This is a genomic window from Pseudomonas sp. MWU13-2862 (genome assembly GCF_023242495.1).
GTDB classification, from domain to species: Bacteria; Pseudomonadota; Gammaproteobacteria; order Pseudomonadales; family Pseudomonadaceae; genus Aquipseudomonas; species Aquipseudomonas gingeri_D.
The window spans coordinates 286,724-344,394 of sequence record NZ_JALMEZ010000007.1; the positions used below are offsets into that span (position 1 = coordinate 286,724).

Annotated in this window: 37 protein-coding genes and 1 pseudogene (2 of these 38 running past the window's edge); 28 read left to right on the forward strand and 10 right to left on the reverse strand. The window is 62.6% G+C overall.

Going from position 1 to position 57,671, the window contains the following annotated elements; all coding sequences use genetic code 11:
• The 27 genes from M5C56_RS15115 to M5C56_RS15245 form a co-directional block, all read left to right on the forward strand.
• Window positions 1-10,672, forward strand: the 3' portion of a protein-coding gene (locus tag M5C56_RS15115; RefSeq protein WP_103495633.1) for a filamentous haemagglutinin family protein. Its footprint begins 1,724 nt before the window's first position; only the last 10,672 of its 12,396 coding nucleotides appear in the window; its start codon lies off the left edge, out of view; its stop codon occupies window positions 10,670-10,672.
• A 222-nt stretch (window positions 10,673-10,894) separates the two neighbouring features.
• Entirely contained in the window at window positions 10,895-11,497 is a 603-nt protein-coding gene (locus M5C56_RS15120) for a transposase (RefSeq protein ID WP_103495632.1), read from the forward strand.
• 73 nt (window positions 11,498-11,570) lie between these two features.
• Window positions 11,571-13,181: a ShlB/FhaC/HecB family hemolysin secretion/activation protein gene (locus tag M5C56_RS15125; RefSeq protein WP_103495652.1), complete on the forward strand. Its 1,611-nt coding sequence runs from the start codon at window positions 11,571-11,573 to the stop codon at window positions 13,179-13,181.
• A gap of 22 nt (window positions 13,182-13,203) precedes the next feature.
• Complete coding sequence (locus M5C56_RS15130) at window positions 13,204-15,042, forward strand: MotA/TolQ/ExbB proton channel family protein (RefSeq protein WP_103495631.1); 1,839 nt, start codon at window positions 13,204-13,206, stop codon at window positions 15,040-15,042.
• 11 nt (window positions 15,043-15,053) lie between these two features.
• Window positions 15,054-15,479, forward strand: coding sequence for a biopolymer transporter ExbD (locus M5C56_RS15135; RefSeq protein WP_103495630.1), 426 nt, complete (start codon window positions 15,054-15,056; stop codon window positions 15,477-15,479).
• A gap of 2 nt (window positions 15,480-15,481) precedes the next feature.
• Complete coding sequence (locus M5C56_RS15140) at window positions 15,482-16,186, forward strand: energy transducer TonB (RefSeq protein ID WP_247263185.1); 705 nt, start codon at window positions 15,482-15,484, stop codon at window positions 16,184-16,186.
• A 40-nt stretch (window positions 16,187-16,226) separates the two neighbouring features.
• A complete protein-coding gene (locus tag M5C56_RS15145; RefSeq protein WP_103494071.1) occupies window positions 16,227-17,924 on the forward strand; it encodes a putative porin in 1,698 nt (565 codons plus the stop codon).
• Window positions 17,925-17,940: 16 nt separating this feature from the next.
• Window positions 17,941-18,588 carry a DNA repair protein gene (locus tag M5C56_RS15150; RefSeq protein WP_103494072.1) on the forward strand — a complete coding sequence of 216 codons (648 nt, stop codon included), beginning with the start codon at window positions 17,941-17,943 and terminating at the stop codon, window positions 18,586-18,588.
• A 20-nt stretch (window positions 18,589-18,608) separates the two neighbouring features.
• Window positions 18,609-19,097 carry a YbjN domain-containing protein gene (locus M5C56_RS15155; RefSeq protein ID WP_103494073.1) on the forward strand — a complete coding sequence of 163 codons (489 nt, stop codon included), beginning with the start codon at window positions 18,609-18,611 and terminating at the stop codon, window positions 19,095-19,097.
• On the forward strand, window positions 19,094-20,047 hold the full coding sequence (locus tag M5C56_RS15160; RefSeq protein WP_103494074.1) for a peptidylprolyl isomerase: 954 nt from the start codon (window positions 19,094-19,096) through the stop codon (window positions 20,045-20,047). The genes M5C56_RS15155 and M5C56_RS15160 overlap by 4 nt, the downstream gene beginning before the upstream one ends.
• A 57-nt stretch (window positions 20,048-20,104) precedes the next feature.
• Window positions 20,105-21,082: a LysR family transcriptional regulator gene (locus tag M5C56_RS15165; protein WP_103494075.1), complete on the forward strand. Its 978-nt coding sequence runs from the start codon at window positions 20,105-20,107 to the stop codon at window positions 21,080-21,082.
• Between the two features lie 331 nt (window positions 21,083-21,413).
• Window positions 21,414-22,346 (forward strand): NAD-dependent epimerase/dehydratase family protein, encoded by a 933-nt coding sequence (locus M5C56_RS15170; protein ID WP_103494076.1) that lies wholly within the window; start codon window positions 21,414-21,416, stop codon window positions 22,344-22,346.
• Window positions 22,347-22,425: 79 nt separating this feature from the next.
• Window positions 22,426-25,236 carry a bifunctional glycoside hydrolase 114/ polysaccharide deacetylase family protein gene (locus M5C56_RS15175; RefSeq protein ID WP_103494077.1) on the forward strand — a complete coding sequence of 937 codons (2,811 nt, stop codon included), beginning with the start codon at window positions 22,426-22,428 and terminating at the stop codon, window positions 25,234-25,236.
• Window positions 25,214-28,804, forward strand: coding sequence for a tetratricopeptide repeat protein (locus M5C56_RS15180; RefSeq protein ID WP_103494078.1), 3,591 nt, complete (start codon window positions 25,214-25,216; stop codon window positions 28,802-28,804). Before M5C56_RS15175 ends, M5C56_RS15180 begins: the two co-directional genes overlap by 23 nt.
• A 28-nt stretch (window positions 28,805-28,832) precedes the next feature.
• The gene (locus M5C56_RS15185) at window positions 28,833-29,354 is read left to right on the forward strand and encodes a penicillin-binding protein activator LpoB (protein WP_103494079.1); all 522 of its coding nucleotides are present in this window, start codon (window positions 28,833-28,835) and stop codon (window positions 29,352-29,354) included.
• Window positions 29,355-29,359: 5 nt separating this feature from the next.
• Window positions 29,360-30,730, forward strand: coding sequence for a PelD GGDEF domain-containing protein (locus M5C56_RS15190; RefSeq protein ID WP_103494080.1), 1,371 nt, complete (start codon window positions 29,360-29,362; stop codon window positions 30,728-30,730).
• On the forward strand, window positions 30,708-31,697 hold the full coding sequence (locus tag M5C56_RS15195) for a HEAT repeat domain-containing protein (RefSeq protein ID WP_103494081.1): 990 nt from the start codon (window positions 30,708-30,710) through the stop codon (window positions 31,695-31,697). Before M5C56_RS15190 ends, M5C56_RS15195 begins: the two co-directional genes overlap by 23 nt.
• Window positions 31,694-33,211: a GT4 family glycosyltransferase PelF gene (gene pelF / locus M5C56_RS15200; protein ID WP_103494082.1), complete on the forward strand. Its 1,518-nt coding sequence runs from the start codon at window positions 31,694-31,696 to the stop codon at window positions 33,209-33,211. Before M5C56_RS15195 ends, pelF begins: the two co-directional genes overlap by 4 nt.
• Window positions 33,212-34,582, forward strand: coding sequence for an exopolysaccharide Pel transporter PelG (gene pelG / locus M5C56_RS15205; RefSeq protein WP_103494083.1), 1,371 nt, complete (start codon window positions 33,212-33,214; stop codon window positions 34,580-34,582).
• Window positions 34,583-34,695: 113 nt separating this feature from the next.
• Window positions 34,696-35,214: a GNAT family N-acetyltransferase gene (locus tag M5C56_RS15210; protein ID WP_103494084.1), complete on the forward strand. Its 519-nt coding sequence runs from the start codon at window positions 34,696-34,698 to the stop codon at window positions 35,212-35,214.
• A 186-nt stretch (window positions 35,215-35,400) separates the two neighbouring features.
• Window positions 35,401-35,895 carry a hypothetical protein gene (locus M5C56_RS15215; protein ID WP_103494085.1) on the forward strand — a complete coding sequence of 165 codons (495 nt, stop codon included), beginning with the start codon at window positions 35,401-35,403 and terminating at the stop codon, window positions 35,893-35,895.
• Between the two features lie 161 nt (window positions 35,896-36,056).
• Window positions 36,057-36,557: a thiol peroxidase gene (gene tpx, locus M5C56_RS15220; RefSeq protein WP_100943143.1), complete on the forward strand. Its 501-nt coding sequence runs from the start codon at window positions 36,057-36,059 to the stop codon at window positions 36,555-36,557.
• 194 nt (window positions 36,558-36,751) lie between these two features.
• Window positions 36,752-37,252, forward strand: a complete 501-nt coding sequence (gene tpx, locus M5C56_RS15225) for a thiol peroxidase (RefSeq protein WP_103494086.1) — start codon at window positions 36,752-36,754, stop codon at window positions 37,250-37,252.
• Window positions 37,253-37,441: 189 nt separating this feature from the next.
• Entirely contained in the window at window positions 37,442-38,746 is a 1,305-nt protein-coding gene (locus M5C56_RS15230) for an MdtA/MuxA family multidrug efflux RND transporter periplasmic adaptor subunit (RefSeq protein WP_103494087.1), read from the forward strand.
• Window positions 38,743-41,844 (forward strand): MdtB/MuxB family multidrug efflux RND transporter permease subunit, encoded by a 3,102-nt coding sequence (locus tag M5C56_RS15235; protein ID WP_103494088.1) that lies wholly within the window; start codon window positions 38,743-38,745, stop codon window positions 41,842-41,844. The genes M5C56_RS15230 and M5C56_RS15235 overlap by 4 nt, the downstream gene beginning before the upstream one ends.
• Entirely contained in the window at window positions 41,841-44,948 is a 3,108-nt protein-coding gene (locus M5C56_RS15240) for a multidrug efflux RND transporter permease subunit (RefSeq protein WP_103494089.1), read from the forward strand. The genes M5C56_RS15235 and M5C56_RS15240 overlap by 4 nt, the downstream gene beginning before the upstream one ends.
• On the forward strand, window positions 44,945-46,435 hold the full coding sequence (locus tag M5C56_RS15245) for an efflux transporter outer membrane subunit (protein ID WP_103494090.1): 1,491 nt from the start codon (window positions 44,945-44,947) through the stop codon (window positions 46,433-46,435). Before M5C56_RS15240 ends, M5C56_RS15245 begins: the two co-directional genes overlap by 4 nt.
• A 194-nt stretch (window positions 46,436-46,629) precedes the next feature.
• Here M5C56_RS15245 and M5C56_RS15250 read toward each other — a convergent pair whose 3' ends face one another.
• From M5C56_RS15250 to argH, 7 genes are all read right to left on the reverse strand, one after another.
• The gene (locus tag M5C56_RS15250; protein WP_103494091.1) at window positions 46,630-47,802 is read right to left on the reverse strand and encodes an MFS transporter; all 1,173 of its coding nucleotides are present in this window, start codon (window positions 47,800-47,802) and stop codon (window positions 46,630-46,632) included.
• A gap of 43 nt (window positions 47,803-47,845) precedes the next feature.
• Window positions 47,846-48,751, reverse strand: coding sequence for a polysaccharide deacetylase (locus M5C56_RS15255; protein ID WP_103494092.1), 906 nt, complete (start codon window positions 48,749-48,751; stop codon window positions 47,846-47,848).
• A complete protein-coding gene (locus M5C56_RS15260; protein ID WP_103494093.1) occupies window positions 48,744-49,586 on the reverse strand; it encodes a polysaccharide deacetylase in 843 nt (280 codons plus the stop codon). The genes M5C56_RS15255 and M5C56_RS15260 overlap by 8 nt, the downstream gene beginning before the upstream one ends.
• Window positions 49,587-49,602: 16 nt before the next feature.
• On the reverse strand, window positions 49,603-50,421 hold the full coding sequence (locus tag M5C56_RS15265; RefSeq protein ID WP_103494094.1) for an ABC transporter substrate-binding protein: 819 nt from the start codon (window positions 50,419-50,421) through the stop codon (window positions 49,603-49,605).
• 38 nt (window positions 50,422-50,459) lie between these two features.
• Window positions 50,460-51,224, reverse strand: coding sequence for an amino acid ABC transporter ATP-binding protein (locus M5C56_RS15270; RefSeq protein WP_103494095.1), 765 nt, complete (start codon window positions 51,222-51,224; stop codon window positions 50,460-50,462).
• 20 nt (window positions 51,225-51,244) lie between these two features.
• A complete protein-coding gene (locus M5C56_RS15275; RefSeq protein ID WP_100943153.1) occupies window positions 51,245-52,123 on the reverse strand; it encodes an amino acid ABC transporter permease in 879 nt (292 codons plus the stop codon).
• 170 nt (window positions 52,124-52,293) lie between these two features.
• On the reverse strand, window positions 52,294-53,721 hold the full coding sequence (argH, locus tag M5C56_RS15280; protein WP_103494096.1) for an argininosuccinate lyase: 1,428 nt from the start codon (window positions 53,719-53,721) through the stop codon (window positions 52,294-52,296).
• Window positions 53,722-54,020: 299 nt separating this feature from the next.
• Here argH and M5C56_RS15285 point away from each other — a divergent pair, with 299 nt between their 5' ends.
• The gene (locus tag M5C56_RS15285; RefSeq protein ID WP_103494141.1) at window positions 54,021-54,992 is read left to right on the forward strand and encodes a LysR family transcriptional regulator; all 972 of its coding nucleotides are present in this window, start codon (window positions 54,021-54,023) and stop codon (window positions 54,990-54,992) included.
• A gap of 24 nt (window positions 54,993-55,016) precedes the next feature.
• On the opposite strand, the pseudogene M5C56_RS15290 reads toward M5C56_RS15285, so the two are convergent.
• The 3 genes and pseudogenes from M5C56_RS15290 to M5C56_RS15300 all read right to left on the reverse strand — a co-directional run.
• Window positions 55,017-55,154, reverse strand: a pseudogene (locus M5C56_RS15290) (type VI secretion system contractile sheath small subunit); the annotation flags it as partial.
• 365 nt (window positions 55,155-55,519) lie between these two features.
• Window positions 55,520-56,797 (reverse strand): HlyD family efflux transporter periplasmic adaptor subunit, encoded by a 1,278-nt coding sequence (locus tag M5C56_RS15295; RefSeq protein WP_103494097.1) that lies wholly within the window; start codon window positions 56,795-56,797, stop codon window positions 55,520-55,522.
• On the reverse strand, window positions 56,787-57,671 hold the 3' portion of the coding sequence (locus tag M5C56_RS15300; RefSeq protein ID WP_103494098.1) for a TolC family protein. 606 nt of this gene lie beyond the right edge of the window; only the last 885 of its 1,491 coding nucleotides appear in the window; its start codon lies beyond the right edge, outside the window — the gene reads right to left on this strand; the stop codon is at window positions 56,787-56,789. Before M5C56_RS15300 ends, M5C56_RS15295 begins: the two co-directional genes overlap by 11 nt.

Sequence of the window (57,671 nt, forward strand, 5' to 3'; positions counted from 1 at the left end):
AGTCAGCGGTTACCTGGGCACGCAAGGGCATGGCGTCGGTGAGTGGATGGCCCAGGGCGGTACCCTGACGTTTACCGGCAAGGATGTGGTCACCCAGAAGGGCGCCCAGATCAATCTATCCGGCGGTACCCTGGATGTGCAAAGCGGCTATATCAAACAGACCTGGCTGACGGGCTCCGACGGGCGTCTGTATGAGTTGTCCAGCGCCCCGGGCGACCTGCTCTACACCGGGGTCTACAAGGGGTTCGCCGATACGAGCGTGCGTTGGGGGCAGACGGATTATTACTACAATCCGTTGATCGCTCCGCGCCAGCGTTACGAACTGGGCTACACCGTGGGTCGCGACGCCGGCAACCTGGTGGTCTCGACCAGCAGCGCGGTACTTGAAGGTCAGGTGATCGGTGATGTGTATCAGGGGCCTCAGCAGAATCAGGCCGCCAATCCGACCCTCGATGGTTATCAGCAATCGCAGACGGCGGTGTCTCGCCGCGCGCAATTGATCGCCGGCACCTACACACCGATCTACGACCCGATCGCGGGGGTGGTCAATTACAACCTCGGCGCCAGCCTGAATCAGGTCAGCTTCGCGGCCAACCCGACTGCCATCGCTGCGGGCGTGGACCTCGGTTCAGTGGTCCCGGTTAGCCGGCAAGGCACGCTGGTGCTGGACACCAACCAGCTCAACGGTTTCCAGCTGGGCGCAATCAAGGTCGCCGCCAAACAACAGATCGAGGTCGATAACAACCTGAGTGTCACCAATGGCGGCACCATCACCCTGTATGGCCCGCAAGTCACGGTGAATGCCGACCTGACGGCCCGTGGCGGTACGCTGCAATTGGGCAACGTATTGAATCAGATCGACCCTAATCAGTCGTTCAAGCTGCAAGACACGCTGATCGCAGCTCCCGGCAGTTCAGTGGCCAGTACCACCGTGGCCGCGGGTGTAACGCTCAACACCGCGGGCCTGTGGACCAACCAGTTGCTGGACTCGACCGACAACCAGGGCCTGCCCTATGTCAACGGCGGCCTGGTTTCCCTGCGCAGCAGCGGCAATCTGAGCCTGCAGGCTGGAAGCCTGATCGATGTGTCGTCTGGCGCGGCGTTGCAGGCCAATGGCAAGCTCCTCGGCGGAAAGGGGGGCAGCCTGATCCTGGCGGCCAATGCCGGGGGCCTCGGCGTGGGCGGTGTGCTGAGCCTGGGCGGTGATATTCGTGCCGTGGGCGTCAACGGCGGCGGCACCTTGACCCTGCAAAGCAGCCAGGTGGTGATCGGTACGCCGACAACACCGGTAAGCGGTGCGGTCGAACTGGACGGTGACTTCTTCAAGCAAGGTTTCTCGGCCTACGACATCACGGGTAACGAGGGGCTGACCGTCGCCGACGGTACCCAGGTGGACGTGAGCCAACCGGTCTATCGTCTGGGCGACAATGCCACCACTGTCGCTTCCGGCAGCGACCCGGCGCAGGCGCTGCAAGTCTGGACACCTGATCTCTATCAACAGGATCCGCTCAAGGGCGTGCTGACTCAACGGCGCGGCGCCGGCTTGAGCCTGAAGGCCGGTACGCTCAACCCCACGGATGCACAGCGGGCAACCACTGTACTGACCGTGGGCAGTGGCGCGGTGATCAGTGTCGATCCGGGTCAGGCCATCAGCCTGGGCAGTATTGGCCAGTTGACCGTGAACGGCACGCTGAATGCCTGGGGCGGGACAGTCAGCCTCAACAATATCGGCGCTGTTGATCCCACGTTGCCGGTTAACGGCACGGGTAACAGCCGCTCTATCTTGCTGGGCGATGAGGCGGTGATCGACGTCGCTGCAAGGGCGGTGACGGCAGTTGACATGCGCGGTCAGATCTACGGCCAGGTGGTTGGCGGCGGCTCCATTGTCATTGGCGGTGGTGCAATCGACGCGGCGGCCGGCACGGCCACGGCCGCCGATCTTTTTATCGTGGTGAGCAAAGGTGCGCGCCTGGATGCCTCGGGTACCCAAGCCAGCCTGGATATCGCCGGTCAGGGCCGCACGCTGGTGGCCAGCAACGGCGGCGGCATTTCCCTGGGGTCCAACAATGGCCTTTATCTGCTGGGCAGCTTCGCCGCCCATGCCGGCGGCCAGGGTGCGGCAGGCGGTAGTCTGTCGGTGGTACTGCAGACACCACTTTACGCGCTCGGCGGAGCCGGGGCAGCGACTGACCGCGTGATGCAGGTTCGGGAGATGGTGCTGGGGCAAATAACTGACTCCGGCCCGACCCCGGACCTCAATGCCCTGATCTACGGCCATGGGCAACTGGCCGCCGATCAGGTCCAGTCGGGTGGATTTGGCAATCTGGCGGTTTACAGTAACGGCTTTCTATCTTTCAACGGCAACCTGAACCTCAACCTGAGTCAGAGTCTGCAGCTTTATGCTGGCGCCTTTACCTTGCCGCCAAATGCGCCGGATACCATCCATGTCAACGTTTCGGCGCCTTCCTTGCTGCTGGCCGGCGTCCAGCCTCCGGATATTAGTGGGATCGTGCTTTCCCCCGTGTCCACAACGACAGGCCAGAGTTCGCTATTGCCGAGCCAGGCTGATTTTTCCGCAGAAGGCAATGTGATCGATGTGCGCAACAATGTGCTATTCGGTTCCAAAGGCTCCTTTAACAGTGGTATCGGCACGGATGTACAGGTTGAACGACGCGGTTTCGATCAGGTGAACCTGACCAGCCAGGGTGACTTGCGCTTTCTGGCGGGTATACCAACAGGTACCGCGACTCCATCGACGCAACTGATCACGGCTGGCGATCTGCATCTGAGCGCCGCGCAGTTGTATCCCGGCACGGGTAGCATCGCGAGGGTGATTGCAGGGGCAGGGGATACTCTGGGGACGCGCCTCCTGACCATCGGTCGTACCACCCAGTCTATTCCTGAAATGCCGTATTCGGCGTTTGGCAGCCTGACCCTGCTTGCCCCCGATATTGAGCAAGGCGGTGTGGTGCGCGCGCCGCTGGGGCTGATTCAACTCGGCGATGGCAGCACCAAACGCGTGGAGTTGCTGCCCGGCAGTCTCACTTCCGTCAGCGGCAACGGCCTGATCATGCCTTACGGCGGCACCTCGGACGGGCAGACTTATCTGTACAACGGTCAGAACGTCACCTTGTATGGGCAGACTGGCTTGAGTGGTGGCAGCGGGATCGGCGTGGTCATGGGCGGCCAATCGGTCGTGGTTTCGGCCGGTGCCACTTTGGACCTCTCCGGTGGTGGCGACCTGCTTGGCGCCGGATTCGTTTCCGGCCGTGGCGGCTCCACCGACGCGCGCTACAACCCGCTGGTGCAAGTCAACCCCAACGGCACCTTCGTCTTGCCGGGCCTGGCGACCAACCCTGTGTATGCCATCGTGCCTGGCGTGCAGCAGGTGTATGCGCCGTCGGCGGGCAAGTCCGGCGCACAGGATCCGGTGCTCGGCCAGCAAATCACCATTGGCGCCGGGGTACCGGGGTTGGCGCCGGGTACCTATACGTTGTTGCCTTCCACCTATGCACTGCTGCCCGGCGCTTTCAGGGTTGAATTGAACGGTCTGGCGGGTGTTGGCACGGGGGCTGGTGCACAGGCCATGCGCAACGGTTCCTGGAGCACTGCCGGGCAACTGTCGATCGCCAATACTGGCATTCGCAACAGCGTTGCCAGCCAGGTCATCCTGACATCGGCGAATGTATTGCGCACCTATTCGCAATATAACGAAACCAGCTACGACCAGTTTGCTATCGCCGATGCCGCCAGATTGGGCGTACCGCGCCCGATGATCGAAGCAGATGCGAAAAGCCTGCAACTGAACCTGGTGCAAGGTGCGACTGGCAGCGCCTTTTCGTTCGACGGTATCGGGCGCTTCGGTGCCGCCGAAGGCGGCCATGCCGGGACGGTCGGGGTGATCAGTTCGGGAGGCGCAATTGAGGTGGTATCAGCAGGAACACTTGCTCCGACAGCCTTTGTCGGTGTCACGGTAGATGATCGTAGTCTGAATGCCTTGGGTGCCGCGAGCCTGATGATTGGGGGCATGCCGACGATCGCCTATGGACAGGGAGGAAATTATATCGGCTTGGGCTCCAACCTCAGCAGCAGCGTGGTGTTGCGTAGCGGCGTGAAACTGGCTGCTCCAGAGGTGTTGTTGGTGTCCAGCGGTGGTGCGATCACGGTCGAGCAGGGCGCCTCGATCAACACACTCAGCATGGGCCCCACGGCGTACGATGCCACCCAGGGTTATATCTACGATCTGACGACTCCGGCGAATAGCACCGCGCGCTACAACTTCCTCGGGGTTTCCAATGGCTTGCTTCAGGTTCTGGCACCTTCATCGGCAGGTGCCGCAGGCATCCATGTCGGTGTCTGCAACTCGACACCTTGCACGGGCCAGGCCGAGTTGTATTCCTCGGGCTCTATCGTCGTGGGCACGGGCAATGATTTCGTGCTTGCCGATAACGTGCGTTATGGCACACGCCATCTGACCCTGGCCCTGAGCGCCATCAACCTGGGCAGCGACCAGGCCCTGGCCGATGCCGCCAGCCGCAACCTGTTGCCGGCCGGCCTGAGCTTGAACCAGAGCGTGCTGACACGCTTGCTCAAGGGCGATACCCAATACGGCGCTCCGGCCCTGGAAACCCTTGAACTGGCTGCTCATGACGGTTTGAATATGTATGGCAGCGCAACTCTCGACACTTATGACGCGCTGACCGGCAAATCGCTGCTCAACAATCTGATCCTCAGTACCCCGGCCATTTATGGCGCCGGCGGTACGGCTGATGTAGCGACCATCCACACGGCTGATCTGATCTGGAATGGTGCGGCCAACCCGGCCGGCAATGTGGTCGCCGGCGGTGCTGGCACAGGCAGCGGACACTTGAATCTGCAGACCGAAACCCTGGAGTTCGGCTATGGTCCGTACGCACAACCCAATTCGGTCGCCAGCCTGGACCGGCTGCTTCTTGGCTTTTCCCAAGTCGATATCAGTGCCAGCCAACAGGTGACCGCCAACCACAAGGGCAGTCTGTCGGTGTACCAGGGCCAGGGTGCTTATCAGGCGGGCTCGGGCTTTGCCTACAGCGGTGGCAATCTGAATATCTCCACCCCCTTGCTGACGGGGGAGGCCGGTTCGGTGAACACCATCAATGTCGGTGGCGCGCTCAACGTGACAACAATGTCCGGCATCCAGACCCGCACTGGCGGCCAGGGGGCAAAACTCTCGTTGAACGCCAACAGCTTGCTCCTCGACACAGCGGTGGTGTTGTCCAGCAGTCAATTGAACCTGACCGCTACGCAAGACCTGACGCTGGGTGATGGCGCGCAGATCGATATGGCCGGCCGTGCGATCAAATTCAATGATGTGACCCAATACAGCTGGGGCGGCGATGTCACCCTCAAAAGCATCACCGGCAATATCTACCAGGCCGCAGGTTCGCGTATCGACTTGTCGGCGCACAACAACCGTGCCGGTCAATTCACCGCACAGGCCGTGGCCCCGGCGGAAGGACTGGTCGACCTGCAGGGCAGCATCCTTGGCAGCAGCAGCGGCTTCTACGATGCCGGAGGTACCTATCTGCCTTACCTGGGCGGTTTTGCCAATATCCAGGCGCAGCGTCTGGGGGCAAATGGCGCTGAAGACGCTTCATTCGCCGCCCTCAACCAACGCCTGAACGCCGGGCAGGTCTATGGCGCCCGTACCTTCCAGATCAAGCAGGGCAACCTGACCATCGGCAATGACCTCAAGGCCAATGCCATTGTGATTTCGCTGGATAACGGCAGCCTGCTGGTCAACGGCAAGGTCGATGCCAGTGGCGTTCAGGTGGGCAGTATCAACCTGTCGGCCAGCCAGGGTCTGACTCTGGCCGGTAACGCAGTTCTGGATGCCCACGGCAGCGGTTTGCAAGTCGACAGCCAAGGCAAGATCATCGATTCGCCGAATCGCGCCATGGTCGAGCTGAATTCCGGCCAGGGACTGTTGACTCTGGCCAGTGGCGCCACCATCGACCTAAGGGCCGGCACTGGCGTGGCGTTGGGCAGCGGGCCGGGCCAGAACGATGGCCGGGCACGCGGCACCCTGGAGCTCGATGCACCGCGCCTGGGCGGGGTCTCGGCCGGCGATATCGCCATCGATGCCAGCGGTAACCTGGCGATTCGCGGGGCGCGCTCCATCGCGGTCAATGGCACCTGGCAGTATAGCGATGCGCCGCTGGGAACCGACCCTGCGGCCAGCGGCCGACCTTACCAGGTGATCACCCAGTCTTACCTGGATGGCATCGACCGGCAAAACAGCGCGTTTGTCGATGCGGCGCTGCTTAACAACAATCTGCTGCAGAACAAACTAGCGGGTTTGTATAACGCCACTTATGGTGATGTTCTGCACCTGCGCCCTGCAGTAGAGATTGTCAGTGCCACGCCGGGTGGCGACCTGGTGGTCCAGGGTGATATCGACCTGTCGGGTTATCGTTACGCCAGCCTCAACCCTTTCACCCAGAAAACCGGGGTGTACGGCTCTGGCGAAGTGGGCAAGCTGGCCTTGCGCGCCGGCGGTGACCTTAATATCTACGGCAGTATCACCGACGGCTTTGCGCCGCCCCCGAAGACCGATGACGACACAGGCTGGTTGCTGTTGTCCGGGATCGACTTCTCGGGTGGCAATATCGTGGTGCCCGGGGCGGGCGTGACCCTGGCCGACGGTACCCGTTTCCCGGCGGGCTCGACGCTGAACTACGATGTACCGCTCAGGGCCGTGACCCTGGTGTCGGGCACGCGTTTGCCCGTCAGCGTGACCCTGGACCAGCCATTGTCGCTGCCCGCCGGCACCGTGCTGGCTGCCGCTGTACGCGACAGCAACGGCAACCTGTTGTTCGCCGCCGGTACGCTGTTGACCCAGGCACAAAACCTGCCGGCCGGCACACAACTGGATGCCGGCACGCTACTAAGCGCCGATACCGCCCTGCGTGCATTCAGTTGGCCGAAGGGCGTGGCGTTGCCGAGCATCGCCGGCAGTTCCCAGTCATCAACCAATGTGCTCACACTCAATGGTGATCTGGCCCTGGCCCGCGGCGCACTGATTCCTTCAGGGACCAATGTGCTGCTGCCGGGCGGCGTGGGTTCGGTGCAACTGCGCCCTGAAGTCGGTGGACGTCAAGGCGAGCTCTGGGGGGTTGCTCCGATGCTCGCCGAAGGGTCACAGTCATGGTCATTGCGCTTGGTGGCAGGCGCGGATACCTCGGCGGCGGACAATCGCGTTGTACAGGTCAGCCCTGCCCATGGCGATATACACCTTGCCGACAGTCACTATGGGATGTATGGCGTTGGGGCAATTGTCTACACAGCAGACGGGTCTATTCTTTTTTGGGGTGACCTCAGCCATGCTGGTCAACCCATTAATTTCAATGACACAGGTCCAACGTTCTGTACTGACTATGCCGGAGTTTGCACGACAATTCCGGGCTCAGCCTACACCGTCCAGGCCAGTAGCTCGCGCTTCAGTGTCATCCGTACAGGGGCCGCTGATCTTGAACTGGTGTCCGGCGGCAATCTGAGCATGGATTCGTTGTTTGGCGTCTACACGGCCGGTACGTCTTCCACCGCGACCTCGGCCAATGATCCTTATAATCAACCACGGGCCTTGGTTGCAGGAGGAACAACCGTGCTCAATGCCTTGTTCGGTGGCAGTGAGAGCTTGGTCAATGGCGGCACCGACAGTGTATATCGTGCCTGGTATCCCGAGGCCGGAGGCAACCTTACGCTCAAGGTCGGCGGTGATTTGAGCGGGAATATTGTCTTGCCCACTAGTAGCGGGATAAATAAACCCAACGGCGACACTGACCATGATTCGGCCAATATCGCCGACTGGCTTTGGCGCCAGGGCAGCGGCACGGTCAACACGGGAACCTCGCCGCAACCAACGGCCTGGTGGATCAATTTCGGAACCTATGCCGCATCGATGACCTCCGGTGCCGATCAGATGCTCGGCTTCACCGGGTTCGGTACCCTTGGCGGTGGCAACCTGAACGTGCAGGTCACCGGCAATGCGGGGGTATTGGAAAGCTTGGCTGGTAATGCCATCGGCGCCAGCAGTGTCAATCCACGTACTCAGGGGCTGGTTTTGGCTGTAGGCAGCACCGGACGGGTCGCGGCAGACGGCAGCGTGCAGGTGACCGGGGGCGGCAACCTGACCTTGCGGGTGGGTGGGGATCTGAACCCGGCAGCGAGCGCCGCCATCAACAATCAGGCCACCGACGATCAGAACGGGGTAATTACCAACTTGCGTGGTCACGTCGTATTGGACAGCACCACTGTTGGCGCATTGACACTCTTGTATGGCAGTAACGACAGACAGCAGGCGCCGGGAGAAACCCGTGGCTACACAGCCTTCACTTCAACGCGAAGCCTTGCAGGCGGGGGCCTGACGTTGGTACCGGGAGATGCAACCTTTGACCTGTCGACGTTGGGCGATCTGGTCGTACAAACGGTGAGCGACCCAGGGCGCGTCGTTGCGCTGAATGCGTCGCCTTACCTGGCCAGCGATGGCAGCCATGGCAATGGCCTGAGCTGGTTCTCGCTGTGGACCGACCACACGGCCATCAACCTGTTCTCAGCGGGCGGCAACCTGACGCCAGTGTTCGCAGGGGCGGCCTCCGACAATGCCGTGGTCTATCCTTCTATCCTGAATGCCATTGCCGCGAACGGCAGTATTTATTACGGTGATGCGGCCAACAGCAACTCTGCTGCTACCGTTGCCGCCGCACTAACCCTGGCGCCCTCGAACAAAGGGCAGTTGCAGCTTCTGGCCGCCAATTCGATCTATGGCGGTAATCTGACGATCAGCCAATCCAGCGCAAACCCGGACGCAACGGCCACGCCTGAACGGCCTGCATTTGTTGCACAATCGTCAAGCGGTCTTCCAATTGCTGGCAGTAGCAATCTATCGGCGGATGGCAACCGGCTCTTCTTCGGCAGCGTCGGGCCTTTGTTCGCGTTCGGTCCCGATAGCGCTTCTGGACAGTGGAACGCGGATGCCGAACCTGCACGCTTCTATGCGCTGAGCGGAGACCTGATCGGGGTAAGAAGTGGTCGTACCGTGACCTATACCTATGCATTCGACTCTCGTAACGGTCAGACTTGGTATGAAGGGGGAGGGCCGGTCTGGATGCAGGCTGGGCGAGATATTGTCAGCAGTGGCAGTTCCCCTGCTGGGGAAGCACAACAGCCTTCCAATGGCGACTACCTGACCGTAGGCAACCTCTTCGTCCAAAACAACCCCACCGATATCTCCCTGGTCTCGGCCGGTCGCGACATCCTCTACAGCAACTTCAATGTCGCCGGTCCCGGCACCCTGGTGGTCAGTGCGGGGCGCAATATCCTGATGGCGGACAAGACCAGCATCACCAGCCTCGGCGCCGTGGTACCTGGCGACTCCCGCCCGGGCGCCAGCATCGTCATGCAGGCCGGCGTCGGCCCCAACGGTCCTGACTACCAGGCCTTTATCGCCCCCTACCTGGACCCATCGAATCAGGCCCAGGCCGGAACGTCGCTGGCCAGCCAGCCGGGCAAGGTGGCCAAGACCTACGACACGGAACTGGTGGCCTGGCTCAGCGAGCGTTATGGCTTTACCGGCAGCGTCGACGAAGCACGGGCCTATTACGCCGCGCTACCGGCCCAGCAGCAGGACATCTTTGCCCGCAGCGTCTACTTCGCCGAACTCAAGGCCGCCGGCCGCGAATACAACCTGGTCGGTGGTGTCCGCCAGGGCAGCTACCTGCGCGGTCGAGATGCGATTGCCGCGCTGTTCCCGGAGAAGGACGTCGCCGGCAACCCGATCCTCTACCAGGGCGCGATCACCCTCTATGGTCCATCGGGCGTACACACCAACTTCGGCGGCGATATCCAGATGCTTGCCCCCGGTGGCGGCCTGGTGTTCGGTATCGAAGGCGCCGCACCGCCGTCCACGGCGGGGATCATCACCCAGGGCCAGGGCGACATCCAGTTGTTTGCCCAGGACAGCATCCTGCTCGGTCAGAGCCGGGTCATGACCACCTTCGGCGGTTCGATCACCGCCTGGTCGGCCGCCGGCGACATCAACGCCGGTCGCGGTTCCAAGACCACCGTGGTCTATACGCCGCCCAAGCGGGTCTATGACTCCTGGGGCAACGTGAGCCTGTCGCCGGCGGTGCCGAGCACCGGGGCCGGTATTGCCACCCTGAACCCGATTCCGGAGGTGCTGCCGGGGGATATCGACCTGATCGCGCCACTGGGCACAATCGATGCGGGGGAGGCGGGGATCCGCGTCTCGGGCAACGTCAATATCGCCGCCTTGCAGGTGGTGAACGCGGCGAACATCCAGGTGCAGGGCAAGTCTTCGGGCGTGCCGGTGGTGGCCTCGGTCAATACCGGGGCGATCACCTCGGCCAGCGCCGCGGCCACCTCGGCGGTCCAGGCTGCCGACAACGTTGCACGCCAGCAGCAGGCCAGTGCGCGACAGAACCAACCCTCGGTGTTCAGCGTGCAGGTCCTGAGCTTCGGCCAGGAACGCCTGGAGCCTTCGGGCGACGGTGCCAGCCGTGGCACGCCGAACTACAACCCCGACAGCCCGGTGCAGGTGCTGGGTGCCGGGACGTTGAGCGAGCAGGCCCGGGCCCGCCTGACCGAGGAGGAGCGGGGCAATCTGACCTTGTAATGAACCGATGTTTCTCCTCAGGGGCGGCCGTAATGGCCGCCTTTTTTTTTGCCTGCGAAACCGTCTTCCACACACCTCGAACGCCGCCATGGAATGAAGCTTTTATGACAAAAGTTCGGTAGCACAAGGCCAGCCCGGTCATGGATATGTGAAGCGGTCAAGGGCACGCAAGGGGACCTGTCCCCATGCCATGGCAAGGCCGGCAGAGAGACGAGGAGAACTATGGAACGTTACTCGAAGGTGGGCATGCAGGAACTGGATCAGCGTTTGTCGAAGATCGTCGAGGCGGCCCGCAAGAAGCCCGTCTCGGTCTATCGCTACGGCGCGCCCTGGGTCTGGATTGTCTCCCAGGACGACTGGCAGGGCGCCCTGAAGGAAGTCTCCAGCTATATCCCGCCCGGCCATTCCCTGGTGTTGCTGCGTCCGCAGATCGACGACCTGCTCGAAGACGATCGTGAATTCCTGCGCTCGCTGAATGCCGACTCCGGCATGCAGATCGCGCCCCAGACCGTCATGCACATTCTCTTGCTGCAACTGCTGTATTCGGTACCCAGCGAGCAGCAACTCTACGAGCAGCTCAATTACAACCTGCTGTTCCGCTGGTTCGTCGGCCTCGACCTGAACCAGAAGGTCTGGAACTTCAGTGTGCTGAGCAAGGACATCGCCACGCTGCTGGATCACCCGCAGGCGGTGCTGTTGATCCAGAAAATAATCGGTGAAGTGTTCTGCGGCGCCTTGCTGCAGATGCCGGAGTTCTCCCTGAACTTCGCCCAGCTGCATACCTGGCTGGCCCGGCACCCGTCGATATCGACCGTGAATAACTGAAGTGTCCGGGGTATTGACCCGGGCCCATACGGCCTCGACTGCGTTCGTGGCCATTTTGAATCAAGGGGGCGGTGTGGAGCATTTGTTCTTCAAAAGGGCACGACCGGGACTGGCCGGGCACTGGCTGCCGGTGTGTGGCGGCCTGGTCCTGGCGGTGCTGGGGCGTCCGCTGTTGGCCGATGATGCGCCGGCCAAGTTGGTCGACGTCAACGAATACGTCGTGCGCGGCAACACCGTGCTGCAAGCGCGGGATATCGAGGAAGCGGTGTACCCGTTCCTCGGTCCGCAAAAAGCCCTGAGCGATATCGAGGGCGCCCGCGAGGCCTTGCAGAAAAGCTACCAGGCCAAGGGTTACCAGTCGGTGTACGTCGAGTTGCCGGAGCAGAAGGTCGAGGGCGGCATTGTCTACCTGCAGATCAGCGAAACCAAGGTCGGCCGGGTCCGGGTGGTCGGTGCCCAGCACTATTCGCCGGTGGAGATCCGTGACGATGTCCCGGCCCTGAAGGAAGGCGACGTCCCCAACTTCGCCCATGTCCAGAGTGAACTGGCGGCGCTGAACAAGAGCCCCGGTCGCCAGGTCATGCCGCTGGTCCGCGAAGGTCAGCGCCCGGGGACCATGGACGTCGACCTGCAAGTCGACGACAAGAATCCCTGGCACGGCAGTGTCGGCCTGAACAACGACCACAGCGCCGACACCAAGGACCTGCGCGCCGTCACCTCGATCGGCTACGACAACCTCTGGCAGTTGGGCCACAGCATCTCCCTGACCTATTTCACCGCACCGGAGGACCAGAGCAATGCCAAGGTCTGGTCCGGCTCTTACAGCGCACCGCTGAACGACCGCTGGGCCGTGCAGTTTTCCGGTTACCAGTCCGACAGCAACGTCGCCACCATCGGCGGCAGCAACGTGCTCGGCAAGGGCCATTCCTATGGCGTCTCGGGCATCTACACCGTGCCGGGGGGCGGCATCTGGTCCAACTCGCTGTCCCTGGGGGTGGATTTCAAGGACTTCAAGGAGCAGCTCAAGCTCGGCGGCAGCAGCGACACGGTGCCGCTCAAGTACGCGCCGTTGACCTTCGGCTACAACGGCTACCGCTACACCGAGAAATCCCAGCTGGGCCTTGGCCTGAGCCTGGTGGTCGGGACCCGGGCCTTCTTCGGCTACGGCAGCAACGACCAGGAATTCGACAACAAGCGTTATCGCTCCAGCCCCAGCTTCGCCCTGCTCAAAGGCGACCTGAGTTACACCCAGGACATTTTCGGCGAGTGGCAGAGCGCGTCCAAGACCTCGTTCCAACTGGCCTCCGGGCCACTGATTTCCAACGAGCAGATGTCCGCCGGTGGCGCCACCTCGGTGCGCGGTTACCTCGCCGCGGAAGTCACCGGCGATCAAGGCTTTCTGTTTTCCCAGGAGCTGCGCACGCCGTCCCTGGCCAAGTACCTGGGCAGCTATGTCCAGGAGTGGCGCTTGTATGCCTTCGCCGAGGGTGCCCAGTTGTACCTGCGCGAGCCGCTGCCTGAACAGAAGGCCGATTACAGCCTGGCCAGTGTCGGTCTCGGCACTCGGGCCAGCCTGAGCAAATGGCTGTCCGGCAGCCTCGACTGGGGCTATCCGCTGGTCAATGGACCGAACACGCAGAAGCAGGACTCGCGTTTGCATTTCAGCCTGCAAGCGACTTTCTGAACCTAATTACGGAGCAATTTTCATGCAGCGCCTGATGATATCCCTGTTGATCTGCCTGGGCCTCGCGCTCCCGGCGACCGCCAATGCCTGGTGGCAGGACGACTGGCACTACCGCAAGCAGATTACCGTCGACACCACGCCACAAGGCGCGGCGATCAACGACGCTCCCGGCCGTAGCAGCCTGCTGGTGCGCCTGCACACTGGCAACTTCACTTTCGACGGGGTCAAGGAGGACGGCTCGGACCTGCGCTTCGTCGCGGCGGACGACAAGACCCTGCTCAACTACCAGATCGAAAGCTTCGACCCGCTGATGGGCATGGCGCTGATCTGGGTCGATGTGCCCAAGGTCGAAGGGGGCCAACGCCAGGACCTGTGGATGTACTACGGCAACGCGAAGGCACCGGCGGTCAGCAACGGCCAACTGGCGTTCGATCCCAACTACACCGCGGTCTATCACTTTGACGGCGCAGCGGGCACGCCGCCGAAGGATGCCACTGCTTTCGCCAACAACGCGCAGAACGCCACCGGCAGCCGTATCGACGGCGTGATCGGCGGTGCCTTGCAGTTGGGCGGCCAGGCCTTGTCGCTGCCGGCCAGTCCGTCGCTGCAATACAGCGCCGGCGGTGCCCTGACCCTGAGCGCCTGGGTGCGCCTGGACCAGGCCACGGGCGAGCAGTCGGTGATCACCCGCCGTGAAGGCGCTCATGCCTTTGTGCTCGGTGTCAGCCAGGGCACGCCATTCGTGGAGGTCAATGGCCAGCGCGGGGTTTCGACCCAGGCGCTGAACCCGGGGCAATGGCAGCACCTGGCCGTCACCGTCCAGGGCAGCAAGGTGACGCTGTTCGTCAACGGTCGCGAGACCGCGAGCCTGGCCCAGGAAGTCCCCGCGTTCAACTCGCCGATCGCCGTGGGTGCCGAGTTGCCGGTCGCCGCCGCCGATCCGGCGGCTCCGGTCGCCGCGCTCTACCAACCCTTCCAGGGCGCCATCGACGAACTGCGCCTGTCCAAGGTCGTGCGTCCGGCCGCCGCGCTGCTGGCCGATGCCATGTCCCAGGGGGCCGAATCGAAGCTGGTGGCCTATGGCGCAGACGAAGAGCAGTCGGGCTTCGGCTTCGGCAGCCTGGGCTTCCTGCTCAAGGCGGTGCCGGCGGACGCCTGGGTGATCATCGCGGTCCTGGTGCTGATGATGTTCCAGTCGTGGTTCATCATGATCCGCAAGAACAGCACCCTGGGCCGGGTCAGCCGGGCCAACGAACTGTTTCGCGAGCAATTCGCCCAGATCGGCACCCGCCTGGAAATGTTTGCCGACGACCAGGACCTGGCCCGACGCCTGGAGCATTCCTCGCTGTGGCGCCTGTACCTGGTGGCAGTCAAGGAGATCCGTACTCGCCGTGCCCAGGGCGCCGATACCTCGACGGTCTCGGCGGCGACCATCGAGGCGATCCGCTGCTCCATGGACGGCGTGCGCACCCGGGAAAACCAGCAACTGAGCTCGAAGCTGTCGACCCTGTCCAATGCCATCGCCGGCGGCCCTTATATCGGCCTGCTCGGCACCGTGCTGGGGATCATGGTGGTGTTCCTCGGCACGGCCATGGCCGGTGACGTGAATATCAACGCCATCGCCCCCGGCATGGCGGCGGCCTTGCTGGCCACGGCCATGGGCCTGTTTGTCGCGATCCCGGCGCTGTTCGGCTACAACCGCCTGATCACCCGCAACAAGGAAGTCAGCGCCGACATGCGGGTGTTCGTCGACGAGTTCATCACCCGCCTGGCCGAGATGCACGGCGAGAGCCACTCCCACGAAAACGCCCAGCGCCGTGGCCTGCATGCCGATCAACCAACCACGTCGATTCCGGCCTGAGGGGAACAGCCATGGCTAGCGTAAATGCCTCCCACGACGATGACGATGATGCGCCAGTGGACAGCATCAATATCACGCCCCTGGTGGACGTGCTGATGGTGGTGCTGGTGATGTTCATCCTCACCGCCACCGCCCAGGTCTCGGGCATCCAGATCCACCTGCCCAAGGCCAGCGCCTCGGTGTCGCTGTCCCAGGCCAAGACCAAGGCCATCTCGGTCAACGACGGTGGCCAGGTGTTTCTCGACGCCTATCCGGTGACGCTGCCGGAGCTGGAGGAGCGCCTGCGCATCGAGAAGGCCCAGAGTCCGGACTTTCCGATCATCGTGCGCGGCGACGCCACGGTGCAGTACCAGAAAGTCATCGAAGTGCTCGACCTGCTGCGGCGCCTGGAGTTGTCCCAGGTCGGGCTGGTCACCGGCAAACCGACCCAGGGCTGACCATGACCGCGAAATTACCGATCAGCCCCGACCCCGTGAAGAAGTCGCCGTTGCGCCTGTTGAAGTGGGGCGCGGGGCTGCTGCTGGGGGCCATTGCGGCCTGGTTCCTGTGGCAGTGGGCCCACGACATGAGTGGTGTGCGCCGGGAAGCGCCGAAGGTGCCGATGCTGATTCCGTTGCCGCCGCCGCCGCCACCGCCACCCGAGCCGGAAAAGCCCAAGGAGCCGGAAACCCCGGTGGAAGAAAAGATCCCCGAACCGACCCCGGAACCGGAACAGGTCAAGCCCCAGGAGGAAGCACCGCCGTCACCGGTCAACGACCTGGAAAACCCGATGCAGATCGACGGCGACGCCCAGTCTGGCGGCGACGCCTTCAACATCGGCGCGGGCAAGGGCGGCGGCATGGCCGGAGCCGGAGGAGGGCGGCTGGGTAACGGCACCTACAGCCAGTTCCTGGCGTATTCCTTCCAGCGTTTGCTCAAGGAAGACCCGCAACTGCGCAACCTGGCTTTTGCGCTGCAGACCGATATCTGGCTGAGCGCGGCCGGAGAGATCACCCGGGCCGAGCTGGTCAAGTCCAGTGGCGATCCGAAGCTCGATGCCCAGGTACTGGCCGCCCTGCGCGCCGCGCCGCGTTTGAGCGAACGGCCGCCGGCGTCGATCACCCTGCCGGTGCGTATTGCCTTGCAAGGCCGGCGTCCCGGCTAGTTCACCCCATTCGCAGTCTTGTCATAGGAGTTGTGTGCAAATGATTTCCAATGTGAATCGATTGAGCCTGGCGGTCGGCCTGGTCATCGCGACCCTGGTCGGCCAGGCGGCAGCGGCAACGCCCGCGGCGCCGTCGGAAAACGCCACGATCAACCTGATCCGCCTGCTGGTGCAGCAGGGCGTGCTCAAGCAGGAACAGGCCGACGGGCTGATCGCCCAGGCCGAGAAAGAAGCCCTGCAGGCGCGCCAGGCCAGCGCCGTTGCCGCCAGCGGGCCGCCCTCGACGCCAGGCGAGGTTCGCGTGCAATACGTCCCGGCCATTGTCCGCGATCAGATCCGCGACCAGGTCAAGGCCGAAGTCATGGCCACCGCCAAGCAGGAAAACTGGGCGCAGCCCAATACCTTCCCGGATTGGGTCTCGCGCATCAGCTTCGACGGCGACCTGCGCCTGCGCGACGAGTCGCGTTATTACTCCAGCGGCAACAGCAACCAGATCGTCGACTTTGCCAAACTCAATGCCAGCGGCCCCTACGACGTCAACCCGAAAACCAGCACCAGCCTGCCGCCGTTGCTCAACACCCGCGAAGACCGCGGCGACTCCCTGCGCATCCGCGCCCGGCTGGGCATGAAGGCGGTTGTCGCCCCGGACTGGACCGCTGGCATCCGCATCGGCACCGGTACCGACAACAACCCGGTCTCGACCACCCAGGTGCTCGGCGGTGGTTTCGCCAAGAAAGACCTCTGGCTCGACCAGGGCTACCTGACCTGGAAGTACTCCGACCGCTTGAGCCTGACCGGCGGGCGTATCGCCAACCCGTTCTTCTCCACCGACATCTTGTATTCCCCCGACCTGAACTTCGATGGTGTGGCGGCGATCTTCAACCAGAAGCTCAACGCCGACTGGGGCGTGTTCGGCACCGTTGGCGCGTTCCCCATCGAGTACAGCTCCGACACCGCCAGCAGCAACGGCTACGACAAGCAAAAAAGCGCCGACAAGTGGCTCTACGGTCTGCAAGCCGGGGCGACCTGGCAGTTCAGCGAGCACAACAAGCTCAAGGGGGCGTTGGCCTACTATCGTTTCGACGACATCGAAGGCCAGCGCTCCGACACCTGTAGACCTTGGGCCGGGGACCCGGGTTGCAGCTCCGACGGCACCCGCGCCGCGTTCATGCAGAAGGGCAACACGGTGTTCCTGCTGCGGGACATCGCCATCAACCCTTTGACCCCGACCACCACGGCACAACCGCAATTCGTCGGCCTGGCCTCGAAGTTCAATCTGCTGGACCTGAACCTGGTGCTCGACAGCGACCTGCCGGAAGACTTCAAGCTGCGCAGCCAGGCCGACTACGTGCACAACCTGGGCTACGACGAAGGCGAAATGAACCGACGAGCCGCGGGCCAGATCGTCAACAACCTGGACAACGACGGCAAAATCCAGAGCGGCGCCAACGCCATGATGGTCCAGTTCACCCTCGGCAACGCCCTGGACCTCAAGCGCCAGGGCGACTGGAACGTCTTCGGCGGCTACAAGTACATCCAGCCGGATGCCTTGCCCGACGGTTTCAACGACAACTCGTTCCACCTCGGCGGGACCAACGCCAAGGGCTTCTTCCTCGGGGCCAACTACGGCCTGGACAAGAACGTGATCGCCACCGCGCGCTGGCTCAACTCGGAGGCGGTGTATGGCGCGCCGTTCGATATCGATGTCATGCAGCTTGAAATCAACACGCGCTTCTAAGCGCGAGGGAGACCCCATGAACATGCGAGCCCAGGTGCGTTGGTCGACGTTGTTGCTGCTGGTCGGCGTGGCGCTGGCCAATGGCGCGTCCGCCGAAGGCATGGAAGAGCGCCTGCGCACCCAGTTGCGTAGCACCACCCAGCAATTGCAAGCGTTGCAGAGCGAACAGGCCCAGGCCGGCGCGGCACGGATCGCCGCCGAAAACCAGACCAAGGCGGCCCAGGCGCAGATCAAGCAGCTCGAAGCAGAGCTGGCCAAGGCCAAGGGGTTGAGCGAGCAGTTGGCCGGCCAGCAACAGAACCTGCAAAACCAGGCCCAGGCGTTTGCCGCCGCCAGCAACGAACAGTTGGGCAAGTTCAAGAAAGCCTATGACGACCTGCTGGTGCTGGCCAAGGCCAAGGAAGCCGAGCGCGCGCGCTTGCAGGTGCAGTTGACCGAGCGTGACACACAAGTGCAGCAATGTTCGGTCAAGAATCAACAGATGTACGGGGTCGCCAAGGAGATCCTCGCCGCCTTCGAAAAAATCGATGTGGCCGAGGTGATGAAGATTCGCCAGCCGTTTGCCGGCGGGGCCCGGGTCAAGTTCGAGGAAATGGCGCAGACCTTCGGCGACAACCTCTACAAGAACCAGTTCGATGCGACCCACGCATCCGTCAATCAATAACCTGCAAGGAAGAACAATTTATGAGCGAACAATTGATCGAGCACGTGACCCCGGACAGCCTGACCGAACTGCTGCAAGGCGCCGGCTACCGGGTCAATCGCACCGATCAGAACGGTATCGTGCAACTGCTCAGCGCCAGCCAGGGCATCGGTTACGCCGTGCGCTTCGGTAATCCAGCGGCTGGCGAGGGGGGTTATGTCGACTTCACCTACAGCTGTGCCCTGCGGGTGCAAGGTGAGCTGCCGGCCGGCCTGGCCGAGTTGTGGAATGCTTCGCGGCGTTTTGCCCGCATGTCGGTACAGGGCGAGTTCCTGGTGATGGAAATGGATGTGGTGGTGGCCGCCGGTGTCAGCGCCAACTACCTGCGCGGCAACCTGGAACTCTGGGATCGCCTGCTCCAGGAGTTCATCGTCTACCTGCGCGACTACAGCCAGCGGGCAGCACAGTTGCAGGCCCAACCGCAAGCCGGTGTCGAGCCTGTGGCCCATGAGGAGGAGGCGACCCTGTGAAAAAACGCAACCTGTTGGCCGGCGCCGGTGCGCTGGCCGTGCTGGTCGGTGCGCTGGCCCTGGTCATGCGCCCGGGCAGCGATCCGGTGGCGGCGGTGCAGCCGGCACCCGCCACGCTGCAACCGACGTCGAACGCCCCGGCCGTGGCCCGCCTGGGTAACCAGCAAGTCGATGCCCAGGAACTGAAAGCCGTGTTTGCGGCCCTGCCGGCCGATTCCCGTGAGCAACTGCGTGGCAATCGTGCAGCCCTGGAAAGCTGGCTGCGGACGCGCCTGGCGGAAAAGGCGCTGATCGAACAGGCCGATGCCCAGGGCTGGCCGCAGCGCCCGGATATCGAGCAGCAGACCCGCGCCGCCGCCGAGCAGATCGTCTTTCGCAGCTACCTGGCGTCGGTCAGCCAGGTGCCGGCGGACTACCCCAGCGCCGAGGAACTGCAACAGGCCTATGACAGCGGCAAATCGGCCTGGCAGACGCCGCCGTTGTACCGGGTCAGCCAGATTTTCCTCGCCGTGCCGGATCAGCAGTCGCTGGAAAGCGTGCGTAAACAGGCGGTGGAACTGAGTCGTCGGGCCCAGGCCGCACCGGGCGAATTCGCCGCGCTGGCGGGCCAGTATTCCCAGGATCGCGACAGCGCCAAGCGCGGTGGCGATGCCGGTCTGCAACCGCTGCAGCAACTGCTGCCGGAGGTGCGTGGCGCCGTGTCGCGGCTCAAGACCGGTGCGGTGGCGGATCCGGTGCAAAGTCCGGCGGGCTTCCATATCGTCAAGCTCAACGAAATGCAGCCGGCGCGCACCGCGACCCTGGACGAACTGCGTGACCGTCTGCGCGAAGCCTTGCGCAGCCAGCGTCAGGAACAGATTGCCAAGGCTTACTTGGCAGGCATGCTCAACACCGCGACCTTGAGTATCGACGGTGCGGCCTTGAACCAGGTGCTGGAAGAAAAGCCCTGACAAGAAATTGCCATTGGATGGTTGGGCGTCCCCGGATGCCGACAGGGAGTCAGTATTATGTCGTTGAATGAAGACGCCCCGCGAGTGGGCGTCATGGACTACCACAGCCCGAGCGAGCCGCACGAGCCCTGGCTGGCCTTGGCCAGGCTGATGGAACCGCAGACGGCCCAGGTCTTTCTGGCCAGTGCCCGCTGCGGCTGCTTTATGCAGGCGGCGCGCAGCTTGAATATCAAGTCGACCCAACTGCGCAAGCAGTTGGCGTTGCTGGAAGAACGCGCCAATCGACCACTGCTCGTGTATGAGGGCAGTAGCCTGATCCTCAGCCGCGACGGCCAGCAGTTGCAGGCGCAACTGATCGCTTTGGCCCATGAACGACGCCTGCCGATCATGGAACAGCCGTTGGTACGCCTGGCGATTGCCGAATCGATCCTGCACGACATCCTCGGTCGCGACCTGATCGCGCTGTTGCGTCGCAATGCCAGCATCCGCCTGGAAATCATTCCGGTGGACAGCGTGATGTCCTTGCAGGCCTTGAGCGCCGACGTGGTGGTCTGGCTGTGCGGTCCGGACTCGCCGGTCTCGGGGCCGAGCTTCGCCATCAGCCCGCCGCAGCCCCTGGTACGGCTGGATTACCTGCCGCATATCGCCAAGCGTTATTCGCGGGTGGCGGCGCGCCCGGATGTGATTGCCGATCTTGAAGACTACATGTTGGTGCAATGGCAGCACGACCGGCAGATCGACGATTTCCAACCGTGGAACCATCTGGTGGAGCAGCGCCTGGCGGGCGTGGTGCAGGTGCATTCCTATGAGCTGATGCTGGAAATGATCCGGTGCAGCGCCTGCATCGGTTTGTTGCCTTGTTATATCACCCGTTTCGATCGTGGGCTGGTGGCACTGCCGGGGTTGTTCGAGGAACCCATGCAGCGTCGGGCCTGGCTGGCGACTCGCCGTGAGGCCGAGGGCAGGGAAGAGGTGCAGTTGATCGTCGATCTGGTGCTGGGCACGTTCAGGGAGCGGCGGGAGTGGTTTGAGTAGCGGTGATGCCAGCTCGTGGGTTTGAGGTTTGCAGTTGACAGCCAAAATATTGGCTTTTTTTGAGGGCTGGTTAAAAAATATAAAAAACATAGACATATTCTTGACGATGTCAGCTTGATATCCCACTATGGCGTGCCTGAGTAATTGACTTTACTCATGTTTTTTTGACGCCATCGTTCTGAAGACTCTCCATGAAAAGGCGACACAGCCCTTAAAAGAGAGCGGGCGGCGCAGGAAAGATCAGCCATCAAGGCGAATAGCCGCGGCTCCCTTCCAGCAGTGCCAGCATCAGACGATGAAGATTGCGCCACATTTTCTCTTGGGATGATTTATGTCTGCCGAACGGATACTGGTTACAGGGGGCGCCGGCTTCATTGGCTCTCATCTTGTGGATGCGTTATTGGCCAAAGGCCATGCCGTTCGGGTCCTGGACGATCTGTCCAGCGGTAAGGTGAGTAACCTGCCGATGAACAATGCCTCCCTGAAGCTGGTGATCGGTGATGTCGCCGATGCCGCCGTCCTGGCTGAAGCCATGCAGGGTTGCAGTGCGGTGGTGCACCTGGCCGCCGTGGCCTCGGTCCAGGCCTCGGTCGAAGATCCGGTACGCACCCACCAGAGCAATTTCATTGGCACCCTGCGGGTTTGCGAGGCGATGGTCGCCGCCGGTATCCGGCGTGTGGTGTTTGCCTCCAGCGCGGCGGTGTATGGCAATAACGGGGAGGGCACCGCGATTGCTGAAGACACGCCCAAATCCCCCCTGACACCCTATGCGGCGGACAAACTCGCCAGCGAGCACTACCTGGATTTCTATCGCCGCCAGCATGGACTGGAGCCAGTGATCCTGCGCTTCTTCAATATTTTCGGGCCGCGCCAGGACCCGTCATCGCCGTACTCCGGAGTCATCAGCATTTTCAGCGAGCGGGCGAAAGCCGCACGGCCGATCACGGTGTTCGGCGACGGTGGGCAAACCCGCGATTTTGTCTATGTCGAAGACCTGGTGAAGATCCTCGTCCAGGGTCTCGAATGTGCGCAGCCTCCCGTCGATGCCACCAATGTCGGGCTCGGTGGCGTGACTACGCTCAATGACCTGATTGCCGCCCTGGAACAGATCAGCGGCAAGTCCCTGAACCTGAGTCATGCCCCGGCCCGCTCCGGAGACATCCGGCACTCCAAGGCGGACAACCGCCGATTGTGCGAACGCTTTGAGCTAGGAGCGTCGACCGCCATGGCCGACGGTTTGGCACGCCTCTATCGCAGTCTTTAGTTGCATCGCCTTGCAGGCGCCCGATTGCGTGGCGCCGGTAGTCTGATGTTGCGCGGATTGATCTACTAAAGAGTGAGTTATGAAAATCGAGTTTTCCAGGGCGCGCGTCTGCAAAATGGTGCGGCGTCTGTTCGCCGCGTTGGCATTGTGTGTAACGAATTCAGCGTTACAGGCCGCTCCGGCGGCTCCCGCCAGCGTCGGATTCTGGTACGCCGAGCAGCCGCCCTTGCAGGAGTTGGCACAGTTCGAATGGGCCGTGGTCGAACCCGGCCATATGACCGGTGCCGATGTTGCCACCTTGCGCAAACTCGGCAGCCAGCCATTCGCCTACCTGTCGGTGGGTGAGTTCGACGGCGACCGTGCCGCCCTGGACAAGGAAGCGCTGACACAGGGCGCCAGCAGCATCCGTAACAAGGCCTGGGACAGCCAGGTCATGGACATCGCCACGCCGGCCTGGCGGGAACATCTGTTCAAGCGCGCCAAAGCGTTGCAGGAGCAGGGCTATGCCGGCCTGTTCCTCGATACCCTCGACAGCTTTCAATTGCTCCCCGAAGCCAACCGCGAACCGCAGCGCAAGGCGCTGGTAGCGTTTCTGCGCGAGCTGCACCGCCGCCAGCCAGACCTCAAGCTGTTCTTCAATCGCGGCTTCGAGGTACTGGCTGAGCTCGATGACGTAGCCTCGGCCGTCGCCGTCGAATCGATCCATGCCGGTTGGGATGCCTCGGCCAAGCGTTATCGCCCGGTGTCCGAGTCCGACCGCAACTGGCTTGAAGGTGAGCTCAAACCGCTGCGGGCGCGGAATATCCCGCTGGTGGCCATCGACTACCTGCCGTCCACGCGGCGTGAAGAAGCCCGCAAACTGGTCCGTCAGTTGAGCCAGGAAGGCTTTATCCCGGTGGTCACGACCCCGGACCTCAATGCCATCAGCATGAGCACCGTGGAGGTGCAGCCGCGGCGTATCGCCATGCTCTATGACCCGCGTGAAGGTGAACTCTATGATCACGCCGGCCACCGGATGCTCGGAGGCCTGTTGGAATACCTGGGTTATCGGGTGGATTACCTGCCGGTCGACGACAGCTTGCCGTCCTACAGCTTCGCCGGTTTGTACGCCGGGGTGGTGGTGTGGATGACCAGCGGCCCGCCGCAAGACAGCCGTGCCTTTTATAGCTGGATCGGCAAGCGCCTGGATGAACAGGTCCCCCTGGCGATCATGGCCGGCCTGCCGATCGAAGACCGCTCGCTGCTCAAGCGCCTGGGCCTGAACCTCGCCGCGCCGGGGGATCGCGATACCTTGCAGGTACTCAGCCAGGACAAGGCGCTGCTCGGTGCCTTTGAGGCGCCAGTGGTCCCACGCAGCCGCGAGCTGACCCGGGTGACGCTGCTGCCCGGCGGACCGCAACCGGGCTTGTTGCTGGGTGACGGCAAGGGCGGCAAGTTCGCCCCCGTGGTCACCGGCGACTGGGGCGGCATGGCCCTGGCACCCTATGTCGTGGAAGCCAACGTCGAACGGACCCGCTGGATTCTCGATCCGTTCGCGTTCATCCAGAAAGCCTTGCGCCTGCCGGCCCAGCCACGCCCGGACAGCACTACCGAAAATGGCCGGCGGATCGCCACGGTGCATATCGATGGCGATGGTTTTCCGTCCCACGCCGAAGTGCGCGGCACGCCGTATTCCGGGCGCCAGGTGCTGGCCGACTACATTCGTCCCAATCCGTTCCTGACCTCGGTGTCGATCATTGAAGGCGAGGTCGGGCCCAAGGGCATGTCGCCTTTCCTGGCCCGGGAGCTGGAACCGATCGCCCAGGAGATCTTTGCCGATCCCAAGGTCGAAGTGGCGACCCACACCTACAGCCATCCGTTCTATATGCAGCCGGACAAGGCCAGGCAGGACGAAGATTTCCATGCCGAATACGGCTTGCGGCTGAATATCCCGGGCTACAAGACCCTCGACTACCAGCGCGAGATCGTTGGCTCGCGGGACTACATCAATAGCCGTCTGACCACCGCGAAAAAGCCGGTGAAGATGATCTTCTGGCCGGGTGATGCGTTGCCAAGCGCGGAAACCATCAAGCTGGCCTATGACGCCGGGCTGAAGAACGTCAACGGTGGCCAGACCATCCTGACCAAGGCCAATCCGTCGCTGACCGGCCTGTATCCCTTGTTGCGTCCCACCGCGGGCGGCTTGCAGTACTACGCGCCGGTGATCAACGAGAATATGTACACCAACCTGTGGAAGGGGCCGTACTACGGTTTTCGCGATGTGATCGATACCTTCGAGTTGACCGACAGCCCACGACGCCTGCGCGGCATTCATCTGTATTACCACTTCTATTCGGGGACCAAGCAGGCATCGATCAAGGCCATGACCGACATCTACCAGTTCATGCGCGGCCAGCAACCGATGTCGTTATGGATGAGCGATTACCTGGATCGGCTTCACGGTCTGTACCAGGCCAGCCTGGCCCGCACCGGCGAGGGGGACTGGCAGGTGCGCGGGATGGATGGCTTGCGCACCCTGCGCCTGGATCCGGCACTCGGCTGGCCGGACCTCGGCCGCTCCCAGGGCGTGGCCGGTGTCCGTGATCTGCCCCAGGGCCGCTATGTGGCGCTGAGTAGCGACCGCGCGCTGCTGGCCCTGCGCCCTGAGCGTGATCCGCGCCCGGCGCTGGAGCTGGCGAATATTCCCTTGCTTGACTGGCGGTATGTGAATGACCGGCAGGTGACCTTCGCCTTCGCCGGCGAATTCAACCTGGAGTTTTCGGTACGCTCGGCCGGCGCCTGCCGGGTCGAGGTTGACGGGCAACATTACGCGGGCCGGTCCGAACAAGGCCTGTGGCATTTCCAACTTCCGCTGAAGCAGGTGAGCGATGCCCAACTCCTCTGCAACTAAGGCTAAAAGCACGCGGCTGCTCAATCCCTGGGCGCTGCTGCTGGTGGCGATCGCCGTCGGCGTGCTGCTGTGGGCGACCTTTCATAATGAAGAAGCCTTTCGTCCCAAGGGTGGCGCGCCGGACGAGGTTTCGGCCAGCTACGCCGAGGTGCTGCTGGCGGCGCACCCGCAGAACAGCGAGCTGCGAACCCAGTTGCTCGACCTGCTGATCCAGCTGGGTGAATACCCACGCGCCGAAAAGCATCTGGCTGATTGGCCGCAAGCCGATTCGACCCTGCAAACCTATTATCGGCTGCAACTCGATGCCCTGGCATTGAACAACAGCAGCGATAGCCCGGCATTGCAGGCTCTGGCCGAACGTTTCAAGGCCTTCGACTACAAGTCGTTGCCAACGCCCCAACTCGAACACCTGGCGCCGTTGGCCCTGAGCGCCCAGGCACCGGGCCTGGCCGCGGATAGCTATGCCGAACTGGCGCGCCGCGATCCGCGACAGCATGACCAACGGCTGACCGAAGCGGCGAAATGGTACCTGGCCAGTGAACAGCCCGGACGGGCGGCGGATCTCTATATCGAGCTGCTTGCAAGTAGCCAGAAACCCGAAGAGCGGCGCCAGTTCCTCCAGGCCGCCTTCGAGGGCCTGGTAGCCGCTGATCGAGGCGATCAGGCGGCCGAGCTGCTGGCCAGGGAGTTGCTCGCGCAACCGGATGGCCAATTCGATCCGGCGCTGCTTGACCTGGGCGTCGATGTGGCGGTGGCGCATAACCGTACCGACCTGGCTGAGCAGTTTTTTAGCGAATGGCGCAAATTGCAGCCCGACAGCCCGCAAGTGCTGGCCAAGGAGTTCAAGCAGCGCCTGGCCTTCGGCGATCTGCCGGGGGCGCACGCGGCGGGCTTGCAACTGCTCGAACAGCGCCCGGACGATCCGGCGTTGCTGGAGCAGATGGCCCATATCGCCGAATGGCAGGACGACTCGGCAGCCGCGCTGGGCTACTGGATCGCCCTGAGCAAACTGCGCGACAACCCTGCTGAATTCGAGCACACCTGGCGCCTGGCGATGCAGACCTACGACTTCGATCGGGGTATTCCGGTGCTGGCGGGGATCATGGACACGCGAGCGTTGACCAATGTCGAGCTGGATGCCCTGGTGTACGCCGAAGAGTCACGTGGCACTCCCGAGCAGGCTGAAGCCTGGTTGCGTCGTTATGTCGCCAAGTATCCGAAACATCGCCTGGCCTGGGTCCGGCTGTTGCAGAACCTGGAAAACACCGAGCAATACACGGCGCGCCTGGACGTCTGGCAGAGCTTCGCCAAACGCTTCCCTCTGAGCAGTACCGAACGGGTCGACTGGGCCAACAACCACCTCAAGCTGTTTGACAGCCCGTCGGCCTGGAAGGTGATCACGGCGGTCGATGGCAACAAGATCAATGATCTCGACTATTGGCAATCCCGCGCGGCGCTGGCCTGGGACCTGGAGCTGGACGACGAGCTGCGGCTCGCGCTGGAGAAAATGCTCGCCATCAAGGGCTCGCTCAATACCGGCGACGAGAGTGAGCTGATTGCTCTCTATCGAACCCGGGATCCACGCAAGGCCTTGCAGTTGACCGTCGACAGCTGGAAGCAGGGCCACGCCCCGCAACGCCTGGTGGCCGCCTTGCAACTGGCCCAGGAACTTCAGGATTGGCCGCTGGTGATCGATCTGCTCAAGGATGCCGAGCAGTACCCGGAGGCTTCCGAGCGGTCCCAGGTGCTGGCGGCCCGTGGTGCGTTGGCCGTGCAGCAAGGGCAGAGCGAGGAGGCCTTGCGCCTGTATCGCCTGGGGTTGAGCCGTTTCCCGGATGACAATACCTTCCGTGAGCGCCTGCTGTGGCTGTACGTCGACCTGGGCCGTAGCAGCGAAATCAAGCCGTTGCTGCAGCAATGGCGTGCCCTGGCCCGTAGCGACAGCAGCTTGTGGCTGCCGTTTGCCGCCGCCAGCCAGTTGGTCGGGCGCAACACCGAGGCCCTGGCCTGGTATCGCCTCTACCTGCAAGCCAACGCCGGGGACTGGATGGTCCAGGCGGCCTATGCCGATGCGCTGGAAGGCGCCGGTTACGCCGAGTCGGCCCAGCGCTTGCGGCTCAAGCTCGACCGCGAGGTGACGCCGGAGCAGATTCGCGCCACCCCGCAGGGCTACAGCACCTGGTTACGCCTGCTGGCCAGCAGCTATTCGTCGCGCAAGGCGCTGAACCAGGCAATGCAATGGCGGGATGGCTCCAAACCGATGCTGCAACTGTGGTTCGACCAGTTGTTGGCACGCCTGGACAACCTCAATCAGTCGGCGCAGAAAGACGACTGGCTGGCCTGGGCCCGTAGCCGTGGCCTGAAGATCAATGGCTACGAGCAGATCCAGGAAGCCCTGCGCGGCAGCAATCGGGCCGCATTGGAACACCTGGTGAGCAGCGGCGAGCTGGATCCGGCGCAGCAGGTCGAGGCGCTCAATAGCCTGGGACGCGGCGCTGAAGCCCTGGCCGTGGACCTGTCGGCACTGGGTGACGATCAGCCGCCGGCGATCCGTGAGCAATTGCGCCGCCAGGCCATTGAAATGACCGAGCGCACCCCGCAGGGCGTGCTGCTCGCCTGGGAGCATCAGGACTACGGTGGACTGGTATTCAACGGTCCACGGCTGACCAGCGCGCGTTATCTGAACGACAACTGGTACGCCAAGTTGGTGCTGGAGCAGGGTCGATACAGTGGCGAGACCCTGGAGCCGTCGCGTTTGGGCAGCGAGACCAATACCGAGCTGACCTTGCAGCGGCAACTGGAGAGTGGCAATTACAAGCTGATCTTCGACAGCAGCCTGCGCCAGGACGATGACCGCAATGGGCTCGGTGTCAGCCGGACCTGGCAGGTGGACAGCGGCAACGAGCTGGATGCCGGTGCCGACTGGCACCGCAAGAACGAGGACAGCGGGTTGATGCGCGCGTTCGGCCGCCAGGATGATCTCTGGGCCGGCGGACGGCATCGCTACTCGGCTCGTGACCAGTTGTCCTGGAACCTGGCCCAGCGCTGGTTCGCGACCCGCGGCGGCGATGATCTGGGCAAGGGCCAGGCACTGAAGATCGAGTTTGACCACACCTTGCAGTTCGAAGGGCCGAACTGGGAACTGCGCAGCGGTATCGACTACCAGCAGAACAGCTTGAACAACCGCTCACTGGCCAATCTGGCCAATACCCTGGGCGGGGGCATCGACCTGGCCGGGCTCGAACTGGACGATCCGAGTCAGATCACCAGCCAGACCTTGCTGCAGAAACAGTACGGCCAGTGGTTCTTCGGCAGTTCCTGGCGGCGCGGTTTCCCCGGCGCACTGAACCGCACGCGCGGGCAGTACACCTGGCTGGTGGATCTCAGCACGGGCTGGCAGTGGACCGATAACACCATCAACTACGCCGTCAGTACCGGTGTCGGTACCGAGGTATTGGGCAATGACGAATTGGCAGTGACCTTCGGCTACCAGTCGGCGCCGCAAGGCGGCACAGGCAAGTCTGGCGGTACCGCGGGCGTCAGTTACAGCGTGCGTTTTGGACGCTGATCATGGAATTCAAAGAGGAGTTAACCTTATGCAAACGATTCGTTGCGTGAGTCTGGCGATGGTCGCCGTGTTGATGGCCGGTTGCAGCAGCTTTACCGGCCAAAACAGTCCGGAACTGTCGAGCAAGGCCCGTTGGGGGGTGTTGCCGCTGGTCAACTATTCCCAGACGCCACAAGCCGGTGAGCGCGGCGAGCAGATCCTGCTCAGCGTGTTGAGCAGCCGTGGCCTGCAACCGCAGGTCTATGCCGGCGCGCCAGGGCAGGGCGAACAGGCCCTGCTCGACGATAACGAGCGCCTCGCCGGGGCAATGGACTGGGCCCGTGAGCAGAAGCTCGACTATGTGGTGTCCGGCAGCGTCGAAGAGTGGCAGTACAAGAACGGCCTGGATGGCGAACCGGCGGTGGGTATCAGCCTGCGGGTGGTCGAAGCCGGCACCGGCAAGATCCTCTGGAGCAATAGCGGTGCCCGCGCCGGCTGGTCCCGCGAAAGCCTGGCCGGCGCGGCCCAGAAGGTCCTCGACAAGCTTGTCGGCGGCCTGCGGATCGAGTGACTGCGATGAACTCTCCACACATGGACTACGCGCTGGCTCCGCGCGCCAGCGGTCCGGCGTCTTGGCTGGAAACCTTCCTGGTGACCGCGCTGGTCATCGGCTTCGGTCTCTGGCTGACCCCTGAAGACCCGTTGCAGGTACGCGGCGGGTTTCCCTGGTCGCTATTGGCGCCGTTGTTGCTGGGGGTCCGTTACGGCTTTGTCCGTGGCCTGATCAGTGCCAGCCTGCTGGTGGCGACGTTCTTCGTCCTGCGCCAGTCGGGACTGCAAGGTTACGCGCAGATCGCGCCGTCCTACATTGTCGGCGTGCTGGTCTGCGGGATGCTGGTAGGTGAAGTGCGGGATCTGTGGGAACGGCGCCTGTTGCGCTTGCAGATGGCCAACGAGTATCGCCAGTACCGGCTCGACGATTTCACCCGGGCGCACCAGATACTGCGGGTCTCCCACGATCGCCTGGAGCAGCGCCTGGCGGGCAGCGACCAGAGCCTGCGCAGCTCGTTGCTGGGCCTGCGTGAGCGCCTGCGTGCCGCGCCCAATGGCGAAGATTCGCTGTCGTTGCTGGCCGAACCGGTGCTGACCTTGCTCGGCCAGTACGGTTCGTTGCGGGTGGCCGGGCTGTACCGTCTGGACTCGCCGCGCGACGCCGCACCGAGCTTGACCCTGTTGGCCTCCACCGGGGTCATGGGGCCTCTGGACAACCAGGACCTGCTGGTCAAGTTGTGCCTGGAGCGCGAAGAACTGGTGAGCGTGCGCGAAGAGCTGATCGACGCTGGCGGCCAAGCCTCGGTGTCGTCGTTGCAGGCGTGCATTCCGCTGCTGGATACCGAGGGCCGGATGCTGGCAATCCTCGCGGTCCGGCAGATGCCGTTCTTTGCCTTCCAGGAACGGACCCTCAGTCTGCTGGCCTTGCTGGCCGGGCATATTGCCGATCTGCTGCACCACGACCCGCAGGTGCTGCAACTGGAGGATGCCGACGCCCAGCACTTCACCCGCCAGCTCAAGCGTTCGTTGGTGGATGTCGAGCGGCACGGTTTGTCCGGCTGCCTCTATGCCTTCGAGCTGACCCGGAGCAACGATGAGCTGGCCCGGCTGTTCGAACGCAGCCAGCGTGGACTGGACCTGCACCTGACCCTGGCCAACAACCGCGGGCATGCGTTGTTGCTGGTGCTGCTGCCGCTGACCAGCGCCGAGGGCGCCCAAGGTTATCTGATGCGTCTGGGCAAGCTGATCCACGAACACTTCGGCATGAGCGTGGAGCTGTCCGGCCTTGGGGTCAATGTCTTGCCTTACGATCTGGAGTCGGCCCGGCAACGGGACGGGCTGCGTAACTTCCTGCATAACGAGTGTGGCCTGAATGTTCAGCAAGTGGCTGTTTAGCGGGGCGCTGTTTTTCGAAGCCGGGAGCTGGGCCAGTCTGACGACCCGCCTGCCCGACCTGCAGATCGCGCTCCTGTACACCATGACCCATGGCATCGCCTGCGGCCTGTTGACCGCGGCGGTGTGGCTGTTGCTGCCGGCGCGTTACCGCGCGCCGTTGCCATGGAGCCCGTTGTTTATCTTCAGCCTGGCGTTTTTTGTGCCGCTGATCGGTGCCGTGGGGGTGGTCGCGGCGATCTTTCCGGCCCTGTACCTGCCACGCAAGCGCGAGATGCAGATGTGGCAGGCGGTGGGCATTCCCGACCTGCCGTTTCGGGCGCAGATCCAGCTGCATTCACCAACCTTCGGCGACAGTGGCCTGCAGGATGTGTTGCGCCATGCGTCGGACCCGGACCAGCGCCTGGCGGCACTGCTCGCCACTCGACGGATGCCGGGCAAGGAAGCGGTGCCGATTCTCAAGCTGGCCCTGGGCGATCCGAGCGACGATGTCCGTCTGCTGGCGTATTCGATGCTCGACAAGCAGGAAAGCGATATCAACCTGCGTATCCAGTCATCCCTCGCGCAGTTGCCCGGCGCGCCCGCACAGAAGGCCGGGGCCTTGCACGCCACGCTGGCTCGCTGGTACTGGGAGCTGGCCTACCTGGGCCTGGCCCAGGGCAGCGTCCAGCAGCACGTCCTCGGCCAAGCCGGCGAGCATGCCGAGCTGGCGCTGAAAGCGGGTGAGGGCGGTGAGTTGCTGCTGCTGGCCGGGCGTATTGCCCTGGAACGCGGCGATATCGGCAAGGCGCGCCTGCATATGCACCAGGCCGAGCAGGCGGGCATGGACCCGGCCAAAGTCCTGCCGTTCAGTGCTGAAATTGCCTTTGAAACGGGACGCTATAGCGAGATTCCCGGGCTGTTGAAAAGCCTGCCGCCGGAGCTGCAACAACGCCCGCCCTTTGCCGGGCTGGTAAGGACCTGGACATGAAAAAGCCCGCCAATCCAACGCCAATCGCCGATGTCTGCCTGCTGCTCGAAGGTACCTGGCCCTATGTACGCGGCGGTGTATCCGGCTGGATTCACCAACTGATCCTCGGGTTGCCGCAACTGACCTTTTCGGTGCTGTTCATCGGTGGCCAGCGTGAAGCCTATGGTCAGCGGCGCTATGAGATCCCGGCGAACGTGGTGCATATCGAAGAGGTGTACCTGGAGGAAGCCTGGCGTAATCCGAAGCGCAAGCGGGTCGCGCACAGCGCGTCCCTCGAAGAGCTGAGCAATCTCTACCGCTATCTGCACAACCCCGAGAAGCCGCCCGCCGAGCTGGGCTTTGGCGTGCTCGACGCCCTGGCCCAGGGGCGGATTACCCTGGACGATGTGCTCTATAGCCGCCCCAGCTGGGAGGCCCTGACCGAAGGTTATGAGCAGCATTGCGCCGATCCGTCCTTCGTCAATTATTTCTGGACCCTGCGCACCATGCAGTCGCCACTGCTGATGCTGGCCGATGCCGCCCGACGGATGCCGCGAGCACGGGTCCTGCACTCGATTTCCACCGGTTATGCGGGGCTTGTGGGCTGCATCCTCAAGCAGTTGTGGGGGTGCCAGTTGCTGTTGAGCGAGCATGGGATCTACACCAAGGAGCGCAAGATCGACCTGGCCCAGGCCAGTTGGATCGCCGAAAGCAACAACCAGGCGCTCAACGACAGCATGGCTACCGGCACCGGTTATATCCGCATGCTCTGGGTGCGCTTCTTCGAACGCATCGGCCACCTGGTGTACGAGAGCGCCGACCAGATCATTGCCTTGTACGATGGCAACCGCCAGCGGCAGATCAAGGACGGCGCGCCGCCGGCGCGTACCCAGGTGATCCCCAACGGCATCAACCTGGAACTCTGGACCCAGGCCCTCAACGCTCGTGCCGCAGGGATCGCGCCGGTGGTCGGGCTGATCGGTCGGGTCGTGCCGATCAAGGATGTGAAGACCTTCCTGCGCGCCATGCGCGGGGTGGTCAGCGTGATGCCGCAGGTCGAGGGCTGGATTGTCGGGCCGGAAGAGGAAGACCCCGAATACGTCGCCGAGTGTCGCAGCCTGGTGGCCAGTCTGGGCCTGGAAAAACAGGTGCTGTTCCTCGGCTTCCAGAAAATCCAGGAGATCCTGCCGCAACTGGGCCTGATGGTCCTGACCTCGATCAGCGAGGCGCAGCCCCTGGTGATTCTCGAAGCCTGGGCCGCCGGCACGCCGGTGGTGAGCAGCGACGTCGGCTCCTGCCGCGAACTGATCGAGGGCGGCACCGCGGCCGACCGTGATCTCGGGCTGGCCGGGGAGGTGGTGGCAATCGCTGATCCACAGGCCACGTCCCTGGCGATCACCGATCTGCTGCGCAGCCCCGAGCGCTGGAAGTCGGCCCAGGCCGCGGGTTTGCTGCGGGTTCACCGTTACTACAGCGAGACCTTGATGATCGACCGTTATCGCACGCTTTATCACGCTGCCATGGGGACTGTGTAAATGGCCGGCATCGGTTTCGAACTGCGCAAGATTCTCTCGCGCGACTCCTACACGGCGACGCTGCACGCGTATGTCTACGCCGGCCTGATCAGTTCCGGACCCTGGGTCCTGTCGATTCTCAGCGTGATGCTGGTGGGGGTCATCAGCCTTGGGCTGGTGGTCCCGGAGGTGTTGATCCGCCAGTTCCTGATCACGGTGACCTACCTGATGGCCACGTCGCTGATCCTGACCGGCGGGTTGCAGCTGTTTTTCACCCGTTTCGTCTCCGACCGCCTGTTCGAGCGCAAGTACGAGCAGATCCTGCCGAACCTGGTCGGCGTGCTGCTGCTGGTGACCCTGGGCTCCGGGCTGCTGGGCATCATCCTGTTGGCCACGCTGTTCGACCAGCCGCTGGTCTACCGGTTGCTGACGCTGGCCAACTTCGTGGTGCTCTGCAACTTGTGGCTGGTGATCATCTTCCTCTCCGGGATGAAGGCCTATAACCGCATCCTGCTGGTGATGCTGGCGGGTTATGCGCTGATGGTCGGCAGCGCGTTCTTCCTGCGTTACCTGGGGATGGAAGGCTTGCTGCTGGCGTTGTTGCTCGGCCACAGCACACTGCTGTTCCTGTTTCTCTACGACATCCTGCGTGAGTACCGCGCCGAGAAACTGGTGGCCTTCGACTTCCTCGATCGGCGCCAGGTATTTGTCAGCCTGCTGCTCACCGGGCTCTGCTACAACCTGGGGATCTGGATCGACAAGTTGATCTTCTGGTTCAACCCGGACACCTCGAGCCAGGTGATCGGACCGATGCGCGCCTCGATTCTCTATGACTTGCCGATCTTCCTCGCCTACCTGGCGATCATTCCCGGGATGGCGGTGTTCCTGGTGCGGATCGAAACCGACTTCGCCGAATGGTACGACCGCCTGTTTCGCGCGGTGCGTGATGGCGAGACCTTGCGCCATATCGCTTCGTTGAAAGCCGAAATGACCTTCTCGATTCGCCAGGGCCTGCTGGAAATCTGCAAGGTCCAGGGGCTGACGGTGGTCCTGCTGTTCCTGTTCGGTCCGCGCCTGCTGGAGTGGCTGGGCATGTCCAGCTACTACTTGCCGCTGTTCTACATCGACCTGATCGGGGTGAGCATCCAGGTGGTGTTCATGGCGATTCTCAACGTGTTTTTCTACCTCGACAAACGGGCGATCGTGTTGGAACTGTGCCTGTTGTTCGTCGTGCTCAACGCCGCCTTGACCTTTCTCAGCCTCTACCTGGGGCCGAGTTTCTTCGGTTACGGGTTCACCTTTTCGCTGCTGGCGTGCGTGCTGCTGGGGTTGGCGCGCCTGTCGACCGCGCTGGATGACCTGGAGTACGAAACCTTTATGCTGTCGCGCTAAGGGGTAAAACGGTCTTGCGGTAGCGCAAGAGCGGATGCCGGAGCAGGCTTTGCCAGCTTGCCGCGAATCACTCTACACTGGCTGGCCTTGTTATTTTTATGGATAAAAAAACGATGCCAGCCGACACCCCCTCCATCGTCATCGAGCGTTTCCGCGAAGCCCATATCGACGGCATAACGGCTCTCTATAACGAACCCGCCGTTTGCCGCCAGGTACTGCAAATGCCGTTTCAGTCTGCCGAAGTCTGGCGTCAGCGGCTGCTCCAGCGCCAGGACAATGAACGCTTGCTGTCGTTGGTGGCGCTGCATCAGGGTGCGGTGATCGGCAGTTGCTCCCTGGAACAATACGCTCGTGTGCGCCGCAGCCACGCCGGCACCATCGGCATGGGCGTGGCAAGCGCCTGGCAGGGCAAGGGCGTCGGTTCGAAACTGCTGGCTGCCGTGCTGGATGTGGCCGATAACTGGATGAACCTGCACCGGGTCGAGTTGACGGTGTATGCCGATAACGTCGCCGCCCAGGGTCTGTATCGCAAGTTCGGTTTCGAGGATGAGGGCGTGATGCGTGATTACGCGATTCGCGACGGTGGTCTGGTGAATACCCTGAACATGGCGCGGTTTCGTCGGCCAGCCTGAACATCCGCCTTGCGCCGAACCACTGTGGGAGCGGAGCTTGCCCGCGAAGCTTTTAGCGATCCTCCACTCCCCGCGGAAGGCCATGCTGTCAGCGTTCGACAATGCCCGGTCGAGTTAATCGCACATCCCGTGGTGCGATCTGCCATGATCGGGCCTTCGATTCAGGTTCACCCACGGAGCGCTCCAATGAATGGTGTACAGCAACTGGGGGAAATGCTTCGGCACTACGCCGAGACTGAAACACACAAGAAGCAACTGTTTGAAAAGCAATCGGCACACTGGACGGCGCGCATCGTCGAGTTGTTCGATCGCATGGAACAGTGGCTGGCCCCGGTAAAGAGCCCGAACCTGCTGGAAACCCAGCGCGAAGCCTACGTGGCTTTCGGCCCCAACCTGGCGGTGGAAGTCTCGCCCTTCAAGACCCAGAAGTTGACGATCCAGATCGCCGGCAGAGTGATGGAGTTTGTCCCGGAGGTCATGGGCACTGGCGGCACGATTTCCATCGCGGTCATGGGCCATACGGCGGCCCGGCATGGCAGCGTTTCGCTGGTGGGTGTGCCGGGAACTGGCGATTGGCAGTGGCGCAAGACCAACGGCCTCAAGGACGCGGACATCTATCCGTTCGATGCCGACTTCCTGGCCCTGCAGTTGCAGAGCCTGATTCCCCGCGAATATCACTGAAGCGTCCGCTGTGGTCGCGCCCGGATTCCCACAAGAAAAAAAGCCCGAGAGGGTTTGCCGGGCCGCAAATCCTGTGACACTTTATCTGCCCCATAGGTCGGGTGGCATTTTCATGTTTAACCCCGACCTTCTTATCGAAACCGTTTAGAAGGATTCAGTTCATGGCTCAAGTCACCCTCAAAGGCGGCCCGGTTCAGGTCAACGGTCAATTGCCGCAGGCCGGCGACAAGGCTCCAGCATTCTCCCTGGTGGGCGCAGGTCTGGCTGACGTTACGCTGGGCAGCTTTGCCGGCAAGCGCAAAGTGTTGAACATTTTCCCAAGCGTCGATACTCCGACCTGTGCGACCTCCGTGCGCAAGTTCAACGCTCAGGCCAACGACGTGGCCAACACCGTGGTGCTGTGCATCTCGGCTGACCTGCCGTTCGCCCAGGCACGCTTCTGCGGCGCCGAAGGCCTGGAAAACGTCCTGAACCTGTCGACCCTGCGTGGCCGTGAGTTCATTAAGGACTACGGCGTTGAAATCGCCGACGGTCCGCTGGCCGGCCTGACCGCTCGCGCCGTCGTCGTGCTGGACGAGAACGACAACGTGTTGCACAGCGAACTGGTCAAGGAAATTGCCGAAGAGCCTAACTACGAAGCGGCCCTGGCTGTTCTGAAGTAATGGCAGGGAGTCGGTTTGCGGTGAAGGCGAGACTGCTATCGCCAGCAGGCCGACCCCCATATTTATTGAGTTCGACGATAGTTAGCGGTGAAACGCCAATTTTGTAAGCCGGTAATAGCAGGGCTAAAGATGACATTGCTATCTAGGAAAGCCCGCTTCAAGGTAGGATTTCGTGTTTACAAGGAGGCAAACACATGGCTCAAGTCACCCGCAGGGGCGTAACGGTCCAGATCAACGGACAATTACCGCTACCCGGCTCCCAGGCTCCCGCGTTTTCCCTGGTGGCCAAGGACCTCTCCGATATCACCCTTGCCAGCCTTGCCGGCCAGCGCAAGGTGTTGAATATCTTCCCCAGTGTCGACACTCCGACCTGCGCCAAGTCCGTGCGCCAGTTCAACGAACGCGCCAACCAGCTGGAAAACACCGTGGTGCTGTGCATCTCGGCTGACCTGCCATTTGCCCAGGCACGTTTCTGCGGCGCAGAAGGTCTGGACCAGGTCGTCAACCTGTCCACCTTGCGCGGCCGCGAGTTCATGCGCGACTACGGCGTGGAAATCGTCGATGGCCCCCTCGCAGGCCTGACTACCCGTGCGGTCGTAGTCCTCGACGCGCACGACAAGGTGTTGCATAGCGAATTAGTGGCAGATATCGGCCAAGAACCCGATTACGACGCGGCACTCGCGGTCCTGAAATAAACGGCCCTGAAACAAGTGGTTTACAATTATTCACGGCCTGACCCTGTCCAGGCCGTTTTTATTTGTGCTTCAGTGTCTTACTGGACACTGACGAAGGTCATTCCAAGGTAAATTGCCGGTAAAGGCGCTTTGCCTGAAACAATTCAGTGCTTATCTTGCAGCCTCCCCAAAAGAAGTTCTCGCGCATAAATGGTTGATCACTCCATGCAATCTTCTGCTTCTCATACTTCTCGTCGTTGGCTGTTCGGCCTGTTGATCCTGTTGATTATTGGCGCACTGTGCTGGCATTTCTGGCCGTCAGGCGCGCATCACAAGGGCACGCAAGCCAAGTCCGTCGCGCACACGGGCAAGTCGGGCATGGCGCGTCCGGGCTTCGGGGCGTCCGCCGGCCCTGTGCCCGTGCGGGTAGCACCGGCGACGGTGGGAGACTTCCCGGTGTACTACAAAGCCCTGGGGACGGTGACGGCCCTCAACACGGTCAACGTGCGTACGCAAGTCGCCGGGCAACTGGTCAAGATTCACTTCCAGGACGGCCAGATGGTCAAGGCCGGTGATGTGCTGGCCGAGATCGATCCGCGCAACTACGAAAGCGCCTTGCTCCAGGCCCAGGGCACCCTCCTGCAAAGCCAGGCGCAATTGAAGAACGCCCAGGTGGATGTGCAGCGCTATCGCGGGCTGTTCGCCGAAGACAGTATCGCCAAGCAGACCCTGGACACCGCCGAGGCCACGGTGCTGCAGTACCAGGGGACGGTCAAGGCCAACCAAGGGGCGGTCGATGCCGTCAAGCTGAACCTGGACTTCACCAAGATCCGCGCGCCGATTTCCGGGCGCCTGGGCCTGCGCCAACTGGACGTCGGCAACCTGCTGGCGGCGAACGACAGCCAGATACTGGTGATCATCACTCAGACCCAGCCGATCAGCGTCGCCTTCACTTTGCCGGAAAACAACCTCGACACCGTGCTCACGCGCTTCCATGGCGGGGCGAAGTTGCCCGCCGAAGCCTGGGACCGTGGCGATGTGAAACAACAGGCCAGCGGTGTATTGCAGAGCATCGACAACCAGATCGACATCACCACCGGCACCCTCAAGTTCAAGGCCCTTTACGATAACCGCGAGCAGAGCCTGTTCCCCAACCAGTTCGTCAATGTGCACCTGCTCGCCGATACCCTGAAAAACGTGGTGCTGGCGCCGAGCGCGGCGATCCAGTTCGGCAACGACGGCACCTTCGTCTATGTCATGGACGGCGACAAGAAGGTCAAGATCCGGCCGCTGAAGGTCGGCGCCAGCGACGGCAATGTCACGGTGATCAAGGATGGCCTGGCCGCCGGTGATCGGGTGGTCCTGGAAGGCACCGACCGCTTGAAGGATGGCGGCGAAGTGGAGGTGGTCAATGACGCCCAGGACGTGCCCAAGGCGCCCGCCGGGCAGTTGAAGGACGGCGCGGCGGCCAAGGCACCGGCTGAAGCCGACAAGGCGAAAAAGGTCGGCGCATGAATCTCTCGCGGCTGTTTATTCTCCGCCCGGTAGCGACCACCCTGAGCATGCTGGCCATTATCCTGGCCGGCCTGATCGCCTATCGGTTGCTGCCGGTGTCGGCGCTGCCCCAGGTCGACTACCCGACGATCCGGGTGATGACCCTCTACCCGGGTGCCAGTCCCGACGTGATGACCAGTGCGGTCACCGCGCCCCTGGAGCGCCAGTTCGGGCAGATGCCCGGGCTGACCCAGATGGCCTCCACCAGTTCCGGCGGGGCCTCGATCCTGACCCTGCGTTTCAACCTCGACATCAACATGGACGTCGCCGAGCAGCAGGTCCAGGCGGCGATCAATGCCGCCACCAACCTGCTGCCCAAGGATTTGCCGGCACCGCCGGTGTACAACAAGGTCAACCCGGCGGACACCCCGGTGCTGACCCTGGCGATCACCTCGAAAACCATGCTGTTGCCCAAGCTCAATGACCTGGTCGACACCCGCATGGCGCAGAAGATCGCCCAGATCAGCGGCGTCGGCATGGTCAGCATTGCCGGCGGCCAGCGCCAGGCGGTAAGGATCAAGGTCAATCCCGAGGCCCTGGCGGCCAACAGCCTGAACCTGTCGGATGTGCGCACCCTGATCGGCGCCTCGAACGTCAACCAGCCCAAGGGCAACTTCGACGGCCCGACCCGGGTGTCGATGCTCGACGCCAACGACCAGTTGCGTTCGCCCAAGGAATACGCCGAACTGATCCTCGCCTACAAGAACGGCGCGCCGCTGCGGCTCAAGGATGTGGCGCAGATCGTCGATGGCGCCGAGAACGAGCGTCTCGCCGCCTGGGCCAACGAAAACCAGGCCGTGCTGCTGAATATCCAGCGCCAGCCCGGGGCCAACGTGATCGAGGTGGTGGACCGGATCAAGGCCTTGCTGCCGAGTATTACCGACAACCTGCCGGCGGGTATCGAGGTCAAGGTACTGACCGACCGCACCCAGACTATCCGTGCGTCGGTCAGCGACGTCCAGCATGAATTGCTGATCTCCATTGCCCTGGTGGTGATGGTGACCTTCCTGTTCCTGCGCCGGGCCAGCGCCACCATCATTCCCTCGGTGGCCGTACCGCTGTCGCTGATCGGCACCTTTGGCGTGATGTACCTGGCGGGCTTTTCGGTCAACAACCTGACCCTGATGGCCCTGACCATCGCCACCGGCTTCGTGGTCGACGACGCCATCGTCATGCTGGAAAACATCTCGCGTTTCATCGAGGAGGGCGACAGTCCGATGCAGGCGGCGCTCAAGGGCGCCAAGCAGATCGGCTTCACCCTGATCTCGCTGACGCTGTCGCTGATCGCGGTACTGATCCCACTGTTGTTCATGGCCGATGTGGTCGGGCGGCTGTTCCGCGAGTTCGCCATCACCCTGGCGGTGGCGATCCTGATTTCCCTGGTGGTGTCCCTGACCCTCACGCCGATGATGTGCGCGCGCTTGCTCAAGCGCGAGCCGAAACCCGAAGAACAGGGCCGCTTCTACCGTGCCAGCGGCGCCTGGATCGACTGGTTGATCGAGGCCTACGGCCGCAAGTTGCAGTGGGTGCTCAAGCACCAGTCGCTGACCTTGCTGGTGGCGGTCGGCACCCTGGCGCTGACCGTGTTCCTCTACATGATGGTGCCCAAGGGCTTCTTCCCGGTGCAGGACACCGGGGTGATCCAGGGGATTTCCGAAGCACCGCAGTCGGTATCCTTTGCCTCCATGAGCCAGCGCCAACAGGAACTGGCCAAGGTCATCCTCACCGACCCGGATGTGGAGAGCCTGTCGTCGTATATCGGCGTGGACGGCGACAATGCCACGCTCAACAGCGGCCGCTTCCTGATCAATCTCAAGCCGCGCCACCAGCGCCGTGAGACCGCCACGCAGATCATCAACCGCCTGCAGCCGGAAGTCGACAAACTGTCGGGGATCCGCCTGTACCTGCAGCCGGTGCAGGACCTGACCATCGAGGATCGGGTCAGCCGCACCCAGTACCAGTTCAGCATGTCCTCGCCGGACCCCGACCTGCTGGCCGAGTGGAGCGGCAAGCTGGTGGACGCCCTGGCCCAGCGCCCGGAACTGACCGATGTCGCCAGCGACTTGCAGGACAAGGGCCTGCAGGTCTTCCTGGTAATCGACCGGGACGCCGCTTCACGCCTTGGCGTGGCGGTGTCGGATATCACCGATGCGCTGTATGACGGTTTCGGCCAGCGGCAGATTTCCACCATCTACACCCAGGCCAGCCAGTACCGCGTGGTGCTGCAAGCCCAGGCGGGGGAGAAGATCGGACCGCAGGCGCTGGAGCAGATCCACGTCAAGACCACCAGCGGCGGACAGGTGCGCCTGTCCAGCCTGGCCCGTGTCGAGGAGCGCCAGGCGCAGTTGGCCATCTCCCATATCGGCCAGTTCCCGGCGGTGATGATGTCGTTCAACCTGGCGCCGGGCGTGGCGCTGGGGCAGGCGGTGGAGGTTATCGACCAGGTCAAGCAGGAGATCGGCATGCCGGTGGGCGTGCAGACCCAGTTCCAGGGCGCGGCCGAAGCCTTCCAGGCCTCGCTGTCGAGCACCTTGCTGCTGATCCTGGCGGCGGTGGTGACCATGTACATCGTGCTCGGGGTGCTCTACGAGAGTTATATCCACCCGGTAACCATCCTCTCGACCTTGCCCTCGGCGGCGGTCGGGGCCTTGCTGGCGTTGATTCTGACAGGCAACGACCTGGGCATGATCGCCATTATCGGGATCATCCTGCTGATCGGTATCGTCAAGAAGAACGCGATCATGATGATCGACTTCGCCCTCGACGCCGAGCGCAACCAGGGCATGTTGCCGGAGCAGGCGATCTACCAGGCGGCGCTGCTGCGTTTCCGGCCGATCCTGATGACCACCCTGGCGGCGCTGTTCGGCGCCATTCCGTTGATGCTCGCCACCGGTTCCGGTGCCGAACTGCGTCAACCCCTGGGCCTGGTGATGGTCGGCGGCTTGCTGGTCAGCCAGGTACTGACGTTGTTCACCACGCCGGTGATCTACCTGTACTTCGATCGCCTCGGACGGCGCTGGGGGCGGCATCCGAGCCGTCTTGAGCAGGTGGAAACATGAACCTGTCGGGACCTTTTATTCGCCGGCCGGTAGCGACCATGCTGCTGAGCCTGGCGATTGTCCTGCTGGGCGCTGTGAGTTTCGGCCTGTTACCGGTTTCGCCGCTGCCGCAAATGGACTTTCCGGTGATCGTGGTCCAGGCCAGCCTGCCGGGTGCCAGCCCGGAAGTCATGGCCTCCACCGTGGCCACGCCGCTGGAACGCTCCTTCGGCGTGATTCCCGGCGTCAACACCATGAGCAGCCGGTCCAGCCAGGGTTCGACCCGGGTGATCCTGCAGTTCGACCTCAACCGCGATATCAACGGCGCGGCGCGGGAGGTCCAGGCGGCCATCAATGCCTCGCGCAACCTGCTGCCCAGCGGCATGCGCAGCATGCCCACCTACAAGAAGGTCAACCCGTCCCAGGCGCCGATCATGGTGCTGTCGCTGACCTCCGACCAGTTGCAGAAGGGCCAGCTCTACGACCTGGCCTCGACCATCCTGTCCCAGAGCCTGTCCCAGGTCCCGGGCGTGGGCGAGGTGCAGATCGGCGGCAGTTCGCTGCCGGCGGTGCGCATTGAACTCGAACCCCAGGCGCTCAACCAGTACGGCGTGGCCCTGGACAATGTCCGGACCGCCATTGCCAATGCCAACGTGCGCCGGCCCAAGGGTTCGCTCGAGGATGCCGGCCGCAACTGGCAGATACAGGCCAACGACCAGTTGGAAAAGGCCAAGGACTATGAACCGCTGATCATTCACTACCAGAACGGCGCGGCCCTGCGCCTGGGGGATGTGGCGAAGATCAGCGACAGCGTCGAGGACCGTTACAACGCCGGGTTCTTCAACAATGACGAGGCGGTCCTGCTGGTGATCAACCGCCAGGCCGGCGCCAACATCATCGAGACGGTGAACGAGATCAAGGCGCAACTGCCGACTTTACAGGCGGTCTTGCCGGCCAGCGTCAAGCTGAACCTGGCCATGGACCGCTCGCCGGTGATCAAGGCCACGCTCCACGAAGCCGAGATGACCCTGCTGATCGCCGTGGCCCTGGTGGTGCTGGTGGTGTATCTGTTCCTCGGCAACTTCCGCGCCTCGTTGATTCCGACCCTGGCGGTGCCGGTGTCGCTGGTCGGCACCTTTGCGGTCATGTACCTCTACGGCTTCTCCTTGAACAACCTGTCGCTGATGGCCCTGATCCTGGCCACCGGGCTGGTGGTGGACGATGCCATCGTGGTACTGGAGAACATTTCCCGGCATATCGACGATGGCATTCCACCGATGAAGGCCGCGTACCTGGGGGCCAAGGAAGTCGGCTTCACCTTGCTGTCGATGAACCTGTCGCTGGTGGTGGTGTTCCTCTCGATCCTGTTTATCGGCGGGATCATCGGCAGCCTGTTCCGCGAGTTCTCCATCACCCTGGCGGCCTCGATCCTGGTCTCGCTGGTGGTGTCCCTGACCCTGACGCCGATGCTCTGCGCGCGCTGGCTCAAGCCGCACCAGCAGGGTGAGCCGAGCCGGCTGCAACGCTGGAGCGAAAAGGCCAACGAACGCATGATCGCGGCCTATGCCGTCAGCCTGGACTGGGTCCTGCGGCACAAGCGCCTGACCCTGCTCAGCCTGTTCGTCACCATCGGGGTGAACGTCGCCCTGTACGTGGTGGTGCCGAAAACCTTCCTGCCGCAACAGGACACCGGGCAACTGATCGGCTATGTCCGTGGCGACGACGGCATGTCGTTCGGCAATATGCAGCCGAAGATGGAAATCTTCCGCAAGGCGGTACTGGCCGACCCGGCGGTACAAAGCGTGGCCGGGTTTATCGGTGGCAACAATGGCACCAACAACGCCTTCATGCTGGTGCGCCTCAAGCCGATCAAGGAGCGCAATGTCTCGGCGCAGAACGTTATCGAGCGCCTGCGCACGGAAATGCCCAAGGTGCCGGGTGCCCGACTGATGCTGATGGCCGATCAGGATCTGCAGTTCGGCGGCGGTCGCGAGCAACAGACCGCGCAGTACTCCTACATCCTGCAAAGCGACGATCTTGGCGCGTTGCGCGAGTGGTATCCGAAAGTGGTCGCGGCCCTCAAGGCCTTGCCGGAACTGACCGCCATCGATGCACGGGAAGGGCGCGGGGCGCCGCAGACCACCCTGGTGGTCGACCGTGATACCGCCAAACGCCTGGGCGTGGACATGAACACGGTGACCACGGTGCTCAACAATGCCTACAGCCAGCGGCAGATCTCCACCATCTACGACACCCTGAACCAGTATCAGGTGGTGATGGAGATCAACCCGAAATATGCCCAGTCGCCGGAAACCCTCAATCAGGTCAAGGTCATCGGCTCAAGCGGGCAGCGTATTCCGCTGTCGACCATCGCCCATTACGAAAACAGCCTGCAGGATGACCGGGTTGACCACGAGGGGCAGTTCGCCTCCGAAAGCCTGTCGTTCGACATGGCGCCCGGCGTCACGGTGGAGCAGGGCACTGCCGCTATCGAGCGGGCCGTCGCCAAGCTCGGTTTGCCGGAAGCGGTGATCGCCAAGATGGCCGGCACCAGCGACGCCTTTGCCGCGACCCAGAAAAGCCAGCCGTTCATGATCCTCGGCGCGCTGGTGGCGGTGTACCTGGTATTGGGCATCCTCTATGAGAGCTATATCCATCCGCTGACCATACTTTCCACACTGCCATCGGCCGGGGTCGGTGCCTTGCTCAGCATCTACCTGCTGGGTGGCGAGTTCAGCCTGATCTCGCTGCTGGGGTTGTTCCTGCTGATCGGCGTGGTGAAAAAGAATGCGATCCTGATGATCGACCTGGCGCTGCAACTGGAGCGCCATTCGGGCCTGGACCCGCTGGAGTCGATTCGCCAGGCCTGCCTGCTGCGCCTGCGGCCGATCCTGATGACCACCCTGGCGGCGATCCTCGGAGCCCTGCCGTTGCTGCTGAGCAGTGCCGAAGGCGCGGAAATGCGCCAGCCCCTGGGTTTGACCATTATCGGCGGGTTGATCTTCAGCCAGATCCTGACGCTCTACACCACCCCGGTGGTTTACCTTTATCTCGACCGTTTGCGCCACCGCTTCAACAAGTGGCGTGGCGTACGCACCGATGGTGCTCTGGAAGTTCCGCTATGACTGACCAATCGCAATGCAAAATGCCTCTGGCCGCCCAGCGCCTGGAGACCATCCGTGGCTCACGTCTGTTGAGCCTGGCCTTGTGCGGGCTGCTGCTCAGCGCCTGCGCCGTGGGCCCGGACTACAAGCGTCCGGACGCCGCCGCGCCGGCGCAATACAAGGAAGCCAGCGGCTGGCGTCAGGCGCAGCCCAGCGACTCGCTGGCCCGTGGTGCCTGGTGGGAACTGTATGGCGACCCGACGCTCAATGGCCTGGTGGAAAAACTCAACAGCGCCAACCAGACCGTGGCGCAGTCCGAAGCCCAGTACCGCCAGGCCCTGGCGTTGGTCAAGAGCGCCCGGGGGGCGTTCTTTCCGAGTGTCGACCTGAGTGCCGGGAAAACTCGCTCCAGCCAGGGCACCGGTAGCAGCAACTCGAGCCTGAGCCGTTCATCCAGCGGGATTGTCGACACCTATAACGCCCAACTCGGGGTGAGTTGGGAGGCGGATGTCTGGGGCAAGCTGCGCCGAGGTCTGGAAGCCAACGACGCCAGTGCCCAGGCAAGTTTTGCCGACCTCGCGGCCATGCGCCTGAGCCAACAGTCGAGTCTGGTGCAGAACTACCTGCAACTGCGGGTGATCGACGAACAGAAGCGCCTACTTGAAGCCACGGTGCAGGCCTACGAGCGCTCGTTGAAAAATACCGAAAGCCAATACCGATTTGGCGTTTCCGGGAAAGCGGCGATCGCCCAGGCGCAGACCCAGCTCAAGAGCGCCCAGGGCGACCTGATCGACCTGATCTGGCAACGGGCCCAGTTCGAAAACGCCATTGCCGTCATGATCGGCCTGCCACCGGCGCAATTTCAGCTGGCGGCCACCAACAGTGTTCCGGCCTTGCCGGCGATTCCGCTGGGGGTGCCGTCGCAACTACTGGAGCGGCGTCCGGACATCGCTTCGGCGGAGCGCTCGGTGATCGCGGCCAACGCCAATATCGGCGTGGCGAAGGCGGCTTATTATCCGGACTTCACCCTGAGCCTGTCCGGTGGTTACAGCAGCAGTACCTTTGAGAACTGGATCAGCCTGCCGAACCGTTTCTGGTCAGTGGGCCCGAAACTGGCGACCACCTTGTTCGACGGTGGTCAGCGCTCGGCGGAAGTGGACCGGACCGAAGCGGTGTATGACCAGACCGTGGCCAAGTACCGCCAGACCGTGCTGGATGGATTCCGTGAAGTGGAAAACTATATGGTCCAGCTCAAGGTCATGGAAGACGAGGCGACGGTGCGGGCCCAGGCGCTGGACGCGGCCCGGGAATCCCTGCGTTTGACCGACAACCAGTACAAGGCGGGCCTGATCACTTACCTGGATGTGGTCACGGTGCAGACCACGGCATTGACCAACGAGCGTAGCGTGCTGAGCTTGCTGCAGAGCCGGTTGATCGCCAGCGTCCAGTTGATCGCGGCGATGGGCGGTGGTTGGGATGGCAATACCGATTTGAGCAGCAAGCGCTGATTGGTATACGGCTTGGGGCTGGTGTTGGGTTTACTGGTGCCTTCGCGGCGGTGCGGCGGTCCGACAAGCCCTGCTCCTACAGTTTTGTGTCGTACACCAGATCGGTAAACGACGACGTATTGTAGGAGCAGGGCTTGCCCGCGAAGAGGCCCTCAAAGTCACAAAACCTTTATCTGAAGAAACCGCGCCCGGCCTCATTTCTGCAATGAGCGCACACCGCGTCCCGCCAGGAAACACAGGCTGCCGCCAACCGCCGTGAGCCCGCTCAAGGCATAAAACATCGTCCCTGGCGCCGCATGGATCAGCAGATAACCGCAGATCACCGGACTCAATGCACCACCCAGGGCCGCCAGGTTCTGCGCGCCGAGGTAACTGCCCCGCAGATCCTCCGGTGCGATGGTGTCGACGAACAGATATTCCGACGGATAAATGATCATCTCCCCCAGGGTGAAGATGAACATGGCCGCGCACCAGGTCATCAGGTTCTGCGCAAAACTGAAGCCGATCAGCCCGACGATAAACAGGCTGGTGCCGATGGCGATCCAGTAGCGCAACTGCTCACGCTTGAGAAAACGGCCGATCTGGTACTGCAGCAGGATCACGCTGATGGCGTTGCAGGCCAGGATCGCCGACAAGGTGGTCAGGGCATCCTGGCTGCTGTGGGTCACCAGCAGGAACTGCGAGAGGTACAGCGTGAAGCGGCCATGGACGATAGTGCTCAGCAAGCTGCCGCAGGTAAACAGGATCAGTGTCCGATCATTGCGCAGCGTCACCAGGGTCTTGATGAAACTGGGGGGCTTGCCGATCTGGGCCTGGGCGGTCGGGGTGATGCCGAACATCAGGAAAATACTGCCAAAGGCGATACCGGCGGCCATCAGGAACGGCGCCAGGGGTTGCACCCCGGCGATCACCACGCCCAGCATCGGGCCGGTGGCGTAACCGATATTGGTCAGGGTGTAGCGCAGGGAAAAGACCTTGGCCCGCTGGTCGATGGGCAGGTTCTCGCTGATGATGGCCTTGGAACCGATCAGAAACAGCGCCGATGCGGTCTCGGTCATCACCAGGGTCAGGGTGGTCAGGTACAGGTCATGGGCGAACGTCAGCAGGGTGAAACCGATGCCGCTGGAGAGCATGGCGAGGATCATCAGCCGGCGTTTTTCCAGACGGTCGATGATATAGCCGCCGTACAACGAGAGCAGGGTGGCGATAAACACCGCGACCCCCATCAGCAGGCCGACATCCTGCTGGTTCAGCCCGAGCTTCCTGCTGAGGAACAGGGTCAGCAGCGGACTGGTGATGGCACGGCTGACGACGATGGTCACGGAGCAGATCATCAGCCGACGGATAACGAGGGAATAGGTGGCCACGGTGGTGCTTATATCCTTGTTTTAGAACCGTCTTTTCACCGGATCACGCCAGGTACTTGCGGTAGTGGCGCTCATAGACCGCCGCCGGATGGTCCGCCGTCATGGCGCGACCGTTGTCGTCCCACCACTGGGCCACTTCGGCGCCCGTGGCAATCCAGACGTCGTCGTGTTGCTGAATCCCCTTGAGCAACTCCCGCAGCACACCGATACGCCCCGGCGTGGCAATGACTTCCGGGTGCAGGCGCAGGACGTAGCACAACCCGGACCGATGGAAACCGGCAAAGTCCATCTGCAGGTTGCCCAGGGTATGGCTGTAGGACGCGATCCGCGATTGTGCCGGTGGCACCGCCGGGCTGAGGTTGAAAGCGAAGTAGGGTTCGTCCTCCAGCTCATAGTGCAGCGGCAGTTCGATAACCTGCGGCGCCGTCGGATGGGCGAAGGGCAGGTCGTCGCCACGCCAGGAGGACGACCAGAGGATACCCTCGTCATGCAGGGCCTCGGTGAAACCCGGTAGCCAATTGCCGGCCGGAATCCGAAAGCCTTTGGGTCGTTCTCCCGTCAGTGCCTCCAGGGCCTTGCAACCTTGTGCGAGCGCTGCCTTCTGTTCCTCGAGGGTCAGAGTGTCGTAGTTCTGATGCCTGTAACCGGCACAGGCGATTTCATGGCCGCCGGCCCGGATCGCCCGGATATGCGCCGGCTGTTCCTCGGCGACGATGCCCGGGATGCACCAACTGCTGCGTACCCCCAGTTCCTCGAATAAACCGAGCAGGCGCTCGACCCCGCGCTGGCTGCCATAGCGCCAGACCGATAGGCTCTTGTCGCGCCCGGCAACCTCAGGTGCTTGAGTAAGAATGCCGTGTATATCGTTGTAATCAATAGTAATTACCACTGCACAACGATAGGGCGCCGGCCATGGGCTCTGGAATACGGGACGCTGGAACTCAGCCATGATGATGCTCCTTCAGCCACCAATGGGCGACATCGCGGCAGGTGGCAAACCAGACATCATCGCGCTCGCGCATATGCTCGAACAGCCGCTCCAGCAGCAGGATACGGCCCGGTTTGCCGGTGATCTTGGGGTGAAACAGAGTGGTCAGGCACAGCCCTTCGTCAACCGCGCCATCGAATTCCCGGCACCAGTTGTCCAGGGTCAGCTCATAGCTGGCCGTGCGGTCCAGCCCGGACGGAAAATTCGGTTCGCGGGTGTAGGCAATGGAGGCGTAGTCGTCCATTTCCCAGCGGCCGGGGATTTCCACCAAGGGCTGCGCATGGCCCGGCACCTGCACCAGATAGGGCCGGTCATCACCGCGCATGCTGCTGGAATAGGTCACCCCGGCGTCGACCAGCATCGCCGGGGTTTCCGCGCGCCAGTCACCGGAGGGGGTGCGAAAGCCCTCGGCGCGGATGTTCAGGTGTTGCCAGAACACCTCGCGGCATTTGTTCATCACGTCCCGCTGCTGTTCCAGCGTCAGGGCGTAAAAGGATTCGTGTTTGTAGCCGTGGTAGGCCACTTCATGTCCGCGTTCGACAATCGCCTGGCATTGCCGCGGCCAGTTTTCCACGACCCAGGCCGGGACGAAGAAGGTGGTCGGCAGGCGGAACTCGTCGAGCAGGTCGAGAATCCGCGGCAACGCCCGATACGGGCCGTAGCCGCCAAAACCGAAGTACTCGGGCTTGTGCCAGATCGAGCCATCGAGCATGGCATCGCCGGTGGGGCCGTCGAGGTCGAACGCCAGGGCCAGGCAGGCTTTGTGCCCATCCGGCCAGGTCGGGGTCGAGGACATGAGTGGCAGCTCCTGTTTACTGGCCCTTGTTCACGGCGATGTTATCGACGGCACCCACCGACAGGTCCCATTTCTTCAGGATGGCCTGGTAGCTGCCGTCGGCGATCATGCTTTGCAGGGCCGCCTGGATAGCGTCCCGCAGTTCCTGGTTTTCCTTGCTCACGCCAATCCCGGTGAACTGCACCACCATCGGCGTGCCGATGATCTTGAAGGTGTTTTTCTCCTGGTTCGCGAGGTACGGCAGGGTCTCGCTGCCTTGCACGGCGACGTTGATACGGCTCTGGCGCAGCTGTGCGCGGGCGTCGGCCGAACCTTCGGTGCCGATCACCTTGATCTGTTTGTCAGCCGGGCAGTGTGCGCTGCTCCAGGCAGCGATTTCCGCCGGGAAGGTGGTGCGACGGCTGGTACCGGCGGTCTTGCCGCAGATATCGGTCATCTCGTTGATGTCCTTGTTCTTCTCCAGGGTGTAGAACTGCGAACCACTGGTGAAGTAATCGACGAAGTCCACGGCTTTCTGGCGCTCGGCGGTGTCGGTCATGCCCGAGAGCACGATGTCCACGCGCTTGGTGGTCAGGGCGTTGATCATCTGTTCGAAGGAGGTTTCCTGCCACTTCATTTTCACGCCCATATGCTGCGCCAGGGCGTTGCCCAGGTCGAAGTCGACACCGGTGAGCTCGTTGCTGGCCGGGTCCTTGAAGTCCATCGGCGGGTAGTTGGGCATGATCGCGGCGACGATCTCGCCCTTGGCCTTGATGCTGGCGGGCAATTCGGCGGCCCAGGTGAAGCTGGAAGCCATGAGGCCGGCGAGTACTGCGGGAATGACGAAATTCTTCATGGTCGTTCTCTTATGAATGTTGTGAAGGCTCAGGGAACCTAGGTTCGAACGGCAGAAATGAAGCTTTGGGTGCGCGGGTTTTGTGGACTTATTAGAAGTTCTTCGGGGCTTCCTTCCTCCACGATCTGGCCGCCATCCATGAACACCATGCGGTTCGAGACTTCGCGCGCGAAGCCCAGCTCATGGGTGACGACGATCATGGTCATGCCGGTCTGCGCCAGGTCGCGCATCACCGACAGCACCTCTGCGACCAATTCCGGGTCGAGTGCCGAAGTGGGTTCATCGAACAGCATCAGCTTGGGCCGCATCGCCAGGGCCCGGGCGATGGCCACCCGTTGCTGCTGGCCACCGGACAGCTCGATGGGATAGCTGTCGCGCTTGTGCGCCAGGCCGACCCGGGCCAGTAACTCAAGGGCTTCCTCGACCGACTCCTTGGGCGAACGCTTGAGCACCTGGACCGGGCCTTCGATGATGTTTTCCAGCACGGTCATGTGCGGAAACAGGTTGAAGCGCTGGAACACCATGCCGGTGGCCAGCCGCTGGCGGGCGATCTGCGCTTCATTGAGTTCATGCAGCTTGTTGCCGGCGATCCGGTAACCGACCAGTTCGCCGTCGACCCACAAGCCACCCTTGTCGATCTTTTCCAACTGGTTGACGCAGCGCAGCAGGGTGCTCTTGCCGGAACCCGAAGGACCGATGATGCACAGCACTTCGCCTTGCTCGACTTCGATATTGATGTCCTTGAGGGCGTGGAACGAGTCGTAGTATTTGTTCAGGCCGACAGCCTTGATGATGCTTCTCATGTTCGAATTCTCCTGGACACTTACGAGCGCTTGCCGGCGCCACGGGCAAAACGCCGTTCCAGGCGACTCTGGCCGAAGGACAGCACGGTGACGGCGACCAGGTACCAGATCCCGGCGACGATCAGCAGCTCCATGACTCGGGCGTTGGCGTAGTAGATGTTCTGGGCGTTGTAGAGCAGTTCCGAGTACTGGATCACGCTCGCCAGGCTGGTCATCTTGACCATGCCGATAAACTCGTTGCCCACTGGCGGGATGATGATGCGCATGGCCTGGGGCAGGATGATCCGGCGCAGGGCTTGCAGTTGCGGCATGCCGATGGACTTGGCGGCTTCATACTGGCCGGTGTCCACCGACAGCAGGCCGGCGCGAACTACTTCGGCGGTATAGGCGCCCTGGTTGATCGACAGGCCCAGCAGCGCGGCGACAAAAGGCGTCATCAGGCTGACGGTATCGAGCTGGAATACTCCGGGAATCCCGATGGTCGGGAAGATCAGCGCCAGGTTGAACCACAGCAGCAGTTGCAGGATCAGCGGCGTGCCACGGAACAGCCAGGTGTAGGTGATCGCCACATAGCGCAGGATCGGGTTGGCCGACATGCGCATGATCGCCGTGATCACCCCGAATACCACGCCCAGGGCCATGGCCAGGATCGCCATGATAATGGTGTTCAGCAGCCCGGTGAGAATCGCCTTGGCGGTCAGGAACTGGCCGATATAGGACCATTCGATCTGGCCCTGGGCAAAGGCCCGGACCAGCCCGACCAGGGCGACGACGATCAGGGTGGCGAAGAAAATACGTCCGTAATAGCGCCGCGGTACGTGTTCGTACTGGGTGATATCGAACTGGTTCTCGGCCAGTTTGCGCTCAGCGAGCAAGCGTTCTGCCTGGGATTGGCTCATGGTGTTTCTCCGTATGCGGCGCCGGGGCGCCGCCGTTGTTTCTGGTTACACCGTCCTGTAGAAGCCTGGCTTGTCGGGCCGCCGCATCGCAGCGAAGGGGCCATCAAGGCCGCCAAAAGCTTCGCGGGCAAGCCCTGCTCCTACAGGGGGGCGGTGTTTTCTAAGCCTTGCTACACACGCAGGCCGGCGTATTCGGCGGCCCATTGGTGCTGTGCTTCGAGTGCGACTTTCAACCGGGCGATCTGCTCGCGAACCTGCTCAGGCGCCGTTCCGCCCCAACCGCTGCGGGCGGCAATGGCGGCTTCCAGGGTCAGGCAGTCACGCACTTGCGGGGTCAGGCGTGGATCGATCTCGGCCAACAACGCCGGGCTCGCTTCCCACAGTTCCAGATCGCCGGCTTCGCAGGCCTTGACCAGCGCGCCGGTGATTTCATGGGCTTCCTTGAACGGCACGCCGCGCATCGCCAGCCAGTCGGCGACTTCGGTGGCCAGGGTGAAACCCAGGGGCGCCTGGCGCCGCAATTCCTCGACGTTGACGGTCATGGTCGCGACCATCCCGGCCATGGCCGGCAGCACCAGCAACAGGGTGTCGACGCTGTCGAGCACGCCGTTCTTGTCTTCGCTCAGGTCACGGTTATAGGACAGCGGCAAGGATTTGAGGGTCGACAGCAGCCCGGTCAGGTTGCCGATCAGGCGGCCGGCCTTGCCTCGCGCCAGCTCGGCGATATCCGGGTTTTTCTTCTGCGGCATGATCGAACTGCCGGTGGCGTAGGCATCGTCCAGCACCACCCAGCGGAACTGCCGGGACGACCACAGGCAGAACTCTTCGGCCAGGCGCGAGATATTGATCCCGAGCATGCTGGCGACGAACAGGAATTCGGCGACATGGTCACGGCTGGCCACTGCATCGATGGAGTTTTCACAGACGCCGCTGTAACCCATTTCCCGCGCCGATTGCTGCGGCTGGCGCGCGATGGCAGAGCCGGCCATGGCTGCCGCGCCCAAGGGTGACAGCGAAGTACGGGCATCCCAGTCCACCAGTCGCTGGACATCCCGCAACATCGCCTGGGCGTGGGCCAGCAGGTGATGGGCGAACACGATCGGCTGGGCCTGCTGCAAGTGGGTGAAGCCGGGGCAGATGCTCTGCACATGTTGCTCGGCCTGGTCGACCAGCGCCTGTTGCAGGGCCAGGACTTCCACCGCCAGGGTGCGCACATGGTCACGCAGGAACAGGCGCAGGTCATTGGCGGTCTGGTCGTTGCGCGAACGCCCGGCGCGCAGCTTGCCGCCCAGGGCGCCGAGGCGCTCGGTCAGCAGGCGCTCGATAAAGGTGTGCACGTCCTCGTCGTCGAGGGTCGGGGCGACACGGCCGGCGCGGAAATCCTCGCCGATGGTGTCCAGGGCCTCGACCATGCTTTTGGTTTCCTGCTCGTCGAGCAGGCCGGCCCGCTGCAATTCGTGGGCATGGGCCCGGGAACCGGCGAGGTCATAGGGGGTGAGGCGGAAATAACCATCCGGGCAGCGGGAGAGGGCGGCCAGGGCGGCGGATGGGCCGCTCTTGAAACGGGCGCCCCAGAGACGGTCGGTGGCTTGAGCCATTGTTGTTTTCCTCCAGCAAATGATCGATTCAACACAGGACCGCCGCCAACCGTCCGGGGAGGGGCAGGGTCATGCACTATCAGGAGGGCAGATTACGAATCCTTGTAGACGCCGCTCGTGGACACCTACAAGTACAAAAGAATGGCTTTTAAACGCTTGCAATCAGCGACTTGTGGCTGATTTGCAAAAAATATCGGTGGTTGCCAAGCCTGGTTTTCTGTGTTCATTATTATCGACCGGCGACGTTTTTCTTGTGGAGCTAAGCCTGTTGAATATGTGGTTCGAGGTCAATAAGCATGATGGAAACCCAGCTTTCCAATTCTGGAAACCCGGCGCCGAAACCTGGACAGCGAGCGCCCTTGGCACTCAGTGGACTGGACTTCAAATTACTCAAAGTGTTCAAGGCGGTGGTCGAGGCCGGGGGCTTCAGCGCGGCTCAGAATGAGCTGAATGTGGGGCTGGCCGCCATCAGCAAGCAGATTTCCGACTTGGAAATCCGCATTGGCATGCGCCTGTGTACCCGTGGACGAGAGGGTTTTTGCCTGACCGAAGAGGGCAGTCTGGTGTACCAGGCATCAATTGATTTGTTTGCCTCGGTCGACAACTTTCGCGACCGACTTAGTTCGGCCCAGAACGAACTGATCGGCGACTTGAGTGTAGGCGTCGTGGACAATACTATTTCCGACCTTAATTCTCCGTTAGTTGCCGCGCTGCGCAAGATTCACGATGAGTCACCGAAAGTAAGATTTCGCCTGCACGCGGCACAGTTGGATGAAGTGGAGCGAGGGGTTGTAGAAGGTCGTTATATTGCGGGGATAGTACCGGTTTATCAAAAAAGAGAAGAGTTTGATTATTTCACGCTCTATGAGGAGCGGGCCGAGGTTTACTGTGGTGTCGGACACCCGCTGTTCGACTCGGAAGACGCGCTCAGCAGTGTCGAAGTGCTGCGTGAGTACCCGTTCGTCAACCACCGTTATGCCATCCATCGCGACAAACTCGACTTTGTCACCTACGACAGCTTTTCCGCCTCGGCGTCCCAGGTGGAGGCTGTGGCGATGCTGGTCCAGACCGGGCGTTTTCTTGGCTTCCTGCCGCAGCACTATGCCGCCCCGTTGGTGGCCAAAGGCTTATTGCGGGCCTTGATGCCGGAGCGGGTCAGCTATTGCACTCCCTTCAATCTGATCCTGCGCCACAACACGACGCGCAGCCCGCTGGTCAAGGCTTTCGCCCAGGCCCTGGGGGTAGATCTCAAAGCGCCGTTGCAGCGGTAGGGGCGAGCTGAAGCCGCCAACCCGCTTGCCCAATACCCGCTCATGGACCTCATTGTTAAGCAGCACGCTTTCAATCACTTGCCGAAAGCCGGGCTCGTCGTACAACGGTCCCTTGAGTGCGACCAAGGCATCGCGCAGTGCCATCAACTTGCTCAAAGGGGGCCCCGAGTTCGGCGCAGCACCGTTGCCGGGACCTGGCCCGAGAGTGCCCCGGGTGTTCGCCTTGATGGCGGCGGGCGGTAATGGGTCGCAATCTTCATTGGACATGACGGGTTCTCTACAGAATAGGCGCACTGCGTAAGGAGAACAGAGGGTAAAAAGCTCGACCTTTTTAGTCTAAAGCAGGCTCAGCCGGGTGCTAGTTATGAGCGGATTTTAATAGCCGTCATATTTACGTATATATACGTAGGAGCTTTCTAGAAAGCCGCTCTTCTTGTAGGTAAAACGCCCTTGAGCAACAGGAAGCTTCATCGGGAAGAACGGGACGTTTTAACCCATGTTGCCCATTGCCCTCCGTCGTCAGCACGTCACTCCAACAGCCGCACAAACCCGGGTTGTAAACCGAACACCTCGACGCCTTCCGGTGTCGCCTGGCCGGTGGTGACCGCCACGCGCTTGACCGGCTGACCCACCGCCTCGCGGTATTCCACCTCAAGGCCGTTATCGACATGCTGGAGCGCCGCGGGCGGCAGCACGATCGCCTGCTCGTTGCGGTAGGTGATGATGGTCAGCCGGGCACTCATGCCCAGCCGGACCCTTTGCAACTGCTCCTTGCTCAGTTTCGGCACCGAGAGCGTCACCGGGAACTGTGCGCCGCCGCCGGGCGCATCGCTGGGCAGCGCCAGGCTGCTGACGATATCGACGGCGCCGTCGAGGCGCACACCGTCGAAACCGTCTCCCAGGATCTCGACGCTCTGACCTTGATGCAGTTGGTTGATGTCCAGCTCAGAGACCTTGCTGACGATCTTCAACTGCTCGATATTGGCCAGGCCGAACAAGACCTGCCCCTGGGTGACCCGGCTGCCGTTCTGCACCGGCCCGGCGCTGCTGGCTGTCGAGCCTTGCGGGCCGGACACCCCCGGAGCCGGCACGACGATACCGGCAAACGGTGCCAACACATTCTTTCCCTCAAGCAGGGTGCGCAAGGCTTCGTACTTGACCGTGGTATTGGTCAATTCCATATCGGCGATCTGGCGATATTCGCCCTTGCCCTGGTCCAGGGCCTGTTGCAGATCACCCTGGGCCGCCGCCAGATCCAGGCGCTGGGTTTGCAGTTGCTGCTGCAGATCGTCCAGCTCGCCACGGGCGATGATGCCGCGCTGGAGCAGGGTCTGGCTTTCGCGCAGCTTGCGCTCGTTGTTGCCGACGGACATTTCCACCGCCCTGAGCGAGCGCCGGGCGCGGGCCACCTGCTGGCTGTTGTTCCAGTCCTGCAACTCCTGGACGGCGCGGCGTGCCTTGAGCTGGGCGGACAAGGCGTCGCGCAGCTGGATTTCCAGCAGCGCCGGGTCCATCTGCACCAGTGTCTGCCCGGACTCGACCCGCTGTCCCTGTTCCACCAGCACGGCGCGCACATTTCCGTCGAAGGGCGCGGTAAGGGTGATGGTTTTCTGCGGCTCGATCTTGCCCACCAGGCCGATCTGGTGGACCAGCGGCGCGGTCTGCACCGGGATCCACTGGCCGTTCTTCGGCGGATCGGCAGCCGGGGCGCGATAGCCGATCACCGTGGCGGCGACGACGACCACCAGGCCCAGTGCGCCGCCTTGCAACCAGCGTTTGCGGCGGGTCGTTGTGTCAGTAGTCATTGAGCGCAATGTCCCAGCTCTCCAGAGTCATGCCCAGGGTCAGATCCAACTGGGTCTGGGCGTTCAAATAGGCAATCAGGGCATTGAGTCGGGCGTTTTCGGCGTTACGCAGGTCGCCTTCATAGCTCAGGACCTGAAAGTTGCTGGAGCGCCCGGCACTGAGCTTTTCCCGCTCGATATCCAGCTTGCGCCGTGAAAGGTCGACGGCGCGCTGGGCGATCTCGTATTGCCGCCAGCGGGTGCCGAGGTCGCGCACCACGTCATTGACGCTGCGCTCCAGCGCTTGCTTGGCATCGGCGAGCGTGATCTGCTGATTCTCGACATCGATCCGGGCATGCACTTCGGCCTGGCGGGTACTGAGGTCGCCGATGGGGATCTGCACCTGCACGCCGGCGTAGCTGTCCCAACGGCGGCTGCCGACGTTGCCGAGGTCATTGTCGGTGCGATCGCGAATCTGGTTGGCCCCGGCGATCAGCGACACATCCCAACGGCTCTGGTCCTTGGCGATCACCAGGTTCAGGTCGGCCTGCTGGCTGCCGAGCAAGGACGCCAGGTAGTCCGGCTGCTGGACCTGGGCCACGCGAAAGGCGTCCTGCTTGTCGATGTTGACCCGGTTGGCTTCCAGCGCCTCGGTGGCGTGGATCGGCGTGGACAGGTCGAGGGCCAGCAGGCGCAATAGCGACAGGCGATTGATATCCACCTGGTTGCGGGCTTCCTCGACGCCCAGCTCCTGGGTGGCGATATCGGCTTCGGTCTGGACGATTTCGAACTCGGCCATGCGACCCGCGGCGATCAGCGCCTTGTTCACATCCAGCAGGGCACGGGCGCGCTTGAGCGCGTCCTGGGTAATGGTCAGTTGTTCCTGGGACCTGAG

What these genes read in the sequence shown, in the direction of transcription:
- M5C56_RS15230 (WP_103494087.1), top strand. Translation starts at nt 37,442, where the DNA reads ATGGTTGATCACTCCATGCAATCTTCTGCTTCTCATACTTCTCGTCGT.
- M5C56_RS15210 (WP_103494084.1), top strand. Translation starts at nt 34,696, where the DNA reads ATGCCAGCCGACACCCCCTCCATCGTCATCGAGCGTTTCCGCGAAGCC.
- M5C56_RS15195 (WP_103494081.1), top strand. Translation starts at nt 30,708, where the DNA reads ATGTTCAGCAAGTGGCTGTTTAGCGGGGCGCTGTTTTTCGAAGCCGGG.
- M5C56_RS15140 (WP_247263185.1), top strand. Translation starts at nt 15,482, where the DNA reads ATGACCGCGAAATTACCGATCAGCCCCGACCCCGTGAAGAAGTCGCCG.
- M5C56_RS15145 (WP_103494071.1), top strand. Translation starts at nt 16,227, where the DNA reads ATGATTTCCAATGTGAATCGATTGAGCCTGGCGGTCGGCCTGGTCATC.
- M5C56_RS15135 (WP_103495630.1), top strand. Translation starts at nt 15,054, where the DNA reads ATGGCTAGCGTAAATGCCTCCCACGACGATGACGATGATGCGCCAGTG.
- M5C56_RS15275 (WP_100943153.1), bottom strand. Translation starts at nt 52,123, where the DNA reads ATGAGCCAATCCCAGGCAGAACGCTTGCTCGCTGAGCGCAAACTGGCC.
- M5C56_RS15180 (WP_103494078.1), top strand. Translation starts at nt 25,214, where the DNA reads ATGCCCAACTCCTCTGCAACTAAGGCTAAAAGCACGCGGCTGCTCAAT.
- M5C56_RS15270 (WP_103494095.1), bottom strand. Translation starts at nt 51,224, where the DNA reads ATGAGAAGCATCATCAAGGCTGTCGGCCTGAACAAATACTACGACTCG.
- M5C56_RS15175 (WP_103494077.1), top strand. Translation starts at nt 22,426, where the DNA reads ATGAAAATCGAGTTTTCCAGGGCGCGCGTCTGCAAAATGGTGCGGCGT.
- M5C56_RS15265 (WP_103494094.1), bottom strand. Translation starts at nt 50,421, where the DNA reads ATGAAGAATTTCGTCATTCCCGCAGTACTCGCCGGCCTCATGGCTTCC.
- M5C56_RS15295 (WP_103494097.1), bottom strand. Translation starts at nt 56,797, where the DNA reads ATGACTACTGACACAACGACCCGCCGCAAACGCTGGTTGCAAGGCGGC.
- M5C56_RS15165 (WP_103494075.1), top strand. Translation starts at nt 20,105, where the DNA reads ATGTCGTTGAATGAAGACGCCCCGCGAGTGGGCGTCATGGACTACCAC.
- M5C56_RS15240 (WP_103494089.1), top strand. Translation starts at nt 41,841, where the DNA reads ATGAACCTGTCGGGACCTTTTATTCGCCGGCCGGTAGCGACCATGCTG.
- M5C56_RS15130 (WP_103495631.1), top strand. Translation starts at nt 13,204, where the DNA reads ATGCAGCGCCTGATGATATCCCTGTTGATCTGCCTGGGCCTCGCGCTC.
- tpx (WP_103494086.1), top strand. Translation starts at nt 36,752, where the DNA reads ATGGCTCAAGTCACCCGCAGGGGCGTAACGGTCCAGATCAACGGACAA.
- M5C56_RS15245 (WP_103494090.1), top strand. Translation starts at nt 44,945, where the DNA reads ATGACTGACCAATCGCAATGCAAAATGCCTCTGGCCGCCCAGCGCCTG.
- argH (WP_103494096.1), bottom strand. Translation starts at nt 53,721, where the DNA reads ATGGCTCAAGCCACCGACCGTCTCTGGGGCGCCCGTTTCAAGAGCGGC.
- pelG (WP_103494083.1), top strand. Translation starts at nt 33,212, where the DNA reads ATGGCCGGCATCGGTTTCGAACTGCGCAAGATTCTCTCGCGCGACTCC.
- pelF (WP_103494082.1), top strand. Translation starts at nt 31,694, where the DNA reads ATGAAAAAGCCCGCCAATCCAACGCCAATCGCCGATGTCTGCCTGCTG.
- M5C56_RS15260 (WP_103494093.1), bottom strand. Translation starts at nt 49,586, where the DNA reads ATGTCCTCGACCCCGACCTGGCCGGATGGGCACAAAGCCTGCCTGGCC.
- M5C56_RS15215 (WP_103494085.1), top strand. Translation starts at nt 35,401, where the DNA reads ATGAATGGTGTACAGCAACTGGGGGAAATGCTTCGGCACTACGCCGAG.
- M5C56_RS15190 (WP_103494080.1), top strand. Translation starts at nt 29,360, where the DNA reads ATGAACTCTCCACACATGGACTACGCGCTGGCTCCGCGCGCCAGCGGT.
- M5C56_RS15155 (WP_103494073.1), top strand. Translation starts at nt 18,609, where the DNA reads ATGAGCGAACAATTGATCGAGCACGTGACCCCGGACAGCCTGACCGAA.
- M5C56_RS15185 (WP_103494079.1), top strand. Translation starts at nt 28,833, where the DNA reads ATGCAAACGATTCGTTGCGTGAGTCTGGCGATGGTCGCCGTGTTGATG.
- M5C56_RS15235 (WP_103494088.1), top strand. Translation starts at nt 38,743, where the DNA reads ATGAATCTCTCGCGGCTGTTTATTCTCCGCCCGGTAGCGACCACCCTG.
- M5C56_RS15255 (WP_103494092.1), bottom strand. Translation starts at nt 48,751, where the DNA reads ATGGCTGAGTTCCAGCGTCCCGTATTCCAGAGCCCATGGCCGGCGCCC.
- M5C56_RS15285 (WP_103494141.1), top strand. Translation starts at nt 54,021, where the DNA reads ATGGAAACCCAGCTTTCCAATTCTGGAAACCCGGCGCCGAAACCTGGA.
- M5C56_RS15150 (WP_103494072.1), top strand. Translation starts at nt 17,941, where the DNA reads ATGAACATGCGAGCCCAGGTGCGTTGGTCGACGTTGTTGCTGCTGGTC.
- M5C56_RS15170 (WP_103494076.1), top strand. Translation starts at nt 21,414, where the DNA reads ATGTCTGCCGAACGGATACTGGTTACAGGGGGCGCCGGCTTCATTGGC.
- M5C56_RS15120 (WP_103495632.1), top strand. Translation starts at nt 10,895, where the DNA reads ATGGAACGTTACTCGAAGGTGGGCATGCAGGAACTGGATCAGCGTTTG.
- tpx (WP_100943143.1), top strand. Translation starts at nt 36,057, where the DNA reads ATGGCTCAAGTCACCCTCAAAGGCGGCCCGGTTCAGGTCAACGGTCAA.